This window comes from Neisseria maigaei (assembly GCF_958267405.1).
Taxonomy (GTDB): Bacteria; Pseudomonadota; Gammaproteobacteria; order Burkholderiales; family Neisseriaceae; genus Neisseria; species Neisseria bergeri.
In genome coordinates this window covers 56,371-113,378 of sequence record NZ_CATQFT010000003.1, presented here as the reverse complement: position 1 = coordinate 113,378, position 57,008 = coordinate 56,371, and the positions used below count along the sequence as shown (strand labels likewise).

The window sequence follows — 57,008 nt, the reverse complement described above, 5'->3', positions numbered from 1 at the left end:
TCAAATGCTAATTAACGGATAGGTCTGGATTCCCGCCTGCGCGGAAATGACGGAAATGTGCATTTCTAATTTTTACCCACTATAAAAACCCGAATCCTGATTGGCAGGATTCGGGTTTTTTATCGCTGATGCCGTTCAGACGGCATTTTCAAGCAGCTTATTGATCCACAAACGCGCGCTCGATCAGATAGTCGCCGCGCACGCCGGTTTTCGGAGAGACGGTCAGTCCGAAATCGTCCAAAACTTTGCAGGTATCTTTCAGCATCGCAGGGCTGCCGCACAGCATCGCGCGGTCGTCTTGCGGGTTGATTTTGGGCAGGCCGATGTCTTCAAACAGTTTGCCGCTTACCATCAGGTCGGTCAGGCGGCCGTGGTGTTCAAAGTCTTCGCGGGAAACAATCGGGTAGTAAATCAGTTTTTCCCTAACCAAATCGCCGAGGTATTCGTGTTCGGGCAATTCTTTGGTAAAGCGGTCGTAGTACGCCAAGTCTTTTTTGTAGCGCACGCCGTGTACGAGGATGATTTTTTCAAACTGTTCGTAAATTTCGGGGTCTTTGGTGATGCTCAAGAAAGGGGCGATGCCGGTACCGGTGCTCAACAGGTAAAGGTGTTTGCCCGGATTCAGATCGCCGGCAACCAGAGTTCCGGTCGGTTTTTTGCTGATTAACACGTCGTCGCCGACTTTGAGGTGTTGCAGGCGGCTGGTCAGCGGGCCGTCTTGGACTTTAATGCTGAAAAATTCGAGGTGTTCTTCCCAGTTGGCGGAGGCGACGCTGTATGCGCGCATCAGCGGCTTGCCGTCCACCATCAATCCGACCATGACGAATTGGCCGTTTTCAAAGCGCAATGATTCGTCGCGGGTGCAGGTAAAGGTAAAATATGCGTCTGTCCAGTGGTGTACGGACAATACTTTTTGGGTATTGAATGCTGCCATTTGGGTTTCCTGTCAGTAAAAGAAATGGATAGTGCTTGTTCGGGACGTGCGGCAGAGTGGAAATGTCTGCCCGATTCGGGATAAAGCCAAAATTCTAAACGAAACGGATGGTTGCGACAATGCTTGATGCGCGTTGGTTATATGCCGTCTGAAGGGCTTCAGACGGCATCGCTGGGCAGGCGGCGGCTTACGGCGGCATATCGGCAAGGGAAATCAGGGAAATCGAGGCTGCCAGCCTGAGCGCGTCCCGTCCCCAGCGTGGGTGTTCCAGCCTGCGTATCGGGAGGATCGGTTTGACGGTGGCGGCAATCAGCCTTTGTATTTCGGCAGGCTGATCCGACAATACGCCGCCCCATTTTTCCGCAGCCGCTTCCAGCAGCCCGCCGTTTTTCAATATCAGCGCGGTCGAATGGATGTAGCAGAGCCAGTCGCGGGCTTGGCATTGCGCTATGGTCAGGACCTCGGAAGGGTCGTCTTCAAAATCCAAAAAGCTGATGTTTTTTCCGTCCGACATCATATTCCGCGCAAACGCCTGACTGAGGAACTGCTGTTTTTTATGCACGCGTGCAATGGCTTCCAAACCGGCAAGCCAAGCGTCCGCCTTTCCGGCTTCGGCTTCTTGGCGGATTTGCGCATCGAGCGGGATGCCTTCCAAATTGCCGAACATAAGGGCATTTTTCCGGACGGCGAGCAATTCGGGAACGGCTATCCCCGCCGCGCGCAATTCGTACAGGCGTTTTGATTCGGTTGCAATGGCAGGCTCGCCGCCGAGGCTGGGAACCGGCTTCAACACCCCCAGTTTCAAATATCGGGCAACCATACCGAGCAGCGCGTAACGCCATCGTGCATTGTGCCTGCCTGCTTTGCGTATCCATACCTTGGTTCCGTCGGCAAGCAGGTGGGGGGCGATAGCGGTCTCCTGTTTTGCCGCCAATTCGTCCAACAGTATGGAAAAACGGGTTTCCTGCATAGGTAAGGTCATTTTCTTTCAATCTTAAGTTCGGGCGGAATGCCCCTGTACGGAACATCAGGCAAGGGTTTGTTCGATGATGCCTTTTACCGCATCCGCACTGTTCGGCACGGTTTGCACGCGCTGCGGCAGGTTTTCCAAACCTTCCAGCGCGGCGGGGCGCGGAATGGCAACATCGCCGACGGCTTCGCGTATGGTCGCATCGAATTTCGCCGCCAACGCGGTTTCCAAACAAACCACCGTTTCACCTTCTTCGCGCACTTCGCGGGCGACTTTTACGCCGTCGGCAGTGTGCGGGTCGATGAGTTCTTGGTCTTGCTCGTAAACCTGTTTGATGGTGGCGAGGCGGTCGGCGTGGGTGGACTTGCCGGAAGTAAAGCCGTATTTACCGCCGACTTTGTCCAAGGCAAACCGCAGGTCAAAGCCTTTGCCCGCCGCCACTTCCGCCCAAAGCGTATTGATTTCATGAGGATCGCGATCCATCAGGTCGAACACGAAACGCTCGAAGTTGGACGCTTTGGAAATGTCCATCGACGGGCTGGAGGTAACATAAGTATGCGCGCTGTTGCGAGGGCAGTATGCGCCGGTTTTGAAAAACTCGTCCAACACATCGTTTTCATTGGTCGCGACAATCAGGCGGCGGACAGGCAGGCCCATTTGTTTGGCGATGTGTCCCGCGCAAACATTGCCGAAGTTGCCGCTCGGCACGCAGAAGCTGACGGTTTCGTCATTGCTTTGCGTCGCTTTGAAATAGCCTGCAAAGTAATAAACCACTTGCGCGACGATGCGCCCCCAGTTGATCGAGTTGACCGTACCGATATGGTATTTTTCCTTGAATGCGGCATCGTTCTGCACCGCCTTCACAATATCCTGACAGTCGTCAAACATCCCCTTCACGGCGATATTGTGGATATTCCCGTCTTGCAGGCTGTACATCTGCGCGCGTTGGAACGCGCTCATCTTACCGTCGGGCGACAACATAAATACGTTCACGCCCTTTTTGCCGCGCAAGGCATATTCCGCAGCCGAACCCGTATCGCCGCTGGTTGCGCCCAAGATATTGAGTTTTTTGCCTTCTTTGTTTAAAACATATTCAAACGCATTGCCCAAAAACTGCATCGCCATATCTTTGAACGCCAGCGTTGGGCCGTTGGACAAGGCTTGGATTTTGATGCCGTCTGAAAGCGTGCGGACGGGGGTGATTTCCTTAGTACCGAACGCCGCTTCCGTGTAAGTACGGTTCAGAATATCGTGCAAATCGTCCTCCGGAATGTCGGTAACGAACAGGCGCATAATTTCAAACGCCAATTCGGGATAAGCCAAACCACGCCATTTGTCCAAGGTTTCCCGCCCGATTTGCGGATAATGTTCCGGCAGCATTAGTCCGCCGTCGGGGGCGAGCCCCATCAATAAAACTTCGCTGAACGGTTTGGGTGCGGTTTCGCCGCGTGTGCTGATGTAGTCCATCAATTTTCCCTTCTGTAAAAGTTGCAATAAAAACGGCTTCAGACGGCATTGCCGCCACACCTTTTGAAGATTTTAGCGGTATAGCCTGCCGAAGCAGGCAGAAACCGTTTTGGCGGTCAGGGCGGCAAGCGCCTGATTGCGCGTGGACGGATTCAGCATCTGCATCACATCGCTGCCGGTCATCCGTTCGGGGGCTTCTTGGGCGACGCAAGCGCAAATCTTGTTTTCCCATTCCGCCTGTTTTTCGGCACTCATCGCCAGCGCGGTCAAACGCCATTCGCTGCGTTTGTTCAATTCCGCACGGCATTGGCTTTCTACCGCCATTTTGACGATGCTGCCGCCCATACCTGTGCCGCCGTCTAAGCCACCGAATGTGTTGCCGCTGCCGGCGCAGCCGCCGAGTAAGATTGCCACCGGCAAAATAGACAAGGTTTTATTCATCTCAATTCCTTTTCGGTTGAAACCCCGCCGTTTTATGGCGATAGGATCTGATTAGCCGCCCCGTTTGGGATAACGCGCAGGGCGGCGTTTTATGCGCCGTTCCGAGTGTTGGAGTAAACCGTTTGAATATCCGGTTGAATCCGGCGACATTATACTTCAATCGGGAAAATAAAAAATCCCGCCGCCGTCATTTTGCCCATTGGCAAAAATGCCGTCTGAAAGCGGTTCAGACGGCATTTCATTGTGGTTTATCCTAAAGACTCGAATTAGATTTAACCCATTGTTGCGATAAGGTTCCAATCATTCAGTCAAACTGATGGGAAACGGATAAGCGGATGTTGTACGAACCTTTTTTGCCGCCGGAAAACTCTTTTTCCGCATCGGCAAAGACATACGTTTTTTTGCCTGTCCGCGCATTGTAGCCCAAGCCGACGGAATACCAAGTCCCCCTCGTATTCCATTTTTGAGCATAATTGCTGTTGCCTTCAAATGCCTTAAAGGAACGGCTGCCCAAAAATTCATGAAGGATATTGCCTTTGATATAGAAAAGTTTTTTGCCTTCGTCAAATTTTCTCACGACATCCAAACCCAAACGGCCTATCAGGCTGTTTACGTGGCTTAAGTTGACATTTATACCATTGTCGAGCCGGTAGCCCGCACCTCTTAAATAGGAATATTGCAACTGTACTTGCGGTGTAATCCGCCACAATTTATCGTCATCCAAAAATTTACGGCGGCCGTATTCGGTGCTGATAGAGAATAGGGTGTTGCTATATTTTCCCTCGCCCCATAATTGCCCCATATGATTTCGTGCAATCACACGGTTACGCAGTTTTCCTATTTTTAATACATTGTCGATATACCCTGTTTCGTCTCCTTCTTTATCTATGTATTGGGTAGTATTGTACAGAGCCAATTCATATTTCCTGATTTTGCCCTTGCCAAACGTATTCCATAACGATGTCCTGCCGTGGCCGTAGTCGAAACTTATGCCCCATTTGCGTTTTTTCTCCTGCTCGTTGAGGCTGAAGCGGTCATATCCGATTTCAAAATCGTTGTTATGAAACCTAAACGCATTGGATTGAATCAAACGGCTATGCGTCAGCCTTATCCAATCGCCTTCTTTTTTATCCAACGTTGAAAAAGCCCGTTCCCCTTCGCGTTTGGTATAAGTATCCAAAGTGAACGCATAATGTGCGGTTGAGTCGAACATATCGCTTATATTTTTGACATTTCGGCTCGGATTGCCCGTAGCCTGTTTGACTAAATAGACATTTTTTCTATGCTCGCTACCATACATCGCATCCACATCTGTGTTACCTGCTTTTTCAGCAGTCATTGTTTCACCATTAAATCTGCGATTGTAATCTTCGTTATTGCTTGGGTCAGTTTTATGGTCAGAATATTCAACCGTTAAAGCCTGCTCCATAAGATGTGTATCATCAATATATTTCTTACCGTTCACAAATTCATTGCCTGAATTTTCTCGAACAGTCGCAAAACGCAGGCGGTCGCCGTAATTCATACTGTCGAGCACTTCGGACAGATTTTTGACGACGACTTCTTGCGGAGTGGACGTTCCTTTTTTCACATAGAGCATATCGCTGTGAATGCCGTCTTTATTCAGATGCATCAAGAATTTATTGGCACCCGCCAATTCGCCGATATGTAAGGCGCGTCCGCTCGTTTTGCTGTTACTGTCAAAATCAACCGTACCTTCGCCGCTCAATTTATCCATCCAACTTTGACCTGTCATCGTCCATAGCGCGTCTTTGGCTAAATTAAGGTTAATTTCGCCCGCACTTTTGCTGTCTAGATTGACATATTGCTCAAATAAATCTTTATGTTTGGGGTTATTTAAGCCGCTGAAATTGTCCAAACGTCCCACTAAACGGCTGTTCGGCGTGAAATCTAATTCCACTTTACCCTTATTTACCGCCAAGACATCGCCAGTCAAACGCATAACATTATCATCTGAATTATCTAACGGCGTAATGGAAACACTGCCGCCATCCGATACAGTTGCCCCATCAATACTGCTGTTGCCTTTGTACCTTAAATTAATCAGGCTGTTATCCCTTCGGGCGATATTTGCCACGCTGGAATGAATCGTTATTTGCCCGTCTATGCTGACTTCACTTTTGTCTAATGAATGAATGGCGGCATTGCTTGCATGAATCGTATTGCTTTCGCCGGTTAAGGCTATTTTTGCAGTATTTCCAGCATAGATTCCCGATTCTTTTGAATTAATTTGGTTTTCATGGTTTGCGTGGATGCTTAAATTTCCATTCATTCCAATCAAGGCAAACTTGTCGCCTTCAATAATATTATCTTTTCCATCTACATTGATTGAACCGCCGTCTTGCGAATACAGACCGATTTTGGTGCTTTTTACCTCATTTTTATCTTTTGAAGACAAATTGACCGTGCTTGTTGCATGGAGGGCATACACGCCAAATTCCGCATCGGATAATGTGTTTTTATTTTCGGCAGTCAAATCTACCTTTGCCTTGTTGTAGGCGAAAACGTTATGTTTCAGACTTGAAATTGCATTATTTTTACCCTCGAGGACGATTGAGGAGTCGCTTGAACGCAAACCGCTTGTTCCGCCTTGTACGATATTATCGTTCTTCGCAGACAGCTCAACTTTTGCCTTATTCCAAGAATAAATGCTGTTATGGTCAAATCCCCCATTTAATGCCCTAGATTTTTCACTGATTTCACTCTTAACGATATTATTCTCGCCAACCAGTTTGACTAGCGATTTGTCGTCATAGGCAAAGATGCCGTTGGAACCTCGTTTGTATTTATAAGAGTCTGTTCCCTTTAATATGTCAGAGTTGTTTACATAATCCGCATCCGCATCGCCGGATTTCATGGTAACAATATTATCGCCGCCGGCTTCCAGTATGATTTTGTTTCCGTCATCCCTTTTTCCGGGTCTTGCCCCCGTTCTGTTAATCAAAGTCGAAATACCGTCGCTGCTGTATGCGGCGTTTTCCACGGTAATTTTATTGTTTTCTTTTGCCTTGAGGGTAATCGTGGCATTTCCGTGAGCGGTAATCCCTGCTTGGTTCATCGGATTACCCCCTATCTCAATGATATTGTTTGCCGCATTCAAAACTACATCGCTGTCAGTCGTGGATTGAACCCCCACCCTGTATAGTTCTGGCGAATTATTGGGGTATTTTTCTTTCCAGGCATTGATTAAAGCCGTATTGGTGTCCGGATTTTTAACCCGGACAATATTATCCCCCTCGGCTTCAAGCGTCGCTGTTGCAGAATGCGACGCGATAATGCCTTTTACGGAGGCGTGGTGTTTTACATTTAAATCAACTTCATTATTCCCCTTGACGGCTTTGAGTTCGATGGTGCTGACGCCGTCAAGGGAAGGTTTGGTAAGGTCGCTTGATTGATTATTGATGAAAATGCCCGTCGTGTGTCCGGAATAGGGGGAGTTGGACTGGAGACCGTTTACGCCCAATCCCAAGCCGCCGCCCTCAGTGGTGATGGATATTTTATTGTTATTTCCCCTTAATACGGTATTGGATTTAAAAGCCGTTTCAATACCCCTTAAAAAACTTGTACTCTCAACTTTTCCTGCCGGCATAGGGTCGGCAAGCTTCCCTTTAATCGCAACCACATTATCGCCGTCTTCGGCAGTCAGATTAACATCGGTATTGTTGAGGTTTTGAATGCCGAAATGGTGTGTATCCTTATGAACGTTAACGTTCATATTGAACAAATTGCCTGTTTTTGAATGAAAGGATATGCTGCCTTTGTCATTTTCATCGGGGGGGGGGGTGATAGTGTTGTAGTACCGTACTAAGGCTTTATCATTCACTAACTTTTCTTGATGTGTGGTTGGATCTGTTGCCTTATCGGCAACATTCAAATTAAATTGAATTTTTCCTTTGGCATCCAAATGGATATTTCCGGAATGGGGTTGTACGTCAACAGATTGAAAATCATTGTTGAAAATAATATCATTATTGCTTTTTACCAATAATTCAGGCGTATATCCCAATTGTGGGTCCGCAAAAGATTGGATGCCGTAAACGCCGTTGACCAGTAAGTTTCCATCTGCTCCGTTTCCGGTGGTAATGACTTCTAATTTCCTACGGGTTTCCCCTTTCTGCCAATAAGGCAAAATAGTTTGCTTTACTGTGATCTTACCCCCCTTCCAAGTTGAAACTGAACCTAATCTTTGCGGGTCCGGTTGCAAAGATACATACTCTACATTTTCAACTTCATATTCAGCAGCGTTAGCCTCAAAACATAATGCTGCTTGAATCAACAAAGCAATGGTAGATAAAGCAAATTTTCTATTTTGTTTCATCAAAGTCTCCTTAATGTTTAATTGAAACTCTGATTTGGGTATTGTTATGCCGGTGCGGAATCGGTCTCAGTGCCGGATATATTGTGTGAAGTCTCTCGTCTTTTCCAGTATGCGCCTAATAGCGGCTTAGTGCAAACGGAGGGGCGGTATCCGTATGCGGCACGCCGCCTTTCCCTGCCGTATAATCATATTGTTTGCAAACCTGTTGACGGAGTCGTTATGACCGATTTGTTTGTCCGAGAACCCGATGCGCCGCTTGCCGAACGCCTGCGCCCGCATACGCTTGACGACGTGGTGGGGCAGGAACACCTTATCGGCGAAGGTAAACCTTTGCGCGTGGCGGTAGAAGGCGGCAAGCCGCATTCTATGCTGCTGTGGGGACCGCCGGGCGTGGGCAAGACGACGTTGGCGCGGATTTTGGCGCAGAGTTTCAATGCCCAGTTTCTGCCTGTTTCCGCCGTGTTTTCCGGCGTAAAAGACATCCGCGAGGCAATCGATAAAGCCGAAATCGCTTTGCAGCAGGGACGCGCGACGATTTTATTTGTCGATGAAGTCCACCGTTTCAACAAGGCGCAGCAGGACGCGTTTTTGCCTTATGTGGAAAACGGTTTGCTGACCTTTATCGGTGCGACTACGGAAAATCCGTCGTTTGAAGTCAATCCCGCGTTGTTGAGCCGTGCGCAGGTGTATGTTTTGCAGCCCTTGTCTTCAGACGACCTCAAAAAGCTGGTTGCCAAAGTGTTGGCTTTGCCCGAATACCGCGATTTCACGATTGAAGCCGACGCGCAGGAACTGCTCGTGAATACCGCCGACGGTGATGCGCGCAGGTTGTTGAATCTGTTGGAACAACTTTTACGCGCCGCCGACACGCGCCGTCTGAAAACCCTGACCGCTGAATTTCTCGCCGACAGTTTGGGGGCGCAAATCCGCCGTTTCGACAAAGGCGGCGAGAGTTTCTACAACCAAATCTCCGCCCTGCACAAATCCGTGCGCGGTTCGCATCCGAATGCCGCGCTGTATTGGTTCTGCCGTATGCTCGACGGCGGCACCGACCCGCGCTACCTCGCCCGACGCATCGTGCGTATGGCGTGGGAAGACATCGGGCTTGCCGACCCGCGCGCCTTGCAAATCGCCAACGATGCCGCCGCCACCTACGAACGCTTAGGCTCGCCCGAGGGCGAACTGGCGCTGGCGCAAGCTGTGCTGTACCTTGCCGCCGCCGCCAAATCCAACGCGGGCTACAAGGCATACAACCAAATGCGCCGCTTCGTCAAAGAAAACGCCAGCGACGAAGTGCCCGTCCACCTGCGCAACGCCCCGACCAAGTTGATGAAGGAATTGGGCTACGGACGCGAATACCGCTACGCCCACGACGAACCGAACGCCTACGCCGTCGGCGAAAGCTATATGCCCGACGGCTTGGACGAACCGGATTTCTATCAACCCGTTCCGCGCGGGCTGGAAATCAAAATCGGCGAAAAGCTGGCGTGGCTCAAATCGCTGGATGAAGAGGCATTGCCCAAGGGATAGGGCGGATTGGTGCAGGGCGGCTTCCTGCCGTGTTGTTTGACAGGCGCGGCGGATTTTGCCGACTTGGTGTTTTGCTCCATCTTGACTGCCTGCCGCAAAATCCTTCAGACGGCATTTCGAGCCTCGGGATGCCGTCTGAACGCGTGCCGCCCTTGCCGTGCCGGTTGCGGAACGATTCGGGGTTCGTCGGCACGGGCTTTGCGGCGGCTGAAACGGCTTTTGCGCCACCGCTTATTTTTCAGACCGGGTTTTAACGATCCGCCGCTGCCGTCCGTTTGCAGGGAAGGGCGGCGATGCCGTCTGAAGGCGGTGTGGCGCGTCGGCGTTTAGATGCTTCAACACACAGGACGGCACATAAAGCACCGCACGATGAATCGGGTTTTGAAGTTTGAGATGCCGTCTGAAGGCGGGAAAGCCCGCTTCAGACGGCATCGGGGCTTTATCCGTTGTATCGGGCTGAGTCATTTGATTATTTTATTTTTGGAACGGTTTTATGGTTGCCGAAAAATATGTTATCGAAAGCGGATTTCCTTATCCGATGGGGGCGGTGCCGATGGACGGCGGGGTCAATTTCGCCTTGTTTTCAGGCAATGCCGAAAAAGTGGAACTGTGCCTGTTTGATGGTGGAAACAGGGAAACGCGCTTGGTGCTGCCTTCGCACGAAGGCACGGTGTTTTATGGCTTTGTGCGCGGAATCGGCGCGGGGCAGCGTTACGGCTACCGCGTGTACGGCAGGGCGGACGCGGAGGCGGAATCCTGTTTCAATCCGCAAAAGCTGCTGCTCGATCCGTATGCGCGGCAGACCGACGGCAAACCGGGTTTCCGCAATGCGGAAGAGATGGCATGGTTCAGGCCGGAGGACGGGCGCGACAACGCGGCGTTCGCGCCCAAAAGCGTGGTGCGTGGCGATGACGGTTTCGACTGGGGCGGCGACCGCCGTCCGCGCGTCCCCTTGGCGCAAACCGTGATTTACGAGGCGCACGTCAAGGGGCTGACCAAACAGTTTCCCGATTTGGCACACGCCGGAACATACCGCGCCCTGTCCGATACGCGCGTGATTGCCTATTTGAAGGATTTGGGCGTTACCACGCTCGAGCTGCTGCCGGTTCAGCAGCATCTTGACGAATACCATTTGCAGCAGGCGGGGCTGTCGAACTATTGGGGTTACAACACTTGCGCCCATTTCGCAGTCGAGCCGTCCTATGCGGCGGAGGCGGAACAGGCTGCGGCGGAGCTGAAACAGGCGGTCAAATCGCTGCACGCGGCAGGTTTGGAAGTGATTTTGGACGTGGTGTACAACCATACCGCCGAACAGGACGAAACTGGCGCGATGCTGTGCCAGCGCGGTATCGACAATGCGCGCTGGTATTGGCACAAGCCGCACGGCGGTTATGAAAACTGGTCGGGCTGCGGCAACACGCTGCGTATTGCCGACCGCGATGTGGCGCGTTGGGCTGCGGACAGCCTGCGCTATTGGGCGGAACACTTCCATATAGACGGTTTCCGCTTCGACTTGGGAACGGTTTTGGGACGCGGGCCGGATTTCCGAACGGACGGGCATTTTTTCCAAACGCTTTACCAAGACCCCGTGCTGGCAGATGTGAAACTGATTGCCGAAGCGTGGGACATCGGCGGCGACGGCTACCGTTTGGGGCAGTTTCCGCCGCCGTTTGCCGAATGGAACGGACGTTTCCGCGACGATATGCGCGCGTTTTGGGTATGGGAAAACGGCAATTTGGGTGCGTTTGCCGAACGTCTGGCAGGTTCATCCGACCTGTTCCGGCACGGCGGACGCAAGCCCTCGGCAAGCCTCAACTTCATTACCGCACACGATGGCTTCACCCTGCGCGACTTGGTCAGTTACAACGAAAAACACAACGATGCCAACGGCGAAGGCAACCGCGACGGACACAACGGCAACATCAGCTACAACCACGGCATCGAAGGCGCGACCGGCGACGCGGACATACGGCAAAGCCGCGAATACACCGCCAAAGCACTGCTCGCCTCGCTGTTCCTTTCCAACGGCATCCCGATGCTGCTCGGCGGCGACGAGTTCGGCAACAGCCAGCAGGGCAACAACAATGCCTATTGCCAAGACAACCCGATTGCGTGGCTCGACTGGCAGGACGCGGACGAAATGTTGCAGGATTACACGAAATCGCTGATTGCCCTGCGCCGGGAAATCGACATTTTGAACGAAAACATCTGGTGGACGGAGGGCAGGGTACGTTGGCTGAATGCCGACGGAGTGCCGATGAATCATGAAAACTGGCACGACAAGACGGCGAAATCGATGCAGGTTCTGCTGGACGGGCAGTGGCTGCTGTTGGTCAACGGTGCGCGTAATCGGCAGTTTTTTAACCTGCCTCAAGGACGGTGGCAGGTTTCTTGCGTACCATCGGAGAAATTTAATTACAATGTTTCTGAAAATCGGTTTGCCGCCGGACATATGGGCATTTGGGTTTTGAAGCAGGAAGCATGACCCGTCCGAACACAAATAAAAGAAATGCCGTCTGAACCGGCGACCCTTCTGACGGCATACGGAAACCTATTTTTCAATCACCCCGCAGAGAAAGGCTGTTTCACATGGCTCAAAAACTTCCCATTTCCGGTTTCGACTACGTCATGCCCAAACCAGATGCCGAGACCATCCGCAAAGCGATTGTCTACAAACTGATTTTCATTTTGGGCGCAGACCCCAAAGATGCCAACGAACACCAATGGCTCAACGCCGCCATGCTTGCCGCACGCGACCTGATTGCCGAAGACTTCCTGAAAACCCGCCGCGCCCACATCGAAAACGGGAAGCGTATGGTTTACTACCTGTCTATGGAATTCCTGCTCGGCCGCGCCTTTGTCAACGCCTTGATTAATGAAGGCGTTTACGCCGAATTTGAAGAAGCGTTCCGCCAACTGGGCAAAGAGTTCGCCGACGTGTGCGAACAAGAACAGGACCCCGGCCTGGGCAACGGCGGTTTGGGTCGCCTTGCCGCCTGCTTCCTCGATTCGCTCGCCACTTTGCGGATTCCGGCAATGGGCTACGGCATCCGCTACCAATACGGTATGTTCAAACAGGAAATCGCGGACGGACAGCAGGTTGAAAAACCCGATTTGTGGCTGGATCAGGATTTGGCTTGGCAGTTTGCCCGTCCGAACAAACAGTATTCCGTCCGTTTCGGCGGTCAGCTTTTGAACATGGGCGGCAAAAAAGAATGGCAGCCCGACGAAGAAATCTCCGCGATGGCATACGACGAAATCATCCCGGGCTACGGCGGCGAATGTGCCAACCCGTTGCGCTTGTGGACGGCGCACGCCGGCAAACTGTTCAACCTTGCCGACTTCAATAAGGGCGACTATGCCTCTGCCGTCCGCGCGCAAAACAGCGACGAAAACATCTCCCGCGTCCTCTATCCGAACGATTCTACCGACAGCGGCAGAGAGCTGCGCCTGAAACAGGAATATTTCCTTGTTTCCGCCTCGGTTCAAGACATCGTCGCACGCCACAAATGCCGTTTCCCGAGCGTTGAAAATCTTGCCGACAAAGCCGCCATCCACCTGAACGACACCCACCCCGTACTCGCCATTCCGGAGTTGATGCGTATCCTGATTGACGAAGAAGGCTTCGAATGGACAAAAGCATGGGAAATGTGCTGCAAAATCTTCTCCTACACCAACCACACGCTGATGAGCGAAGCTTTGGAAACCTGGCCGGTCGAGCTGATGGCGCGCCTGCTGCCCCGACATCTGGACATCATCTTTGAAATCAACGCCCACTTCCTCAACAGCGTACAGGAACAGGGTTTTGATGAAGACTTTGTCCGTCGCGTCTCCATCATCGACGAAACCCACGGCCGCCGCGTGCGTATGGGCTGGCTTGCCGTCATCGGTTCGCACAAGGTCAACGGCGTGGCGAAAATCCACTCCGACCTGATGGTCAACACCATTTTTGCGGACTTCGCCAAAGTGTTCCCCGAACGCTTTACCAACGTTACCAACGGCGTAACCCCGCGCCGCTGGATCAACATCGCCAACCCCGAGTTGACCAAGTTCCTCGACAAACATTTGGGCGGAGACGACTGGCGTTTGCATTTGGACAAGCTGACCAAGCTCAACGGCAGGGCGGACGATGCCGCCGTGCAGGCGGAGTTCGGCGCAGTCAAAAAAGCCGCCAAAGAACGCCTCGCCCGATACATCGAAACTGAGTTGGGTATCAAAGTCAGCACCGACGCGCTTTTCGACATCCAAATCAAACGCATCCACGAATACAAACGCCAAGCCTTGAACGTGATGCACATTGTTGACCGCTACAACAAAATCTTGGAAAACCCGGATTACGATTGGCAGCCGCGCGTGTTTATCTTTGCCGGCAAAGCCGCATCCGCCTACTATATGGCGAAAAAAATCATCCGCCTGATTAACGACGTTGCCAAAGTTATCAACAACGACGAGCGCATCCGCGACCTGATTAAAGTCGTGTTCATCCCAAATTACAGCGTCAGCCTCGCCCAAATCATCATCCCCGCCGCCGATTTGCACGAACAAATCTCACTGGCAGGAACGGAAGCATCCGGTACCGGCAATATGAAATTCGCCCTCAACGGCGCAATCTGTATGGGTACGCTGGACGGCGCGAACGTCGAAATTCTGGAAAAAGTCGGCGAGGACAACTGCTATATCTTCGGCAATACCGTCGAACAAGTCGAAGAAATCCGCCGCAATGGTTACGACCCCTTGAGCTATATCGAGCGCGACAGCGACCTGCGCCGCGTCGTCAACCAAATCAGCCAAGGTGCGTTTTCGCCGGAAGAGCCGGGCCGCTACAAGGACGTGTTGCAGCCGTACGGCGACTACTATCAACTGATGGCGGATTTCCGCAGCTATATCGACACGCAATACAAAGCGGACGGACACTACCGCAACACCTCCGCGTGGCAGAAATCGGCACTGATCAACATCGCCAATATGGGCTTCTTCTCATCCGACCGCGCCATTGCGGACTACTGCCGCGATATTTGGTACATCAAACCATTGAGCGAAAAAGAATTACCCGGCAAAAATTAAGCGTTGGGCAGATAGCGAAAGCCGATACATCGGAAAGGTTATCGGCTTTTTTATATTTGCTGTTTTTGAATTGGATAACAAACTTAAAAGGCCGTCTGAAAATTTTCAGACGGCCTTTTAAAATTTAACTGCCATTTTACAGGATACTTGTAGCCTTACTTTGTCTTATTTGAGATTCTCCAACAGTTTTTCCCCATCAGTAATCTGAGATAATGTTTGGGCAAAAGGAAAAGAACGTCCCAAAATGGATTTAACCTGTTTTGCTTTGATTGGATTTTGACTTAAATCGATAAAATGTTCTAGTTTCTGAAAAAATGTTTTATTATCAACGCCGTAATGATGAGTTTTCTCTATGATTCCTGTTGCTTGACCATATGCAACAATTCCTTGTCCAGAGGCGTATAGGAATACATAGTCTCCTTTTTTAATCCGACAGATTTTTTCTTTGTAGCCATCTTCAAATGCAGCAGCTACTTGGTTTGTCATCATAAAATTATGGTCTTCCAGGTCGTTGGCACTATTAGTATTTAATAAGAAATATCGTGTTGTAGTTGAATTATCAAATTCTTCTTCTTTTTGTTTGTCAATCATTCGTTTGTTCTCCCAGTCTTGAATAATAAATTCTTGAATTAAATCATTGATGATATCTTGGCGGGTTGTTTCCCAAGCATCGGCAAGCTCTTGCAAAATCAAATCATCTTTAATGGATAAACGTAAACTCAACGTAATCTTATTTTGATTTCGTTGGTTGTATATTTCTGTGCGGCGGTCGATAAAGCTATTAGGCATAATTATATCCTTTTGTTTTAGGGTTAAATAAAATATCAGGAGGAGAGGATTCATTCTTGATGGTGAGTATTATGTTACATTTCTATTTTTTAATGCAATAAAAATTACTCTTAAATTATTCTTAGTTTATTATATTATTATTTTTATTTAGAATAAACTATAATAATGACTTTTATGGGAGGTTCTGGCTGAATCAGGTAATTTATAGCAAAAGGTCGTCTGAAAACCGGAATTTGGGTTTCAGACGACCTTTTGATAGGACGGGCGGTTTATTTGTTTTCCGCTTCTTCAAAGCCGACGACTTCCAAACCGAAGCCGGTCAGACCGGTGAAAGATGAGGGTTGCCCGAGGACGCGCAGTTTTTTGACGTTGAGGCCGGCGAGGATTTGCGCGCCGATGCCGTAGCTTTTGCTGTCCCATTTGTAGGCTTGGTTTGCGCCTTTGGGCAGGGTGCGGTCGAGCAGGGATGCGCCGTCTTCGGTGCGGTGCAGGAGGATGACTACGCCGCTTTCGGCTTGTTGGATGCGCTCAAGGGCTTTGGGCAGCGACCAGGAATGGCGCGGATTGGCTTGGATGAAGTCCATCACGCTGAAGGGTTCGTGGACGCGGACGAGGGTTTCGGTGTCGGCGGAGGGCGTGCCTTTGACGAGGGCAAGGTGGGTTTCGCCGGAGAGCTTGTCCACGTAAACGTGTTGTTGGAACTCGCCCCACGGGGTTTGTACCGGCGAATTGCCCATGTCTTCGAGCAGACTTTCGGTACGGCTGCGGTATTCGATGAGGTCGGCAATGGTGCCGATTTTAAGATTGTGTTCTTCGGCAAATTTCATTAGCTCGGGCATACGCGCCATGGTGCCGTCGTCGTTGATGATTTCACAGATGACGGCGGCAGGGATAAGCCCGTTCATTTGCGCCAGATCGACGCCGGCTTCGGTGTGTCCGGCGCGGACGAGTACGCCGCCTTTTTGGGCGCGAAGCGGGAAGATATGACCGGGTTGGACGATGTCTTCGGGTTTGGCGGTCGGTGAAACGGCGGTTTGAATAGTCAGTGCGCGGTCAGCGGCGGAAATGCCGGTGGTAATGCCGTGTGCGGCTTCGATGGAGACGGTAAAGTTGGTGCCGTATTGCGCGCCGTTTTTTTGGGTCATCATGGGCAGGCCGAGTTTTTCGACCATTTCGCCAGCCATCGGCAGGCAGACCAGGCCGCGTGCATTTTTGATCATGAAGTTGATGGCTTCGGGAGTAACGAATTGCGCCGCCATCAGCAGGTCGCCTTCGTTTTCGCGGTCTTCGGCATCGGTAATGATGACCATTTTGCCGGCTTTGATGTCTGCTAGGATTTCGGGGATGGTGGAAATATGGGACATGGTACGCCTTTCTTGATGGTCGGTTGGGGCGGCAGGGTTTGCCTGATCCAGCCACATGGTAGGCATGTTCGCCGCCTGTTCGATTTTTCTGGCTTTTTTCTCGCCGAAGGATTTGTTTTTTAAGAGGGCGGAGAGTTCGCCCGTATTGAGGCAGACGGCTTCGGCAAAACGGGTTTGCAAACCGCCGTAATGTTTTTCTATCCATTGCCGCAGGTTGCGGCGGCGTAGGTTGGCTGTATCGGTCATTGTTTTTCCCTTTGCGGAAACCGGATGTAGCGGATTGTAATCGCGTATTTACCAAAAAGCAAATCTGTTTTTCGCTAAACCGAATTATTTGCTTTTTGGTAAACAGATGCCGTCTGAAGCCGGATTCGTGGCTTCAGACGGCATTGCCGCAATCCCGCCGGCGGGGCGGCTGTTTCTTCCCGCACGCTTCTGATTATGGGGTTTCCGGAGGGTTATTCCGAAAAAATTTCTGATAAAAAGCCTTTGATAAATGCCACCTTCCCGATAAAAACCGGACGGATTGCCTTCGAGCCGAATATCTTTCTGCATTTTTCTTTAAATGAAAAATATTCTCGGTAGATGACGATAATGTTTTTGGAAAAATGAAGCCCTACCAATATAGACCTCAGATAGCCGATATTGTCGAAGACAAATTTTTGCAAACCGCCGTAGATAGGGGAATTTTTGTTTTCGACTAAAAAATCCACACCCCGGTCGAGATGCGTCAGCATATCACTGAAATTTTTGTATTTGATGTTGTGGCTGATAGAGCCGCCGAGAACGCGGTACTGGTAAAAAGGGTTATCGTAAAAGGCAAAAGTCTTGATAAAACGCGCCAATTGCAAACTGTACGGGAAATCCTCGTGAATGTATCCTTTTGGGAAAAACAGATTGTTTTTGATGATTATTTCCCGCCTGACAATCTTTGTCCACGCGTTGGAGATATAGTACCGCCCCTCCACCAGCATTTCAAAATGGCGGACAAAATCATTATCCGAAAAGTCCTCCCCTTTGGAGATGTCGTGGTAATTGAAGGACGAAGGGTGCAGGATCAAATCAATCTTTTTATCTGCAAGTTGTTGTAAATCAAAGAGAATCCCCCCCCCGCGTTTTTTGAACAGTTGGTATCGGCCCAATAGTCGTCGCTGTCCAAAAAGATCAGGTAATCGCCTTTTGCCGCCCGGATACCGGCGTTGCGGGCATCCGACAGCCCGCCGTTTTCTTTATGAATCACTTTTATATGCGGATATTTGCCTGCATATTCGTCGCAAATCTTCCCGCAGCCGTCCGGCGAACCGTCATCGACCAAAATCATTTCATAATCGGCAAAATTTTCGGCAAGCACGGAATCCACGCAGCAGCGGAGGTATTTTTCCACATTGTAAATAGGGACGATGATGGAGAAAATCATAAATATCAATCCATTATATTAAGATGTTTGCGCGTATGCCTCAAACCCGTACCCGCAATGCGTTTGCATCCGCACCCTGTAACTTTATAAAACTTATTGCTTTATCAAGGTATGGAAACCTGTTTCCCGAAAGGCGGCGCAGGATGCCCGTTCCCTGCATCTTTGCCTTATTCCGACATCAGATGTCCCAGCTTGTCTGCTTTGGTTTGGAGATAACGCTCGTTTTCCAGATTTTCCCCGACGTGCAGGGGGATGCGTTCGACCACGTTAATCCCCGCATCTTTCAGGGTTTGGATTTTTTCGGGGTTATTGGTCAGCAGTTTGACCGAGCGGATGCCCAGATATTCATAGATATATTGCGCCAAACGGAAATCGCGGGCATCGACGGGCAGCCCGAGTGCTAAATTGGCTTCGACGGTATCCATACCTTGGTCTTGCAGATGATAGGCGCGGATTTTGTTAATCAGCCCGATGCCGCGCCCTTCCTGACGCAGATAGACGATGATGCCGCGCCCTTCCGCCTGAACAGCCTTCATTGCCGCTTCCAGTTGCGGCCCGCAGTCGCATTTTCTCGAGAACAGCGCGTCGCCCGTCAGACATTCGGAGTGGATGCGCGTCAGAACCGGATTGCCGTCTGAACAATCGCCGACGGTCAGCGCGACGTGTTCCTGCCCGTTTGCCTCTTCAAAACCGTGCATCGTAAATACGCCCCATTCGGTCGGCAGGCGGCAGGAAGCGACATAGCTCAATAATTCAGACATTTTCAGCTCCCTCTGCGGCAGTGATGCCCAAAAGCTGCTTCAAAGGTTCGGACAAAGCCAAGGCAAGAGCCACCCATTCCGCCTGCGCCGCCTCATCCGCACAACCGGCTTTTTCAAATTCGACGTGAACCACACCCAGCACGCCGCCGCTCTCCGTACAAACGGGAATGGAAAGCTGCGCCGCCGAAGCATGATTGCGTTCTCCCGAAAGCTCTCCCAAATCCAACCAACGGCGCACATCCGAGGCAATATTCATCCAACCGCTTTGCGCCGAACGGCAGGCAAGCGAAACATCGGCAACATTTTCATCCAGCTCCCATATGTTTTCCAAACCTTCTCCCTGTTGGGACAGGCAAACCAGCCGGAGGGCGGCGTTTTCAGACGGCATCAGGGCATAGACCGCCGCACTCCGCACGCCTGTCGAGCGCGAAAACACCGAATCCAAAGCCATGAAAAGCCGTTTCAGACCTTCCTCATTTCCACTGTTTTGCTCCAAATAATCGGCAAGCCTCCAATCCTCATGCTCACGCCACAAAACCGAACGGTCAATCGAAGCCGTCCCCATATCCATTACCGTCTGCACCGTCAGATACGCCGCCCGAACCTCGTCAAGCGGCAGCTTCAAACCCTGAGTCAGCAGAAAATCCTTAATCAAAGCAGCAGGCATACCCAAATTCCGTCAACAAAAACAAAAAACCGCCGGATTCCGATAGCAGGCGGGCGAAGGGCGGATTTTACCGCCGCCAAGCATAAGCCTCAACTATTACGCCCAAAGCCTTGTGCAATCGGACAAAATCTGTATAATCACCATCCTTATGCGGACGTGGCGAAATTGGTAGACGCACCAGATTTAGGTTCTGGCGCCGAAAGGTATGAGAGTTCGAGTCTCTCCGTCCGCACCATTAATAATAAATAAATCAATTACTTAAAACACATTGGGACAATTTAGGGACGCAAAATACAGGCCACCTGATTTAATCAGGTGGCTTTTTTATCGGGCTTAGATAAATTTAAAACCATATAAATCAGAATCTTGCAATATATTCAAAAACCTCTTGCATTACCGTGAAAACATCGGTTACACGCCAAACAACCTGAAGGAATTGCGCCACAAGTACGGCTTGATGCAAGAGCGGGTTGCCGAGATTACGGGCGTAACTTTGGCGACGGAACAAAAGCGGGAGGTGGCAATGGGTTTGAAAGCGCATTGCGATATGCCGCACACGCATTGGTTGGTTTTGTTGGAATATTTGGGGAATCTTTAAATTGGTTTTGTTTGAATAACATCGGAACAATGCCGTCTGTAAACAAATTTTCTTCAGACGGCTTTTTATTTGCTTTTGGAAATGGTTTGTCGGTGTGTTTTTTGTGTAACTTATATGTGAATGGAAAAGGTGAGAAGAGGGTTGGGCAATGAATGATTTGGTTAGATACGATCCGTTGGAACACGGGCAGCTTGCTGGAGGGTTGAAGAAGTATCGCGACTTTACTGAAAAAGATGCGCGAGAGGCTTCCGATGATTGGGCGTTGACGCGCGGGTTTAAAAATTCTGCATGTTCGGTGCGTATGGCGTGGAATGCTTTTACGCGCGATACAGAGGAACTCAGCCAACTGAAGGCTGAGGATATGGATTATCGGAAGATTCATGAGGGGCATAAGTCTCAGACTCGCAGGGAGCTTGGCGTGGCTTGGCATAAGGGCGAAGGTGTCGGCGCGGTGGACAAGGCGACGATGAGGCTTGGCGGCGGTATTTTGAATATGGGCAGGAAAGCCGCCGAGAAGGCTGTATTGAAGAAAATGGGCGTTGCGGCGGCTAAGGGAATGCCTGAATTTGCGGCTTTGGCAGCTAAGGAGTCCGTCAAGGGCGGATTGGGCGGTGCGGCACGGCACGCGGCGGCTTTGCACGAGTTGCGCGGCGTGGTGGCGCAGTGGAACAGGAAGCATTCGAAGCGTGCCATTAAGTCGGAAAACATTATGGCGGGCGTGAGGAACCGGCAACGGCGCGTTGCGGGGGCGAAAGACGGCATTTATCTGCCGGACAAGCACTCGGATGCGCGTACCGACGGCGGTTTTGCCTTCGGGCATTGAGGAAGTCCTGAACCTGAAAATGGTTCGGGCTTTTTTTAGGCGGTTGAATGCCGCCGATACGGTTGGTTTAATGGGTTTTTTAACGGAAAGGTACGGTATGGCTAATACACTTTACGATACTTCCCGCCAGATGTTCTTGGAGGGGCAGTTGAACTGGGCGGATGATACGGTCAAGGTCGCTTTGGTGGATACCAATGCTTATACGCCGAATGTGGCTCCCATGAGCATACCGACGATAAACATGCAAACAACCTTATTTCAATGGATGTATATCAGTATATGGCAAACGGTTTTTCTTCAGGCGTTACCATCGGCGCATCAGTCGGTACTGCAGTTGTCAGTATCAAGTCCGAGCAGTACGGAATTTTGCGAATCCTGCATTCTGCAACGGATAGGGTACAAAACCTGATAAAAAATACATGCCGTCTGAAGCTGTTGCAGACAAAGGGGATGATATCCGACTTTGGTCGGCGGTTCGGTTTCAGACGGCATGGTTTATTTTTCGACGGGCAGCCCGAAATGCAGGTAGGCGCGTTCGGTCGCCATCCTGCCGCGCGGGGTGCGTTGCAAAAAGCCTTGTTGGATGAGGTAGGGTTCGATAACGTCTTCGATGGTGTCCGTAGATTCGCCGATGGCGGCGGCAACGTTGTCCAAACCGACGGGACCGCCGCCGAATTTGTGCAAAACGGCTTCGAGGAATTTCCTGTCCATCACGTCCAGCCCCTGCGCGTCCACGTCCAGCATGCTTAAAGCGGCATCGGCGACGGCGGCATCGATCGTGCCGTTGTTTTTCACATCGGCGAAATCGCGCACGCGGCGTAACAGGCGGTTGGCGATGCGCGGCGTGCCCCGGCTGCGTTTGGCGATTTCTTCCGCGCCTTCTTCGGACATATCGAGCTGCAACAGTTGTGCCGAACGGCTGACGATGGTGGCAAGGTCGCGCTTTTCGTAAAACTCGAGGCGGGAGACGATGCCGAAGCGGTCGCGCAACGGATTGGTCAGCATACCGGCGCGGGTGGTCGCACCGACAAGCGTGAAGGGCGGAAGGTCGATTTTGACGGAACGTGCGGCAGGACCTTCGCCTATCATGATGTCGAGCTGGTAGTCTTCGAGCGCGGGGTAGAGGATTTCTTCGACAACAGGGCTGAGGCGGTGGATTTCGTCGATGAACAATACGTCGTGCGGCTCGAGGTTGGTCAGAAGGGCGGCAAGGTCGCCTGCGCGTTCGAGGACAGGGCCGCTGGTTTGGCGCAAATTTACGCCCAGTTCTTTGGCGATGATGTGCGCCAGTGTGGTTTTGCCCAGTCCGGGCGGACCGAAAAGCAAAACATGGTCGAGTGCTTCGCCGCGTTTTTTGGCGGCTTGGATGAAAATGGCGAGCTGCTCTTTGGCTTTATGCTGCCCGATGTAGTCGTCCAGCGTTTTGGGGCGGAGGGCGCGTTCGAGCAGTTCTTCCTGTGCGGAGGCGGTTTGGGCGGCAACGATGCGTTGCGGTTGCGCGGCGGTCAGGTTGTCGGTTTGCAGCATAATGTTCCCTTTGTCGGGTATGCCGTCCGAACGGTCGGCGGCGTTTCAGACGGCATTGGAAAGATAACGGTCAAAAGCGTTTTATCCGCGCGTTTCGCGCCAAACAAGATAGTCGCGCAGGGGCGGCATAGGCGGGTTGATGCAGTGTGGGCAGATGCCTGTGGTGTCTTCGTCGTCGCTGTCGATGTGGTAGGCGTTGGGGTCGAAGCGGATTTGCTGCATCACCGCCTGCGCCAATGCCTGCGCCTGAACAACGTCAAAATTGAATTTTTCGAGGATTTCGTTCAATAGGCGGATTTCGCCACCGCTAAATTCCGCACTATGTTTGAGGATGAGGCGTTGGTAATCTTCGTTGTTGATTTTAGGCAATAAATCGGTTTGTAGGGTCATGATTTTATGTTGGGAACGGAATGGCTGAAGAGTGAATTATAGCGGATATGGCGGCGGCTGTTTTAAAGCTTGGATTGGGTATCGTCCTTAAAACTTTAAAAGTGGCTGCATTGGGCGTTTTAATGTTTTTCCGTCTTTTCTTGCTCCGTCCGAAATGCTTTTTGTAATGGGGTAATTTCTGTCAGTCGCGCCCGATCGATTTCTTCGGCGATAAGGTGCGCTTTTCCCTGCGCGCGGCATTCGGCGGCGATTTTGCCCGAATCCGCCTGATTGGCGGCTTCGAGCAGGGCGAGCCAGTGCGCGCGTTGCGGGTAGGGCGTGTGTTCGCGGTTCAGACGGCCTTGCGTGTCGGCAATGCAGACGTTCAATGCCGTCTGAAAACGCTCGGGACGGCGGAAGGCATCGGTTTTTTTCAATACGTTCAGAATGGTTTGGCTTTTAAGCTGTCCGACTTGGTGGAAAATAATGTGCCAACGGCAAACCAATTCGGCAAGCTCGGCGCAATGTTTCGGCGCGCGCAGCCGCTGATTGACTTTGCGCACGGGTTCTACGCCGTTGATGTCGTGTCCGTGGTGGCGCGGCAGGATGTCGGGCGGCGTTTTGGCTTTGCCCAAGTCGTGCAGCAGGGCGGCATAACGTTCGGGCAGGCTCAAACCCATATCGGCGGCGCGTTGCAGCGTCATCAGGGTATGGATGCCGCTGTCGATTTCGGGATGGTAGTCTGCACGTTGCGGCACGCCGAAGAGGGCGTCGACTTCGGGTAGCAAGACTTTGAGCGCACCGCATTCGCGCAACACTTCAATCATCCTACTGGGATTTTTCTCCATCAAGCCTTTTGCCAATTCCTGCCAGACGCGTTCGGCGACTAAAGCGTTCACTTCGCCGTTTTCCACCATTTTCCGCATCAGCTTCATGGTTTCTTCGGCGATTTCAAATCCGTAGCGCGCGGCAAAGCGGGCAGTGCGCAGGATGCGGACGGGGTCTTCGTCAAAGGCGGGGGAGACGTGGCGCAAAATGCCTGCCGCCAAATCCCGTTGTCCGCCGAAAGGGTCGATAATCTTGCCGTCTGCATCTTGCGCCATCGCGTTGATGGTCAGGTCGCGGCGCATCAGATCCTGCTCCAGCGTAACGTCTTTGTCGGCGTGGAAACTGAAACCGGCGTAACCTTTGGCGGTTTTGCGTTCAGTGCGGGCGAGGGCGTATTCTTCGTGCGTTTCGGGATGGAGGAATACGGGAAAATCTTTGCCAACCGGCTGGAAGCCTTGCGCCAGCATGGTTTGCGCGTCTGCGCCGACGACCACCCAATCGCGGTCTTTGACAGGCAAGCCCAAAAGATAATCGCGGACGGCACCGCCGACGAGGTAAGTCTGCATATGCTTCCTATTTTAAAGTTATCAATAATGCCGTCTGAAGAGGCTTCAGACGGCATTGTTTCAACAGGCGGTTATGCTATGCCTTTTTTCTCGAGATAGCTTTCGTAATCGCCCAAGTAATGTTCGTAGCCGCCTTTGCCGTCCAATTCGATGATTTGGGTTGCCAGGGAGGAAACGAACTGACGGTCATGGGAGACGAAAATCAGCGTGCCGTTGTATTTTTCCAGTGCCATGTTCAGCGATTCGATGCTTTCCATGTCCATATGGTTGGTCGGTTCGTCCATCACCAAAACATTGGGTTTCAGCAGCAGCAGTTTGCCGTAAAGCATACGGCCTTTTTCACCACCGGAGAGAACCTTCACTTTTTTTACCACGTCGTTGCTGCCGAAGAGCAAACGCCCCAAAGTACCGCGGATGACTTGTTCGTCGTCGCCTTCCTGACCCCATTGGCGCATCCATTCACTCAGGTCCATATCGACGTCGAAGTCGTTTTCATGATCTTGCGGATAGTAGCCGACACTGGCTTTTTCCGCCCATTTGATGCTGCCTTCGTCCGGCAACAGGCCGTCTGAATATTTGGGGTTGTACGCGCCTGCCAAGAGTTTCAGCAGGGTGGATTTGCCCGCGCCGTTCGGGCCGATGATGGCGAGGCGTTGGCCTGCTTCAAGGATGAAGTTCAGGTTTTTGAACAACTGGGTTTCAAAGCGTTTCGCCAGTTTTTCCACTTCTACCGCCTGACGGTGCAACTTGGCTTTTTCGTCGGCTTCAAAACGGATATACGGGTTTTGGCGGGTAGAAGGTTTGACTTCGACCATCTCCGATTTGATTTTGTCTGCCTGTTTCAGACGGCTGGTTGCCTGACGGGCTTTGGATTTATTGGCAGAGAAGCGGGCGACGAACTCTTGCAGCTCTTGCAGTTTCTCTTTGGCTTTGGCGTTGTCTTTCAGGGCGCGCTCACGCGATTGGGCGGAAGCGAGCATATAATCATCGTAGTTGCCCGGATAGATGGTGATGGTGTTGTAGTCCAAATCCGCCATGTGGGTGCAGACTTCGTTCAAGAAGTGGCGGTCATGGCTGATGATAATCATCGTGGAGTCGTATTGGTTCAACACGCCTTCCAACCAGCGGATGGTATTAATGTCCAAGTTATTGGTCGGTTCGTCCAAGAGCAATACATCCGGTTTGGAGAACAGGGCTTGCGCCAGCAATACGCGCAGTTTGAAGCCCGGGGCGACTTCCGCCATGGTCGCATTGTGCAAATCTTCAGAAATACCCACGCCGCTCAACAATTCGGCAGCGCGCGCTTCGGCGGTGTAGCCGTCGTATTCGGCGAACTTGGCTTCCAGTTCGGCGGCTTTCATGTAATCGTCTTCGGTGGCTTCGGGATTGGCGTAAATCGCATCACGCTCGGTCATCGCCGCCCACATTTCGGTATGCCCCATCATCACCACGTCCAGCACGCGCATGTCTTCGTAGGCAAACTGGTCTTGGCGCAATTTACCCAAACGCACGCCGTTTTCAATTGCGACTTCACCGGCCGTCTGTTCCAAATCGCCGCCGAGGATTTTCATGAAGGTGGATTTGCCCGAACCGTTCGCGCCGATCAAGCCGTAGCGGTTGCCTTCACCGAATTTGACGGATACGTTTTCAAACAGCGGCTTTGCGCCGAACTGCATGGTAATGCCGTTGGTAGAAATCATTACTGGTAAAACCTTATATTGGAAAGAGATTAATTTTTCAAATTTTCGGATTGTAACATAAGCGCACTGCCGTCTGAAACAGACGGGCAAATTTTCAGACACTTATAGTAAAATATCGGTTTTATTATTTCAGGCAAAAGGTTTCCAAATGATAGTCCTTCATGGCATCCCAAATTGCGATACGGTCAAAAAAGCTAAAAGCTGGCTTGCCAAATATGGTATGGAATTTGAATTTCGGGATTTTAAAAAACAGGCGCCTTCCGAAGCGGAAATCCGCCTGTGGCTGGAGCAGGTGCCTTTGGAGATACTGCTCAACAAACGGGGGACCACATGGCGCAGACTTGATGCACTGATGCAGGAGGAAGCCCTGTCTTCAAGGGAAAGTGCGGTCAGGATAATGTCCGAAATGCCAAGCCTTATCAAACGTCCCGTACTGGAATACGGCGGAAAGGTTCATGTCGGTTTCAGCGATGAATCTTATCGAGAGATATTCAAACGTTAATTAAGCCTTCGTGCAGACGCGTATAAAAACCGTTACAATACGGAATCTATATTTCCCAACCCCATTCCATATTCCGATCTGAAAATATGTTCCATTCCATCGAAAAATACAGAACACCCGCCCAAGTCTTATTAGGCCTGATTGCATTAACTTTTGTCGGCTTCGGCGTCAGCACGGTTTCACACCCCGGTTCCGATTACATCGTCCAAGTTGGGGACGAAAAAATCAGCGATCATTCGATTAATGTCGCCATGCAAAATGAACAGGCTGACGGAGGCAGCCCGTCACGCGATGCCATATTCCAATCCCTGCTGCAACGCGCCTATCTGAAACAAGGTGCAAAACTGATGGGTATTTCCGTTTCCCAGGAACAAATCAAACAGATTATTGTAGACGATCCTAATTTTCACGATGCAGGCGGCAAATTCAGCCATGCCCTTTTGAGCCAGTACCTTTCGCAACGCCATATATCGGAAGACCAGTTCGTCGAGGAAATCCGTGACCAATTCGCATTGCAGAATTTGGTAAACCTTGTTCAAAACGGTGTCTTGGTCAGCGATGCCCAGGCGGAGCAACTGGTCAAACTGACCCAGGTTAACCGTACTATCCGTTCGCATACTTTTAACCCCGACGAATTTATCGCCCAAGTCAAAGCGTCTGAAGCCGATTTGCAGAAATTTTATAATGCAAACAAAAAAGACTACCTGCTGCCGCAGGCAGTCAAATTAGAATATGTCGCATTGAATCTGAAAGACTTTGCAGACAAACAGACCGTCAGCGAAACAGAAGTGAAAAATGCGTATGAAGAGCGCGTGGCGCGTTTGCCGGCAAATGAAGCCAAACCTTCTTTCGAGCAGGAAAAAGCCGCCGTTGAGAACGAATTGAAAATGAAAAAGGCGGTTGCCGACTTCAATAAGGCAAAAGAAAAACTGGGCGATGACGCGTTCAACCATCCTTCCTCGCTTGACGAAGCCGCCAAAAACAGCGGTTTGAAAGTCGAAACCCAAGAAACTTGGCTGAGCAGGCAGGACGCGCAAATGTCCGGACTGCCTGAAAATGTAATCAATGCCGTATTCAGCGACGACGTATTGAAGAAAAAACACAATTCCGAAGTGTTGTCTATCAATAATGAAATCGCGTGGGTCGTCCGCGCCAAAGAAGTCCGCGAAGAAAAAAACCTGCCGTTTGAAGAAGCCAAAGATGCGGTGCGTCAGGCTTATATCCGCGCCGAAGCCGCCAAACTTGCCGAAAACAAGGCAAAAGAAGTGCTTACCCAACTGAACGGCGGCAAGGCAATTGACGTGAAATGGTCGGAAGTGTCCGTTTTGGGCGCGCAGCAGGCAAGGCAGTCTATGCCGCCCGAGGCTTATGCGGAACTGCTGAAAGCAAAACCGGCAAACGGCAAACCCGCCTATGTCAGACTGACCGTCCTGCCGGCTCCCGTGATTGTCGAAGTACAGGCTGTAACCCCGCCGGATGATATCGCCAACAGGCTTCCTTCTGCAAAACAGGCTTTGGCGCAACAGCAGTCTGCCAATACCTTCGATCTGCTGATCCGCTATTTCAACGGCAAAATCAAACAGACCAAAGGAGCGCAATCGGTCGACAACGGCGACGGTCAGTAATTGACACTTTTGTTGACAACATAACGGTCGGAATATTCCGACCGTTTTCCCATATGGCAGAGTATGATGAATTCCAAAAAGCAAGATGCCTTCCAAAGGCTGATTGGTGCGCTGAAAGTATTGCCCAACGTCGGGCCGAAATCGGCACAGCGGATGGCGTACCATCTGTTGCAGCACAAGCGCAAAGAGGCTGAAGAGCTGGTGGATGCCTTGCAGACGGCATTGAAGCAGGTTCACCATTGCGCGAGGTGCAACACGTTTTGCGAAGGCGGATTGTGCGATATTTGTGCCGATGAAACACGCGACAGGCGGCGGCTGATGGTGGTGCATATGCCTGCCGACGTGTCGAATATGGAAGCGGCAAATTGCCACGACGGGCTGTATTTCGTCCTGATGGGGCAAATCAATACGGCACTGGGAATGGACGTATCCGCCATCGCATTGGATAAGCTCGCCGAACGGCTGAAAAAAGAAGAAATCGAAGAAATTATTATTGCAACCGCTTTTACCGCAGAAGGCAATGCGACGGCGTATGTCCTGTCCGAGTTTTTTAAAAACCTGCCTTACAAAGTCAGCAGGCTGTCGCAGGGTATTCCCTTGGGCGGCGAATTGGAATATGTCGATGCGGGAACGCTGGCGCAGGCGGTGTACGAACGTCGCCTGATTAAAGAAGGCGGGGCGTAACGCCGCCAATGCAAAATGCCGTCTGAAGCCTTCAGACGGCATTTTTCCGGGCGGTTTACTTGCAGTTGAGCCCTTGAATCTGCAACGCGCCTCCGTTGCCGACTTTGAACACGCACTGCGTCGCGCTGCTGCCGGAAACGGTAATGCTGCCGCTGCTGCCGTTCAGGCTGACGGGTTCCTTAACGCCCATACCAACTGCCGTTGCCGCCAGCTTTTGCGCGTCGGCTTCGGAATAAGGCGTGTTGTTGGCATCGATTTTGATTTCTTTGGCATAGGCTGTCGAAACAGTAAAAACGGCAACAGCACACAAAGCGGAGATTTTCCTGATATTCATTGTTTTCCTTAAAGAAAAGGTTTTGTTTCAAGAGAAGGATAGGGCAGTTTGGCACGTTGTGCAAGTTTTCCGCCCTGTTTTTCCGAATTTGCCACATACCTCGTCTTTATTTGCACAGCCTGCCGTTCGGACGCTGCCGGGGTTTTACGGTACAATAAACTTTTGCCGCCGCCCCCAAACCGCCGTCCGGGGCGGCACGTTTGCAGACATTTTTAAGGTAGCGTTATGTTTTCTCTAGAGGCTTGGATAGGCTTGAGGTATCTCAGGGCGAAAAAGCGCAACGGCTTTATGTCGTTTATCACGATGGTTTCGATTGCCGGAATCGCCTTGGGCGTAACCGCGCTGATTGTCGTCTTGTCGGTTATGAACGGCTTTCAGAAAGAAATACGTGGGCAGCTCCTGAATGTCGCACCGCACGCCGAAATCGGCTATATCGACAATACGGATACGGATTGGCGCAACCTGCTTCGGTTTACCGAAAACCGCAAAGGCATTTTGGCTGCCGCGCCCTATGTTTCCAATCAGGCATTGCTGGCAAACGCGGGCGAAATCAGGGGCGTGCAGATGCGCGGCATTTTGCCGTCTGAAGAACGCAAAGTGGTGGAATACGGCGACAAAATGCCGGCAGGCAAGTTTGAAGACCTGATTCCGGGCGAGTTTGACATTATCCTCGGTGTCGGTTTGGCGGAGGCTTTGGGTGCGGAAGTCGGCAATAAAGTTACCGTCATCACGCCGGAGGGTAACGTTACCCCCGCCGGAGTCGTACCGCGCCTGAAACAGTTTACCGTGGTCGGTCTGGTTAAGACGGGCGTTTACGAAGTGGACAACTCATTGGCGATGACGCATATCCAAGACGCGCGCGTACTGTACCGCTTGGATAAGGAAGTTGCGGGGCTGCGGCTGAAACTCGCCGATCCGCAAAACGCCCCCGCCTTGACGGCAACACTGATTCCGGAGGCGCAAAGGGATACGGTTTGGGTGCGCGATTGGACGTTCAGCAACCGAAGCTATTTTGAGGCGGTCGAGTTGGAAAAACGGATGATGTTCATCATCCTGACGCTGATTATCGCCGTGGCGGCGTTCAACCTTGTCTCTTCGTTAGTGATGGCGGTTACGGAAAAGCAGGCGGACATTGCGATTTTGCGGACTTTGGGTCTTTCCCCTGCCGGCGTGATGAAGATTTTTATGGTGCAGGGCGCGTTTTCAGGCTTTTTCGGCACGCTGGCGGGTGTGGTCTGCGGCGTGCTTTTGGGTTGGAACGTCGGCAGGGTCGTGGCGTTTTTTGAAAACCTGCTCGGTGTCCACCTCATCAATTCGCAGGTTTATTTTATCGACTACCTGCCCAGCGATGTTGATATGGGCGACGTTGCCCTGATTGCCTGCATTTCCTTGGGACTGTCTTTCGTGGCGACGCTCTACCCGAGCTGGCGCGCGTCAAAAACCCAACCGGCGGAGGCTTTGCGTTATGAGTGAGTTGATTTTGAAATGCGAAGGCGTGGGCAAACGCTATCGGGACGGCGGTTTGGACGTTCGGGTGCTGCACGGCTTGGATTTGGAAATCCGCGCGGGGGAAAGCACCGGCATCATCGGCTCTTCGGGCAGCGGAAAATCGACACTGCTGCATATTTTGGGTGGGCTGGATATGCCGTCTGAAGGCAGGGTGCTGCTGATGGGTGAGGATTTGCGTGCCTTAAACCAGCGGCGTTTGGGCGATTTGCGCAACCGCCATCTCGGTTTTGTGTACCAGTTCCACCATCTTCTGCCGGAGTTTTCCGCGCTGGAAAACGTGATGATGCCTTTGCTGATTGGCAAAAAAAACCGTGAAGAAGCTGCGGAGGCGGCAATGGCGATGCTGGAAAAGGTCGGACTGAAGCACCGTTCGGCGCACCGCGCAGGCGAACTGTCCGGCGGTGAGCGGCAGCGTGCCGCCATTGCGCGCGCCTTGGTTACGCAACCAAAATGCCTGCTTGCCGACGAGCCGACCGGCAATCTCGACCGGGCAAACGCAAGGAATGTTTTGGATATGATGCTGGAACTGAAAACGGAATTGGGGACAGGGCTGGTGGTCGTAACCCACGACGACGAACTTGCCGGCCGCTTCGGGCGCGTTATGGAGATGAAAGACGGCAGCCTGCACCCCAAACAGGGCGCAAACGCCTAAACAGCAGAAACAACACCGCGCCGTCTGAAGCCCCGCGCCTTCAGACGGCATTTCGACAAGGAATACGATGGAACGGCAGACAGATGAATTTGCCCAAGCGGCAGCAAGGGCAGCAATCCGTTTTTTGGAACACTATGCGGGTTCAGGCAGCGAAGTGCTTGCCAACTGCACCGAACGCCTGTTTCAGGCATTGCAAAACGGTCATTCGTTTATCCGTTTGAGCGGTGGCGAGGCTGACGCGCTATCAGCACTCGCGCCCGTGGTCGGAACATCCGCCGCGCCTTTGATTTTAGAAGGCAGAAGGCTGTTTTTGGGCAGGATGTGGCAGTTGGAATACGATTTGGCGGTCGAGATAAAACGCTTGGCGGCAGCCGGCACGTCCGCCCCTGACGCGGCAGGCGCGCGGCAAAACCTCGCAAAATGGTTTCAAGGCGCGGGAAGCGAAGGACAGCGCGATGCCGCCGCCTTGGCACTGTTGCAGCCGTTTATGGTGATTACCGGAGGGCCGGGAACGGGCAAAACGACAACGGTTGCCAAACTGCTGGCACTGATTTGCGGCGAAGACGAAAATCTTCCCAACATCGCGCTTGCCGCACCGACAGGCAAAGCAGCGGCACATATGGCGCGCGCGCTGCACCGTGCAATCAACGGTTTTGACGCGCCGGAGGCCGTCCGCCGCCATTTGCTCAAACTGGAAGGGCAAACCGTCCACCGCCTGCTGAAGCTGTATCCGCCCAAAATGCAGTCGGCGTTCGACCATATCCGTCCGCTGCCGTTCGACGTACTGATTGTCGATGAAGCCTCTATGCTAGATACGGCATTGATGCTGCAACTTTTAAAAGCGGTCAAAACCGGCGCGCGCGTGATTCTGCTGGGAGATGAAAACCAGCTTCCGTCCGTCGGAATCGGGGCCGTGCTGTCCGTCTTGTCGCAAAAAACCGTTTTGGACGGAGAAACGCATCAAAGGCTGGCCGGCTTCCTTCCAGAACACGGTTTCAGCGTCAGCGCAAATCCGCCCGTGTTGGCACAAAACACCGCCCATCTGTCGTTCAGCCACCGCTTCGGCGGCGACAGCGGCATCGGCTGCCTTGCCCGTGCCGCCGTATCGGGCGATGAGGGGGCGTGGGCATTGTTTGACCGGTTTCCGGACGAACTGGAACATTCGGAATGCCGTCCGAACGCTCGAGTCGAAAGGTTGTACCGGGCGCACAAAGCCTATTGGCAGGCGGTAAAAGACGGCAATATCGAAGCCGCATACGCGGGCATCTCGGATATCGTGGTTTTGGCAGCTTGGCGGCAGGATGCGGAAGACTTCAACGAAGCCTATTGCAGCCATGTACGCCGCAAAATGAACATACCGGAACATCCGGCATATTTTGCCGGAGAGCCGATTATGATCAGGCAGAACGACTACGCGCTTGAACTGTTCAACGGCGACATCGGACTGATTATGGAAGATGTCGGACGGCAGGGCAGCCTTGCCGCCTATTTTGCCGATGCGGACGGATTTAAAAAGGTTGCAGTCAGCTGCCTTCCGGATTTTGAACCCGCATTCGCCATGACCGTCCACAAAAGCCAAGGTTCGGAGTATCGGGAAGTCTGGCTGCTGCCGCCCTCTGCCGCACCTTCGAACGAGGAGGACGATGCGCTTTCCGGCTTGAGCAGGGAGCTGCTTTACACCGCCATTACCAGGGCAAAGGAAAAATTCGTGTTCTTCGGCGGAGAAGAAACCTTCCGTCAGGCGGCAGCTACTGTCAAAGTCCGTCAGACGGCATTGGGCAATATGCTCAAACGTGTGTTTTCCCAAGATTGACACACATCAAACCCCGATAAAAAACGTTAAAAACCGTCAATATTTTCTTGACCCGACGGATGGCATTCCATACGATAGGTCTGCACAAAATACAACAATTACCGACGTTTTTCCTCTTTTATCGGAGACAGTATGGACTTATTGAAACCCATGCTTCTGACCGGCATGGCAATGCTAGTTTCCCTTCCCGTGTCGGCATCGGGTATCGACGGCGGTCGCGATGCGGCAGCCCTTTCGACCACAGGCGATTACGTCAACTCGGGCAGCATCATCAGTAAAGACGACGACAAAATCAGTCTGTTCGGCGACAGGCTGACACTCAACGGCGGTTTCCGCGTGCGCGTTGACAGCAAAGATACGGCGGCAAGCAACAGCGGCTCCTATCCGACCGGCGAAAACACTAACACCAGCTTCAATACCGAATTGTGGCTGCGTGCCAAACTCTATAAAGATTGGAAGGCGGTCGTCCAAATCGAGCCGAACATCAATCTGGAAACAGGCAAATTCAACGGCAAACACGATGTGCCGATGAACAAACTCTATGCAGAAGGCAGCCTTACGCCCAATCTGAAGGCGCGTATCGGCAAATTTGGTGCATTCTCCTCTTACGGCAGGGTTTGGGATACGGAAGTTACCGGTGCCGAACTGTTTTTCAACAACACCTCGCTGCCGGCGAAAATTACACTCGGACGCAGAACCGGCAATCTTAACGACAACGTATGGGGCATAGGCGGACACCGCAGGCATTTCGCCTCCGCCCAGGCAACTTTGCCCGTCAGCGAACGCATCAATGTCGGCGCAACCGTCAGCTATATGGACAAAGTCAAACACGGAAACGCGGAACATGATGCCGTATTGGGCGAAATCGGTACGGACGTGAAGCTGAACGACAATATCCGCTGGATGGCGGCAGCCGGCAAATCCAATCTGAAAGCCTATCACGATGCTGGCGGAAAAATCGCCAATTACGGCGTGTTTACCGAATTGCGCTACAAACTTGCCGACACCAAAAAACCGCAGTCTTACGACGTATTCGCCAACTACCGCAAAGTCGGTCCGCTGTCCGGCGTGTCTTCGGCTGAGGATTACAGCAAAAACGTTCAGGGCGTACAGGTCGGTCTGACCTATATCCCTTGGAAAAACTGGCGGATTAAGGGCTTCTACCTGAACGGCAAACAGGTTACGCCGACGGCGGGCAACGTCAGACAAAATGTCGATGTAGTGCGCGGCCAGTTGGAATACATTTTCTGACGGCATCGTACAAATCCGCATGAAAAACGGCTGCTTTGACGGGCAGCCGTTTTGTTATGCCTTTTTCAAACGGTACAGGAAAGTAGTTTCCCTATTTCGGGCAAAGGCAAGTGGATCGTCCGGGGCGGCAGCTTTTTTGTGGACCGGTTTGGTTTTCAAAACATCCTCAACGCGCAAACCTGCCTGAGCAAATGCCTTATCCAGAAAATCGGACGGGCGCAGGTGAAGATGTTCGGCAAGGTCGGAAATAATCAGGCGGATTTCTCCGTCGGGGTTCAGATGTTTCGGCGCATCACGCAAAAACGCAGCCAGCATCGCAGATTCAGGGTCGTATAACGCGGATTCGACGGCGGAAGTCAGGCTTGGCGGGAAGCCAGGGCGGATTGCAGACGATTAAATCGGCAAACCCTTCGGGAAACAGATCGGTTTCGCGGATTTCAACCTGTTTTTCAAAACCCAAACGGGCAATATTGGCACGGGCGCAGGCAACCGCCCTCGGATTGGTATCCGTGCCGATGACGGAAGGAATGCCCTGTTTCGCCAAAATGGCGGCAAGCACGCCCGAGCCCGTCCCGATATCGAATGCCGTCTGAAAACCCGTTGACGGCGCATGGGCAAGCAGGTCGAGGTATTCGCCGCGCAACGGCGAAAATACGCCGAAAGGAACGTGTATACTGCCGCCCAGCTGCGGAACGGCAACCCCTTTCTTATGCCACTCGTGCGCACCCATAAACCCCAGCAGCAGATTGAGCGGCAGGAAAAACGGTTTGCCGTCCGCCTCTCCGTATACCTGTGAATTCCAACGTTGTTTGCGACTAAAATATGCAAAATTTTATACTTTTAATAATGTTATTTGCGACTGAGAACAAAAATTTTGCATTAAGATCTGAAAATAATATTGTTATTTGAGACTAAATTATAAGAAAGCTAATTGAGTTTGGGTTATTGATAAAGGGTATTAACTCATTTTGACGAAATTGGAAGATTTGCTTGTTTTCCCCAAACAGAACCGTATGCCTAATATGCTACTGGTTGGCGATACAAACAATGGCAAAACGATGTTGATTTCCCATTTTCTGCGCCAACACCCTGCACACGATAACCCAAACGGCAACGGCATTATTGCGCCAGTTATGCTAATCCAAGCACCGCCAACGCCTGATGAAAGCCGTTTTTACAATGCTATTTTGGATTTGCTGTTTGCGCCCTACAAAGCCCACGACAGAACCGATAAAAAATTAGCGCAAGTGCTGCATTTACTCAAATATATCAATACGAAAATGCTGATTATTGATGAAATACATGGGAAATGAATTGCAAATTCCGATTGTCGGTGTAGGCATAAAAGACGCATACCGCGCCATTCAAACCGATAGCCAATTAGCCAATCGTTTTGAGCCAGCCGTTTTGCCACGTTGGTAAATGGACAAAAATTTCCTACGTTTGTTGATGAGCTCTGAACGAATGCTGCCACTCAAACAGCCGTCTAATTTGCATGAAATATCGTTAGCTACACGACTTTACAGCATGAGCGAGGGCTATATTGGCGAATTATCGCGCCTACTCACACAGGCAGCCGTAACCGCCATTCAACAAAAAACAGAGTGCATTAACGAACCAATTTTGCAGTCAATTAACTGGATTTCGCCTAGCCAACGCAAACGCCAACTAGATAAATTGCTATGATTTTGCCAGCACGCCCCAATCCTTATCCCGATGAATTGCTTACATCGTGGTTGATTCGGTTAGCTCATGCCAATGGTTTGAAAGTGCAAACTTTTTACCATTTGCTGTTTCCTGATTACGAAATTTGGAATAGAGATATAGACCGACACGCACCCGATTGGTTAATCCACGCGCTAGCCGAAAAAACAGGCTGCCCGATTGTTCAAATTCATGAAACAACGCTAGACGGCCTAAAAGGTAAATTATTTGAATACAATAGAATTTCCAGCCAATTAGCATGGATAAGCAGCCTGAAAGCCAATCATCGCAAACGCGACAACAACGCCATTACCTATTGCCACAAATGCCTTGCAGAAAACCAAGAATCGTATTTTCGCAAATCATGGCGCGTAGCTTTGCACACCTTTTGCCCCAAACATCTAACCATGTTACACGACTGCTGCCCTGAATGCGGTGCATACATTGCCTTTCATCGCCAAGAATTAGGCAGACCGAATTTGCACCATTTCACAGCATTAAAATACTGTTGGCATTGCCAATACGATTTAATCCAAAGCCCAAGTGAAAGCGTTGTATTTACTAACGATAAAATAGGACAACAATGGCAAACGTGGTTAAACCAAATTGCCGACCCACATTATCATTTCAGGCAGCCTGAAATAGATTGGCTGAAAATTTTGCACCATTTCGTTGTAATTGCCACATCACAACGACTTACGCCCAATCTATACGCCTATTTATGCGACCAAATTCAACAGCAACCACTCAACCTAGACCGCAGCAAACGCCTAATTTGGGAAAGCCGTAGCCTAGCCGAGCGACACAGCACCATTCACGCTTGCTTATGGTTGCTGCAAGATTATTCCAACAACCTAATTCAGGCATGGCAGGATAAAGCAGTTCGCTACAACCATTTACTGAAAGATTTTCGGGATTGTCCTGATAGCTTTCGGGAAATGGTGTTGCAAATGAATCGGAATGTGCATAAAGAGTTGTATATGTCTTCAAATTCACAATAAAACATTTCACAAAATGTGGCAATTTGCCGTAAAATAGAATTTTCTTAATCAGTAAAAGGATAAGGAAAATGTCCACGACTTATGCCCGAATTGAAGCGCGTATTCCTATTGAAATTCAGCAAATGATTAAACAAGCTGCTAATTTGGAGGGAAGAACACTAACCGATTTTATGATTAAAGCACTATCAGAAGCAGCCAAACAAACCATTGGAGAAAATCAAATGGTTAAATTATCTATGGCAGACCAACAGCGTTTTGTAGAAATAATGCGATCGTCTAACCAACCTACCGTAGCCATGCAAGAAGCAATGAAACTGCACGAAAAAATGGTTCAGTCATGATTAAAATTAAAGCATTTGATAAATCCATCAATCGCAAAACTTTTCATTGCACGTCAGAACCGCTTAATCACTACTTTCAGAAAACCGTTAGCCAAGATGTAAAACGTAAATTGAGTTCGTGTTTTGTGGCGGAAAATGAACAAGGCGAGATGGTTGGCTTTTACACGTTGGCAGCGACAGGTATTTGTATTGACTTGTTGCCTGAAAGCGAAGCCAAAAAATTGCCGAAATATCCGCTTATTCCGTGTGTATTGTTGGGACGATTAGCAGTTGATGAACGATTTACAGGACAAGGATTAGGGCGAGTATTGTTGGTTGATGCAATTCAGCGCGTGAGCCGTTCTGATATTGCTGCGTTTGCTGTGATGGTAGAAGCAAAAGATAAATCAGCTAAATTGTTTTACGAAAAAATGGGTTTTCAAGCATTGATTGATGAACCATTGCGATTGTTTTTCAAATTATGATTTTTAGGCTGCCTGTTACTTGTTCAGGCAGCCTGAAATTATGCTAATTGTCAGGTAAATCAACTCAATGGAAATAACTGGTCAAACTTATCATATTGTTTAGGATTTTTCTCTTTATCAGCAAAAAACGGCAAGCCAATCAAACGATAATGCGGTGTATCTTTTTGCAAAATCCTATTTTTACCGTATTGTGTGGTAATCGCATTTAAGAAATCTTGTTTCCAAGAATCTGTTGCTATCAAATGTGCGCCTTTTGGTTCATTGGTCTTGAATTTTACTATCTATTATTGGAAATCCTTACTTGTTAAAGTTAATAATCTTAGTATAAATCTTCTCTGCATAACTTTTAATATCTGTATGCGTATGCTTAAAAGTCTTCATATTTTGTATGCCTACAAGTTTACCCCAAATACCTTTATTCTTCGCCAATTCATGTAATAAATTAGCAAAATAATCTATTTCATTATTCGTATCTAAATGAAGAATAGCGGTAACAAAATGTTCATTATCTCGCGCTTGAATTTCAATTAGCCAAAATGTTTTTCCGCAATATTCAATTTTACCAAATAAGACTTTACGTCTTGTCTTACTTTTGGAATCCAAATAAGACCATTGAGCTTTATTTCTTGGGGCAATAAAAGGAACAAAATCACAGTTCTCGTTATTAAATAGATGGATAGCAGCCTGAATATCTGAATATTCTTCATTCAAATGTTCAATAGCACGTACGGAATTGTCAAAAGTCGCAGCTAAGGCATCCCTATTTTGTTTTTTAGATTGGGTATTAAAAGTGCTAATGGACGCAGGCATAATTGTAGTTTGGCTCCATGTACCTAAATCCACTCCTAAGCCGGTTACATTAATTTTTTCATTTATGGCAAGTTTCTGTGCTTTGTATTCATTAAAGGGCTTTTGGGGTTTTTCAATCTTTTTACCGATCAAATCTGAAAAGCAATTTATGTTTAAGTTAAATTGTAATGTTGATACGCAATTGACTGATTCATATTGATTTTGAATAGTGGAATTTCCCTTGGGACTGGGAGTTTGTCCCCCTCTTCGATATTCTTTCTTTTTATCATCAGGTATATCTGTTTTTTTATCTCCCTTTCGATTGTCATTATTCCTATCAACAGAAATATCGGGAAAAGGAGACGAACAAGAACAAATCTCCGTAACTAAGAATCTATCAACAATTTTAATACCGCGAACCATTAAATTGGTTGGATTGATAAATGGGAAATTGGTAGATAATAATGTAGTTGGTTGTTCGTTAACTCCTATTTTTATTAGGGAATTTTTAATCTGAAAGAGTCCAGATAAAGCAATATTTGAAGTCAATATTCTTGCTAAAATAAAGGCTTCTTGATCTGTATATTGCTGTGGTAATTTGATGACTACCTTGTCTGTTTCATTATCTATCGCATATGAGATTTTTGTAATTTCGTCTGGATTAGAAAATGTTAAATGAGCTAGTCTAGTTGAACAGGCATAGTAAAAACGGATAATTTCTATTACTGGAATAATTATTCCATTTTTGTAATTTTCATTTTGAATTTTGAAGCAAGAAAAAGGTACTTTTGCATCCGTTGCAAAATTTTTCTGCAACAATAGTTTGCACTCTTGTTCTCTTCCGCTTGAATCTAAATATTTTATTTTGTAATTGCTATTAATTATTTCTACTGTATTTGCATTTATTTCAATATTTTTAAGAGTGGCTATATCTGTAACTGCATTATTGTTTTGAAGTTTTCCTTTTATCCAAAGAGATCCCACTCTTAAAATAGGAAGCAAGCCTATATTAACAGGAATCTTTTTCAATTGATTATATTCTGGAATTTCTCTACCAGAACTATCAAATTTAGCAAAGTTATATACAGAATTATCGTGAAAGTTAACTGGGCGTAAATAGACTTCAATAAACAGGTTATTGTTATTTTTCAATTGGGAAAAAATCTTCCCTAACCCATCAATTCACCACAATTTATTATCATGTGGGAATTCGGCAATTTCAATAACTGGTTGTTGATCCATATTTGCCCAGTCGAACTTAGCGTTATAAAGTCGCAAATAGCGTAGTTCAGTCTCAAATAGCGTCAGAATTCACAATACCTCGAGCAGGGCGGCGCGTATATCGGGCGCGCGTTTGTTGTCCAACACAAAACCGAGGCGTATTTCAACGGCAAGCATATTCAGAATACGGCTCTGTTGCGCCTGCTTCATACGGTGGGCATGGAAGAGGGCGGCGATATCCGCATCGGAACGGACGGCGGCAGGTTTGCGGACCTTCTTCTTCATTGCAGAAAGCACCTGTTTGGCATTGTGGAAATCGCCCTGCCAGACAGTTGCAATATTTTGATAGGCAGCCTTCAAAATGCCGTCTGCACCGCTTTCGCGGACATAATGCCAACCTTTGGGCGGTTTTTGCAGACTTTCGTTGCGCCATTCGAACCCGTTATCGGGAAAAATAAAAGAAGACATGGGATACCTGCGTCATGTTTTGAAAATAGGGCGGCAGAACCGTAAACCATACGGATGGTACAGCAAGGAGCGGCAACACAGAACAGTTTTTTATTCCCGCCTTGTCTTTCCAAGCCCATGCCGTCTGAAGCCGGAATGTTTCAGACGGCATCGCATCAAACTCCATAAATAAACCGCGTATGCTTGAAATAATACCTTCAACCCCAATGTACGCGAAAATCGGCAATCTGTCAGACACAAGAGAGTACCTATGACACAAAAAGAAAAGCATTTTGAGGAATATGCCGCCTTGGCAACCCTTCCTTTGCGGGATGTCGTCGTTTACCCGCATATGGTTCTGCCGCTGTTTGTCGGTAGGCCGAAATCCATCGCCGCACTGGAAAAAGCCATTACCCGCGAGGAACCGGTTTTCCTATTGGCGCAAACCGATGCGGCGGTAGAAGAACCGGTTGCCGCCGACCTGTATCAGACCGGTACGGTCGCACAAGTCCTGCAAGTGTTGAAACTGCCCGACGGCACGGTAAAAGTGCTGGTCGAAGGGCTGTATCGCGGACGTGTTCTGACCATTGAAGACACGGGCGGGCTGTTCGTTTCCCATATAGAGGCGGTCGTGGAAGAAGACACGGGCGGCAATACCGATCTCGAAGCCGTGCGCCGCACCCTGTTGGCGCAGTTTGAACAATACGCCAAACTCAATAAAAAAATCCCTGCCGAAATTATCGGCAGCATCAACGGCATTGCCGACAACAGCCGGTTAACCGATACGGTCGCGGCGCATCTGCAGTTGAAACTGGCGCAACGCCAACAGATTTTGGAAATTCCCGAAATCGGCAAACGGATGGAATTTCTGCTGGTACAGTTGGAATCCGAACTCGACATTATGCAGGCCGAAAAACGCATACGCGGACGCGTCAAACGCCAAATGGAAAAATCCCAGCGCGAATATTATCTGAACGAACAAATTAAAGCGATACACAAAGAATTGGGCGAAGAAGACGAAAACGGCGAACTGGATGCCTTGGAGGCAGGCATCAAAAAGGCGGGTATGACCAAAGAAGCGGAAGAAAAATGCCTGTCCGAACTGAAAAAACTCAAAATGATGCCGCCGATGTCTGCCGAATCCACCGTCGTACTCAACTATATCGACACCCTGCTCGAACTGCCGTGGAAGAAAAAATCCCGCGTCAGCAAAGACATCGCCAAAGCCGGACTGGTGCTGGATGCCGACCACTACGGCTTGGAAAAAGTCAAAGAACGGATTTTGGAATACCTCGCCGTCCAAAAACGCATGGACAAACTCAAAGGTCCGATTCTGTGCCTGGTCGGCCCTCCGGGCGTGGGCAAAACCTCTTTGGGCGAATCCATCGCCAAAGCAACGGGGCGAAAATATGTCCGTATGGCCTTGGGCGGCGTGCGCGACGAAAGCGAAATCCGAGGACACCGCCGCACCTATATCGGCTCTATGCCCGGTAAGATTTTGCAGAATATGGCAAAAGCCGGCGTAAAAAACCCGTTGTTCCTGCTCGACGAAATCGACAAATTAGGCAGCGACTTCCGGGGCGATCCCGCCAGCGCGTTGCTTGAAGTACTCGATCCCGAACAAAACAACAAGTTCGCCGATCATTATGCCGAAGTAGATTACGATTTGAGCGATGTGATGTTTATTGCGACTTCAAACAGCCTGAACATCCCGACCCCACTGCTCGACCGTATGGAAATCATCCGTTTGTCCGGCTATACCGAAGACGAAAAAATCAATATCGCGATGCAGTACCTCGTGCCGAAGCAAATGAAGCGCAACGGCGTGAAAGAAGGTGAATTGGCAATCGAAGAAAGCGCGGTGCGCGATATTATCCGTTATTACACCCGCGAGGCGGGCGTGCGTTCGCTCGACCGCGAGATTGCCAAAATCTGCCGTAAGGTGGTGATGCAGATTACTTTGGAACAAGACAAAAAAAGGTCGTCTGAAACCAAAAAAGCAAGTAAGGCCAAACCTAAAACGGTTAAAGTTAACGAGAAAAATCTGCACGACTATTTGGGTGTTCGCCGCTTCGATTACGGTGTTGCCGAAAGCGAAAACCGTATCGGACAAGTAACCGGTCTGGCGTGGACGGAAGTCGGCGGCGAACTGCTGACCGTCGAAGCCGCAGCCTTGCCGGGCAAGGGCGTGATCCAGTGTACCGGTCAGTTGGGCGATGTGATGAAAGAATCCGTGTCCGCAGCATGGTCTGTTGTCCGTTCCCGTGCAGAATCAGTGGGTTTGGCTCCTGATTTTTACGAGAAAAAAGACATCCATGTTCACGTTCCCGAAGGTGCAACACCGAAAGACGGTCCGAGTGCGGGCATTGCCATGACTTTGGCGATGGTGTCCGCATTCACCAAAATCCCGGTACGTGCCGATGTTGCCATGACGGGAGAAATCACCCTGCGCGGCGAAGTTTTACCCATCGGCGGTCTGAAGGAAAAACTGTTGGCTGCGCTTCGCGGCGGCATCAAACACGTCCTGATTCCGAAAGACAACGTCAAAGACTTGGAGGAAATCCCTGAAAACGTGAAAACCGGTCTGACCATCCATCCGGTCAAATGGATAGACGAGGTATTGGCTCTGGGTTTGGAAAGCCGGCCTGAGCCTTGGGCAGAACCTTCTGCCGTGGAAGCGGCGGCGGAACCCGCTTCAAAACCGAAACCCCGCAGCAGGGCAATCAAACATTGAAACGCAGGAAATGTGTTGTAAAAATGCGGTTTCGTCCTGAAAGCCTGTAAAATAGGGCGATTCCGTATTTTTTGCTTGACACGGCAATTTCAGAATTGCTATAAAGCGAAAGTTGCTCAAGCAGTACAAACCCCCGAGTATTCGGGCATTTCATCATTTTTTAAGATAGGAAGGGACTGATTGTGAACAAGTCTGAATTGATTGAAACGATTGCTCAAGAAGCCGGCATTTCCAAAGCCGCCGCACAAAAAGCTTTGGATGCCACTACCAATGCAGTAACCAACGCCCTGAAACAAGGCGACACCGTTACTTTGGTCGGTTTCGGTACTTTCTACGTCGGCGAACGTGCAGAACGCCAAGGCCGCAACCCCAAAACCGGCGAGCCTCTGACCATTGCCGCCGCCAAAACGCCTAAATTCCGTGCAGGTAAAGCATTGAAAGACGCACTGTAAACTGTTTTTCAGTAAAAAGCCGATTCCTTGAAGAATCGGCTTTTTATTTGTCCTGCTGGTCAGTTTGAAAAAATGCCGTCTGAAACGCTTTTCCCGTGTTCAGACGGCATTCCGGTTCGGCGGTTCAATCAGCTTTCAAATCAGTAACGCACCGTCTGTCGCGCGCTTCAAACGCGTTTGCGCCGCCGAGCAGGTCAAGCTGTTCTTGTGCGCCGAGTTTGCCGAAGGAACTAATCTGTTTCTCGCTCAACCTGTCCAAAGGCTGTTCCCACATACATTTGCAGTAATCGGTGGCGAGGCGGGTATTGTCCGCATCCAAGCCGCGCGCTTTCAAATCGTTCTGCCATTTTTCGGCAAACGGTATGTTTTTCACGCAAGACTCGACAATTCTCTGCTTCGCCTGCGGTTTGGACATCGCGCATTGGGAGAGCAGGGCGGTTGAAGCGAGCAACGCCAAAATGACCCACGCCCAAATGCGGATGGTGCGGATTTTGGCTTTCGCTTTTTTACGCGCCGCAGCCTGCTCTTCGGCGGATATTTCGTGTTTCGGCTCAGTCATGCAGGCTTTCCATACGGATCATGGTAATCGGTTTTTCCACGCAATCCAGTGCTTCGATGGCTGCGATTGCCGACTTGATGTATTTTTCGACCGTGCTGTGGGTCAAAATCACGATTTCGGCGGTAGTTTGGTCAATCACGCCTTTTTGGATTAAGGCTTCGATAGACACGTTTTCTTTTGCCAAAAGCGCGGCGATTTGCCCCAGCGTACCCGGTTCGTCTTTGGCTTGGACGCGCAGGTAGTAGCTGCTGGTGATTTCGTCCATAGGCAGGATGGTTTGCGCTTGGACTTGGGCGGGTTGGAACGCCAGATGCGGTACGCGGTGACCGGTATCAGCTTCAATCAGGCGTGCGATGTCGATGATGTCGGCGACTACGGCGGAAGCGGTCGGTAATGCACCGGCACCTGCTCCGTAATATAAGGTTTCGCCAACCATATCGGCATTGACGCGCACGGCGTTCATCACGCCGTTGACGTTTGCCAAGAGGCGGCTTTCGGGAATTAGGGTAGGGTGGACGCGTAATTCGATACCTTTTTCGGCTTTGCGGGTGATGCCCAGAAGTTTGATGCGGTAGCCGAGTTCTTCGGCGTATTTGATGTCACGGCTGTCGAGTTTGCTGATGCCTTCGAGGTAGCAGGCGGAAAAGTTCATCGGCGTACCGAATGCCAGCGCGCTCATGATGGTGATTTTATGGCCTGCGTCGTTGCCTTCGATGTCGAAGGTCGGGTCGGCTTCGGCGTAGCCCAACGCCTGTGCTTCTTTCAATACGTCGGCAAACGCGCTGCCTTTTTCGCGCATTTCGGAGAGGATGAAGTTGCTGGTGCCGTTAATAATGCCAGCGATGGATTTGATTCGGTTTGCCGCCAAACCTTCGCGCAGGGCTTTGATAATCGGGATGCCGCCGGCGACTGCCGCTTCAAATTGCACCATGACATTTTTTTCTTCCGCCAGCGGGAAGATTTCGTTGCCGTATTCGGCGAGCAGTTTTTTGTTGGCAGTAACGATGTGTTTGCCGTTTTCAATGGCTTTCAACACCGCATCTTTGGCAATGCCGGTACCGCCGAACAATTCGACGACAATATCGACATCTTCACGCCCGACCAGTTCGAACGGGTCTTTGATGAAGGCTGCGGACGGGCAGATTTGGCGGGCTTTTTCTTCGCTTAAGTCGCATACGGCACTGATGCGCACTTCTCGCCCCAAACGGCGGCTGATTTCCTCCGCATTGTCCCGCAACACGGCAGCCGTACCGCCGCCGACCGTACCTAAGCCTAAAAGACCGATGTTTACTGGCTTCATTGTGTCTCCTTGTAAGCCGACTGAATGTAAATATTGAAAGACGAAAATATCCGCTGCCGATATAATTGTGCCGCACTTTGAATCAAATGCCGTCTGAAATCAGCAGGAGAGGTCAGATGAAATCTGCCAATCCTACATTAATTCGCCCGATTTTGCACCCCTTTCGGTGCGGATGATGCGGAAACGGGGTAAAAAAATGTTGTTTGAAGAAAATCCGATAGACGGACAGTTTGCGGAATATGAATGCGGCGCGGGCGGAATCCGGTTGGCGGGGCAATATTTCGACCGGCCTGTGCTGTTGCGGCAAGGTTCGGCAATGCCCTCGAAATGGCAGTCATTGTCAGAACTGACTCCGGATAACCTGTTGTCTGGTGTCAAAGCGGATGATTATCCGGAAATATTAATTATCGGGACGGGCGCGGCGCAGGAGTTTATCCATCCCAAAATCATCGCGGATTTTTCCCGAGTCGGAATCGGCGTGGAATGCATGAATACCGATTCGGCATTCAGGACATTGGTTTTCCTGCACTCGGAAGGGCGCAGGGCCTGGGCTTGGCTTCAGCCGTAAATTTCCCGTTTCAGACGGCATCGGCACTGACTTTCAGGTAAAATACGGGCTTTTTCCGCCCGGCGATATTTCCGTTATGATTGAAATTAAAAACCTCACCCTGCAACGCGGTTTGAAAGTCCTGCTCGACAAGGCTTCCGCCGCCGCCAATCCCGGTCAGCGAGTCGGTTTGATCGGCAAAAACGGGACGGGTAAATCCAGCCTGTTTGCCTTAATCAAGGGCGAAATCACTCAAGACGGCGGCGATGTCTTGATTCCGAAAAACTGGCGGCTCGCTTCCGTTTCCCAAGAAACGCCCGATTTGGACATTTCCGCTTTGGATTACGTTTTGCAGGGCGATGCCGAGTTACAGACCCTTCAGACGGCATTGGCGCGGGCGGAGGCGGAAAACGACGGTATGAAGCAGGCGGAATATCACGCCAAATTGGAAGAAATCGACGCTTATACCGCGCCTGCCCGCGCGGCAAAACTGTTGGACGGACTGGGTTTTTCGCAAGAAGAACACAGCCGCCCCGTCAAATCCTTTTCCGGCGGCTGGCGTATGCGCCTCAATCTCGCCCAAGCCCTGATTTGCCGCGCCGATTTGCTCTTGCTTGACGAACCGACCAACCACTTGGATTTGGAAACCGTCTTGTGGCTGGAAAACCACCTCGCTTCATTGCCCTGCACGCAATTCATCATTTCCCACGACCGCGATTTCCTCAATGCAACGACCACCCAAACCATCGAACTGTGGCAGCAAAAGCTGACCCAATACGGCGGCAATTACGATTTTTACCAAAACGAACGTGCGCAGCGTTTGGCGCAGCAACAAGCCGCCTATGTCAAACAGCAGGCGCAAATCAAACATTTACAATCCTTTATCGACCGCTTCAAAGCCAAAGCCACCAAAGCCGTTCAAGCGCAAAGCCGCATGAAGGCGTTGGCAAAACTCGAACGCATCGCGCCCGCGCATCTGGACAGCGAGTTTTCTTTCGAGTTTTACAATCCCGATCATCTGCCCAATCCTTTGCTGAAGCTGGAACACGCCGATTTGGGTTACGAAGGCAAAACCGTTTTGCACGACATTACCCTGTCGCTGGAGAGCGGCGCACGTTACGGGCTATTGGGTGTCAACGGCAGCGGTAAATCTACGTTTATCAAAGCCTTGGCTGGCAAAATCGATTTACTCTCCGGCAGCATCGTCCGTTCCGAAAAACTCAATATCGGCTATTTTGCCCAGCACCAGCTCGACACCATCCGCGCCGACCAAAGCCCCGTTTGGCACATTCAGCAGCTTTCGCCCGAAGTGCGCGAACAAGAAATCCGAAATTTCCTAGGCGGCTTCAACTTTGCCGGCGATATGGCGTTGCAGAAAACCGAACCCTTTTCCGGCGGAGAAAAAGCCCGCCTCGCCCTTGCCATGATTATCTGGCAAAAACCGAATCTGCTGCTGCTTGACGAGCCGACCAACCATCTGGACTTGGATATGCGCCACGCCTTGACGCTCGCTCTGCAAAGTTTCCAAGGTGCCTTAATCGTCGTGTCGCACGACCGCAGCCTGCTTGAAGCGACTACCGACAGCTTCCTCCTGATTGACAAAGGCCGTCTGAAAAACTTTGACGGCGATTTAAACGATTATCGTCAATGGAGGTTGGCGCAGGAAAACGCCACAACCGCGCCCGCAGCATCCGCACAAAGCCAAAGCCGCAAAGACACCAAGCGCATCGAAGCGCAAATCCGTCAGGAAAAAGCCCGACGCGGCAAGCCGATACAGCAGAAAATCGGCAAAGCTGAAAAAGAAATGGCGCAACTTTCCGAAATTCAGACGGCATGTGAAGCATTTTTAGCACAAGAAGAAGCTTACCTTGAAGCAAACAAAGAAAAATTGCAAAACACCTTATCCGAGCTGGCAAAAGTCAAAACACAACTTGCCCGAATCGAAGAGGTTTGGCTGGCCTGCCAAGAAGAATTGGAACGGATTGAAACTGAAATCGAGAAACAGTTTGCCGAGCGATAAAGAAGCGCGGGCAGGGTGCTTATCTTTGCCTGCCGATAACGGTATAATTCGGACGTTACCACCGCCTTTTTACTTTACCGGTATGAACATCAGACTTTTTGCCGCCTTGGTTTACCTGTCCCTTTCCGGCGCGTCGGCGCAAGCCTCCGTATACCATTGCAACTCAAATGGCAAAAGCGTATATACATCAGACCCGTCAGGATTGTGCACCGATGCGGATTTGCCTAAAATCAGCAGCCATCAGGGAGGCGGATACCGCCTGAAAATTAAAAAACTCAGTCAAGAAGCCAAAATACACACAGGAAACAAAAAGAAAAAACCTGCCGGGAAAAAGAACAGGCAGGCTGCCTAAGCCCCGAAGGAAAATCAAAAGCGGACAACCGAAAAGAAAAGCCCATAAAACGCCAAGAAAGCCTTACAAAAAATCCCCAAAAATCAAATTATTATCCGAGTATCAACACATTATGAAATCAAAACTCCCCTTAATCCTAATCAACCTTTCCCTGATTTCAAGCCCGTTGGGTACGAATGCGGCCAAAATCTATACCTGCACAATCAACGGAGAAACCGTTTACACCACCAAGCCGTCTAAAAGCTGCCACTCAACCGACCTGCCCCCGATCGGCAACTACAGCAGCGAACGCTATATCCCGCCCCAAACATCCGAACCGGCACCATCACCGTCAAACGGCGGGCAGGCTGTCAAATATAAAGCCCCGGTCAAAACAGTATCCAAGTCGGCAAAATCCAATACGCCCCCGCCGCAACAAGCACCCGCAAACAACAGCAGACGTTCCATTCTCGAAACAGAATTGAGCAACGAACGCAAAGCATTGGCTGAAGCCCAAAAAATGTTATCACAAGCACGTCTGGCAAAAGGCGGCAACATTAACCATCAAGAAATCAATGCATTGCAAAGCAATGTTTTGGACAGACAGCAAAATATCCAAGCCCTGCAAAGGGAATTGGGGCGCATGTAGACCGATGAAGAATAAAGGGACAGGGAGCGCGTCAAAAGGGCGTATTTCAAAGCCCATTGCGCGCATTTTGTTTATCCGAACAATCCTTCTTATTTCCACCGTAAAAAACGGTTCTTCGGATAGTTCGCATAATATATATTATGTTAAATTTATGATAACTGAATAGATATTTTTGCGAATCTATTCAAACCCATTCAGAACTCAACCACTTATATTAGGGAAATTTCTCGTACCTATCATTAGCATTCATTATCTCTCTTCAACCAAACAAGCCTTTTCAATCAGCTCTCTGACCCAACAATACGCAGGATCTTTATGTGTCCGTTCGTGCCAAATCAATGTTTTGGTGAAACCTTGAATTTTAAGAGGGGGCTCAAAGCGTTTGAGATTATCTAAGTGAGTAATCAAGCGCTCAGGCACAACCGCCAGTAAATCGCTTTGCTCCAACAATTCAGGCAAGACAATAAAGTTTTGTACCGATAGGCTGACATTTCTTTGTAGCCCCATCGCTTGCAGGGCTTTGTCTGTAACACCGCTGAAGCTGCCGCCATGATAGGAAATCAAGGCTTGCTCTAACTGGCAAAATTGCTCAAGGGTTAGTTTAGATTGTTGGGCTATTGGGTGATCATGGCGAACAGCACAGATGTAGCGTTCATCATACAAGTTTTTCGCATGAATATCAGGTGTTTGGAAGTCTGGCGTGACTAACGCAAAGTCGATTTGTCGCTGTTCCAGTTGATTTTGTACGAGGCTTTCGTTAATCGCCAGCACCGCTACTTTGATTTTCGGCGCTTGGATTTTCAGCAAATGCAGAAACGGTACAATTACGGCACGCATTGCATAATCGGTACAGGCGATGCGTACGGTCAATTCTGCTGTAGTCGGATCAAACTGTGGCGGCTGTAATAATTGCTCTACTTCATGCAGTACCTTTTTCACTTGCGGGGCAAGTTCTAACGCCCGATTGGTCGGCACTACGCCCCGTTGCACTCGCACAAACAGCGGATCATCAAAACTGTCGCGCAATCTTGTCAACATGCCACTCATTGCCGGCTGCGTAATCGCCAAACGCTCGGCGGCTTTGCTTACGTTACGCTCATCCATCAATACCGAAAAGGCTTTCAGCAAATTCAAATCAAGAGTTTGTAAGGATTTCATTTTTAGCTCACTTTATTCTTATAATATCATTTTATCTGATATTAACTATTTATAATAATGATTTAACTTATATCTTATTCCTACCTATAATGCCTTCCATAGCAAAACGCGACTAACCATTAACTAAGAGGACTTTATTATGAAAACTTATTCACAACCAGCAATCATTTGGCCAGAAAAATATACGCCGGGCGAAACCGACAACTATGTTTCCAATGAAGTGATTGTAAAAGGCTTAAGCGTGGCGGATGTGCTGCCTTATTTATCGGATACCAAAGCATGGGGCACTTATTATCACAATGCGGAAAATATCGTGGTGGGCGATGGTTCAACCACTCAACTTTCAGCTGGTGCTAACTTTGTTTTTGATACTTTCGGCTTCCACGTAACTTGTAAAGTAGAAGAGTTTGATATCAGCGAAGATGGCAATCTCGTTCGCCTTGCATGGTCTGGCACCTTTGGCGAAGGCGAAGATTTCAGCGATGTGTATCACGCTTGGATTTTAGAAAACCTGCCGAACAATCGCGTGCGAGTCTTAACCGAAGAAAGCCAAATCGGCAAACTTGCCAAAGGCTTGGCAGAAACTGTGCCCAATCCAATGGTAAACGGCCATCAAGCATGGTTGGACGGTTTAACAAAAGCAGCGAAAAATAAAGCGGCTTATTAAAGTGCGGTGGGATTTTACGTCAAAAGTAAAGTCCCGCTTTTCTAAGGAGACTAGAATGAAATTGAAACAACTTTTTGCAATCGGTTGTCTTGGACTGACTTTACAAGTGCAGGCTGCTCCGTTTATCCGCTTAGGCGAACTGAATGTGAAGCCCGAACAGCTTGCCACAACTCAACAGGCAATTAAAGAAAATATCCGTACATCAGTCCAAACCGAGCCCGAACTTTCGGCCATGTATGCCATGCCGCAGACTGACGATGCCCATAAGATTTACGTGTTAGAGGTGTGTCAAAACGCGGAGGCCAAGCAGGCGCACAACCAAAGCGAGCATTTCAAACGCTTTGCCCAAGCTACCGAACAGGCTTTTGCGAGTAAAAGCCTTACGCCCTTGAAAGCACAATTTATCAGCGAAAATAAAACCGCCTTACAGCTGGGCGGTAACTATCTAGTCCGTTTTCAAGCCCTGACCGCCAAACCGAACCACACAGAAGCGATTCACTATGCGTTGGCAAAATATCGCACCGCCAACGAATCACTTTTAGCCGTCTATGCCGGTACGGTAGAAAACCAAGATGACCAATGGCGTATTGTAGAAATCTATGCCGACCCTGAGAGCTATGAACAACATCATCAAAGCGAAGCCTATAAAAACTATCGCAATGAATTAAAACCGTTGTTGGTTAGCCAAGACATCAACAGCGTATTAGATGGGAAATTTTTGATGAATAAGGGCGGAATGCAGTTTCTTCAATAACCTCCACACGGTTATCTCGCGTCGGAAAATATATGGAATAAGCAGGCAAATACGGGAAGCACCTTATCGATAATTTTCGCCTAATTTTTCCAAGATATACTCAATCCTGTTAAAACAAGCCACGGCTGTTTTATATTTTCATTGCACAAAGAACACAACCATGAAAAACATTAAATTTACCTTATTTGCCTTTTTAGCCGGCATATCTGCTTTATGGCTGTTTGCCACACCGTTTCCAGACAAGTGGGGCGTATTTCCCATACGCAACCTATTCCGGCAGCATCGGCATACTGGCTATGAGTGCCTGTATGATTCTTGCAGTACGTCCCAAAATGTTGGAAGGACTATTTGGCGGATTGGATAAAATGTATCGTCTGCACAAATGGTTGGGCATCATTGCCCTTTCAGGCAGCATCCTGCATTGGACCAGCACACAATTTCCTAAATGGCTTATCACACTTGGTGTTATTGAGGGAAAACGTCCGCAACGCCCACCGCTGCCAGATATCTTAACGTTAAAAGATTGGTTGGTTAGCCAACGCCATTTTGCTGAAGAAGTGGGTGAGGTTGCTTTTTACGCCGTCGGCGTACTATTGCTTATCGTGCTGATAAAGCTGATTCCCTACCGCTGGTTTGCCAGACTTCACATCTTAATTGTCCCTGTCTATCTTGCGCTCGTTTGGCACGCCATTGTATTGGCAAACTTTGCTTACTGGTCTCAACCGCTCGGTTGGTTGCTGGCTGCCGCCCTATTCTTCGGCAGTATTTGTTCGCTCCTCGCCCTCTTTAAACGCATTGGCAAACCGCAAACCGCGACAGTAGCCGCCATAAACCAAAACGCTTCCCTACTCTCGCTTACCCTGAATGCGCCAAAATGGCAGGGACACCAAGCCGGCCAATTCCTCTTTTTGCGCGCACACGGAGAAAGCCATCCGTTTACCATCGCCTCTGACTGGAATCCTGAAAACCAACAAATCAATCTTATCATCAAAGACTTGGGAGACTACACCCATCGCCTGCCCCAACGCTTGAACATCGGTGATACCGTTCAAATTGACGGTGCATATGGCCGCTTCAATTTTTCAGATAAAAATGCACAGATTTGGGTAAGCAACAGTATTGGTTTTACGCCTTTCCTTGCAAGACTCAAAGAATTAGCCAAACAACCTTCCAATCAACCGATTGACTGGTTTCATGCCGATAGAAATTTATCTGCGGAACTAATCGGTCAATGGAAAGCGTTGGCTGAACAAGCGAATGTTGCGTTCCACTATATTCCTTCCGAAACCCAAAGATTGTCCGTCAATCATATTGCACAAAGCGTTCGGAATAGTGAAGCCCGCAGCCTATGGCTTTGCGGCAGTCGCAGCTTTACAAGCGGTATTGCAGGAAACCTTAAGACACGCTCATTGCATCAAGAGCTGTTTGAATTCCGCTAAATGAACCCGACACGCAAACTTTGACGCTCGAATGCCGTCTGAACCCCGGGATTCAGACGGTTTTGCATTATGAGCCGGTTTTCCTTAATCACTTTGTTTCCGGTTTCAAAAGCAGCCTTAAGCGGGGTTTAAGCAACTTGGCATTCAGACGGCATTCACAGCTTCCAGTTTATCGGATCGATACCGTGCCGGCTCAAATAGCTGTTTGCCCGTGAAAAATGGCGGCAGCCGAAAAAACCGCGATATGCCGACAGAGGAGACGGATGCGGTGCGGTCAATATCAAATGATTTTGACTGTCTATCAGTCTCCCTTTTTGTTGTGCATACCCGCCCCACAACATAAAGACAAGGTGCTTGCGGTGTGTCGCAAGCTGCCTGATGACGGTATCGGTAAAGCGTTCCCAACCTAAAAGGGCGTGCGAATGCGCCTGTCCTGCGCGTACGGTCAAAACCGTGTTCAGAAGCAATACGCCCTGCTCCGCCCACGCTGTCAGGCAGCCGTGCGCGGGAATGGAAAAGCCTTCGATGTCGGTTTCCAATTCTTTGTAGATATTGAGTAAAGACGGCGGTATGCGGACGCCCTGCCGGACGGAAAATGCCAAACCGTGCGCCTGCCCTGCCCCGTGATACGGGTCTTGTCCGAGAATAACGACTTTGACCCGGTCGAACGCTGTCAGGCGGAATGCGTTGAACACATCAGCCGCCGGCGGATAGATGATTTGTCCCGACAAACGTTCCTGCCTGACCGTATTTAAAATTTCCTGAAAATACGGCTGCTGTTTTTCACCGCCGAGTGCATCGTGCCAAGTATCCATATCTGCCCTATCCTTTCAAATTCGGCTATACTGCTGATATCGCGTGATTTTGTCAAACGACACGCTTTGTGGGGAAATGTATGACTGTATGGTTTGTTGCTGCTGTTGCCGTCTTAATCATCGAATTATTGACGGGGACGGTTTATCTTTTGGTTATTAGCGCGGCTTTGGCGGGTTCGGGCATTGCCTACGGGCTGTCCGGCAGCACGCCAGCCGCCGTCTTGACCGCCGCGCTGCTTTCCGCGCTGGGCATTTGGTTCGTACACGCCAAAACCGCCGTGGGAAAAGTTGAAACGGATTCATATCAGGATTTGGATGCCGGGCAATATGCCGAAATCCTCCGGCACGCAGGCGGCAACCGTTACGAAGTTTTTTATCGCGGTACGCACTGGCAGGCGCAAAATACGGGGCAGGATGTGTTTGAACCGGGAACGCACGCCCTCATCGTCCGCAAGGAAGGTAACCTTCTCATCATCTCAAACCCTTAACACTCGGAGGAATTATGGAATTTTTCATTATATTACTGGTAGCCGTCGTTGTTTTCGGATTTAAATCCTTTGTCGTTATTCCCCAACAGGAAGTCCACGTTGTCGAAAGGCTGGGGCGTTTCCATCGCGCCCTGACGGCCGGTTTGAATATTTTGATTCCCTTTATAGACCGCGTCGCCTACCGTCATTCGCTGAAAGAAATTCCCTTGGATGTACCCAGCCAGGTCTGCATCACGCGCGACAATACGCAGCTGACTGTTGACGGCATCATCTATTTTCAAGTAACCGATCCCAAACTTGCCTCATACGGTTCGAGCAACTACATTATGGCGATTACCCAGCTTGCCCAAACGACGCTGCGCTCCGTTATCGGGCGTATGGAGCTGGACAAAACGTTTGAAGAACGCGACGAAATCAACAGCACCGTCGTTTCCGCCCTCGATGAAGCCGCCGGGGCCTGGGGTGTCAAAGTTCTCCGTTACGAAATCAAGGATTTGGTGCCGCCGCAAGAGATTTTGCGCGCGATGCAGGCGCAAATTACTGCCGAACGCGAAAAACGCGCCCGCATCGCCGAATCCGAAGGCCGTAAAATCGAACAAATCAACCTTGCCAGCGGTCAGCGCGAAGCCGAAATCCAACAATCCGAAGGTGAGGCTCAGGCTGCGGTCAATGCGTCAAATGCCGAAAAAATCGCCCGCATCAACCGCGCCAAAGGCGAAGCGGAATCCCTGCGCCTTGTTGCCGAAGCCAATGCCGAAGCCATCCGTCAAATAGCCGCCGCCCTTCAAACACAAGGCGGTGCGGATGCGGTCAATCTGAAGATTGCGGAACAATACGTTGCCGCGTTCAACAATCTTGCCAAAGAAAGCAATACGCTGATTATGCCTGCCAACGTTGCCGACCTCGGTAGCCTGATTTCGGCTGGGATGAAAATCCTCGACAAGGGTAAAACTTCCCAATAAATATCCCAATCAATAGGTATGAAAAATGCCGTCTGAACCTTGCCGGAAAAGTTCAGACGGCATTTTTATCCAAATCCAAAATCTCAAAATTAGCAGCATTTCTAATATAAGTCATATTGACTTATATTAGAAATATTTTTTGCTCCACAATTTTTAAAAAAGATTTTAATAGGATTAAATGAATAATAATCATCTAAAAGTTTAATAGCAACAACAAAATAATTATCTTTAGTTCGTTCTCCAAGAATTGTGTCTCCCCACCAAAACCAAACTCTGTTCTCAGGATGCATAGTTTCTGCCCAGTCACTCAATCGCCAGGGTTCGTATGCTGCCTTTTTAGCTTCTTCTAATTTTTGCTTATATGCTAATGAATAGAACCAATCACGTTCTTTTTCCACCTCTTCTATTGTGAGTTCTCGTGCAAAATTTTTGGTAAATTGATGCGGTAAAATTGCTTTCCATTGTTCTATATCATCAATCCATTTATGTTTCATATACAAATTATTGAATACAAACAACACTTCTTTTACTAATTTCCTAACTTCCTCCACATTGCCATCACATTCAATTACATAGGTTTCACCATAAGAATTCTTGATAAAATCGGGAAAAGCATTGATAAGAAGTCTTTCTCTCTCGATTCTAACCCACTCATAAAAAGATAAATTATCTGCCATTTTTTCCACTTCCTTTAATGATTTGGTTTTCAAAATTTCTAAAATCATACGGACGAATACCAAATTGATTTGTTGCTTTAGTTGGGGCGGCAATAACAGGTCGTAATCTATTTGGGTCCTATGTTTTCACTTTATTTTCAGGTAATGCTATCTTATTCAAATCATCTACAAGAAAGTCTTAATATGTTTATCCCCATCCCTTTATTTGATAACGGACGCGGACTGCAGGTATCCATACTGCATTTTCGGATAAAAACAAAATATCCCTTTGGGAAACTTTATACTTCGTCAATGCCTTACCTGTTCAGATAAAAACTGCTAGCAAAATATTTCTGCACGCCCTCGCGCAGCAATACCAATGTTACGGCAGCCAAAGGTAATCCTGCCAACATTCCGACAAAGCCCATCAGTTGTCCGAATGCCATCAGGGAAAAGATAACCCAAAACGGCGACAGGCCGATACGGTCTCCCACGATTTTCGGCGTAATGAAAAAACTTTCGAGAAACTGGCCGACGGCAAAAACCGCCCAGACAGCCAAGATGCCGTTCCACGAAGCAAATTGGAGCAAGGCGGCAACGGTGGCAAGCAGTAATCCCGTAAACGCACCGAGATAAGGGACAAATACCAAAATACCGGCAAGCATACCGATGGCAAATCCTGAATCCAGCCCGACCAGCACCAGCCCCAAGCCGTAAACCAAGCCCATAATCAGCATCACCAGGAGCTGACCGCGTAAGAATTCGCCCAATACCTCGTTCAAATTACCTGTAATACGCGTATAAGTATCGGCAAAACGCCTCGGAACCAGTTTGGCGATGCCGCACGACCATCGCTGCCAATCCAGCAGAAAATAGTAAAGCAGCAACGGCAGCAGCATCAGATTGCCGATGCTGCTGACGATATTGCTGCTCTGCCTCATCAAAACGGGAAACCACGCCTTAAGCGTGTTGCTCAGCTCACCCGT

The 57,008-nt window shown here is 49.8% G+C and carries 51 protein-coding genes, 1 tRNA gene and 5 pseudogenes (2 of these 57 only partly in view); 30 read left to right on the top strand and 27 right to left on the bottom strand.

The annotated features are described in order from the left end of the window. On the top strand, positions 1-11 hold the final stretch of the coding sequence (locus Q3O06_RS02340) for a hypothetical protein (RefSeq protein WP_002244108.1). The gene continues 133 nt to the left of window position 1, outside the view; only the last 11 of its 144 coding nucleotides appear in the window; its start codon lies beyond the left edge, outside the window; it ends in the stop codon at positions 9-11. 146 nt (positions 12-157) lie between these two features. Here the strand turns inward: Q3O06_RS02340 and Q3O06_RS02335 are convergent, their stop codons facing one another. The 5 genes from Q3O06_RS02335 to Q3O06_RS02315 all read right to left on the bottom strand — a co-directional run bounded on the left by Q3O06_RS02335 (position 158) and on the right by Q3O06_RS02315 (position 7,839). Beyond that, positions 158-934 carry a ferredoxin--NADP reductase gene (locus tag Q3O06_RS02335; RefSeq protein WP_118996787.1) on the bottom strand — a complete coding sequence of 259 codons (777 nt, stop codon included), beginning with the start codon at positions 932-934 and terminating at the stop codon, positions 158-160. Between the two features lie 187 nt (positions 935-1,121). Next, positions 1,122-1,916 carry a BUD32 family EKC/KEOPS complex subunit gene (locus Q3O06_RS02330; RefSeq protein ID WP_301817447.1) on the bottom strand — a complete coding sequence of 265 codons (795 nt, stop codon included), beginning with the start codon at positions 1,914-1,916 and terminating at the stop codon, positions 1,122-1,124. Positions 1,917-1,961: 45 nt separating this feature from the next. Beyond that, complete coding sequence (gene thrC, locus Q3O06_RS02325; RefSeq protein ID WP_301817446.1) at positions 1,962-3,371, bottom strand: threonine synthase; 1,410 nt, start codon at positions 3,369-3,371, stop codon at positions 1,962-1,964. Between the two features lie 72 nt (positions 3,372-3,443). Beyond that, positions 3,444-3,812, bottom strand: coding sequence for a hypothetical protein (locus Q3O06_RS02320; RefSeq protein WP_301817445.1), 369 nt, complete (start codon positions 3,810-3,812; stop codon positions 3,444-3,446). Between the two features lie 304 nt (positions 3,813-4,116). After that, a complete protein-coding gene (locus Q3O06_RS02315) occupies positions 4,117-7,839 on the bottom strand; it encodes an autotransporter outer membrane beta-barrel domain-containing protein (protein WP_373323484.1) in 3,723 nt (1,240 codons plus the stop codon). A gap of 531 nt (positions 7,840-8,370) precedes the next feature. On the opposite strand from Q3O06_RS02315, the gene Q3O06_RS02310 reads away from it, so the two are divergent. Next, positions 8,371-9,681 (top strand): replication-associated recombination protein A, encoded by a 1,311-nt coding sequence (locus Q3O06_RS02310; RefSeq protein ID WP_301817444.1) that lies wholly within the window; start codon positions 8,371-8,373, stop codon positions 9,679-9,681. A 231-nt stretch (positions 9,682-9,912) separates the two neighbouring features. Here Q3O06_RS02310 and Q3O06_RS02305 read toward each other — a convergent pair whose 3' ends face one another. Next, complete coding sequence (locus Q3O06_RS02305) at positions 9,913-10,113, bottom strand: hypothetical protein (RefSeq protein WP_139042339.1); 201 nt, start codon at positions 10,111-10,113, stop codon at positions 9,913-9,915. Positions 10,114-10,174: 61 nt separating this feature from the next. Here Q3O06_RS02305 and glgX point away from each other — a divergent pair, with 61 nt between their 5' ends. Together glgX and Q3O06_RS02295 are read left to right on the top strand one after the other, a co-directional pair. Then, positions 10,175-12,166, top strand: a complete 1,992-nt coding sequence (gene glgX / locus Q3O06_RS02300; RefSeq protein WP_301817441.1) for a glycogen debranching protein GlgX — start codon at positions 10,175-10,177, stop codon at positions 12,164-12,166. A gap of 104 nt (positions 12,167-12,270) precedes the next feature. Next, on the top strand, positions 12,271-14,745 hold the full coding sequence (locus Q3O06_RS02295; RefSeq protein WP_301817439.1) for a glycogen/starch/alpha-glucan phosphorylase: 2,475 nt from the start codon (positions 12,271-12,273) through the stop codon (positions 14,743-14,745). Positions 14,746-14,910: 165 nt separating this feature from the next. On the opposite strand, the gene Q3O06_RS02290 is transcribed toward Q3O06_RS02295, so the two are convergent. The 6 genes from Q3O06_RS02290 to Q3O06_RS02265 form a co-directional block, all read right to left on the bottom strand. Continuing rightward, positions 14,911-15,534 carry a hypothetical protein gene (locus Q3O06_RS02290; RefSeq protein WP_025458424.1) on the bottom strand — a complete coding sequence of 208 codons (624 nt, stop codon included), beginning with the start codon at positions 15,532-15,534 and terminating at the stop codon, positions 14,911-14,913. Positions 15,535-15,803: 269 nt separating this feature from the next. Then, entirely contained in the window at positions 15,804-17,144 is a 1,341-nt protein-coding gene (ribBA, locus tag Q3O06_RS02285) for a bifunctional 3,4-dihydroxy-2-butanone-4-phosphate synthase/GTP cyclohydrolase II (protein ID WP_301817436.1), read from the bottom strand. Positions 17,145-17,356: 212 nt separating this feature from the next. Continuing rightward, positions 17,357-17,959, bottom strand: coding sequence for a glycosyltransferase family protein (locus Q3O06_RS02280; protein WP_301817434.1), 603 nt, complete (start codon positions 17,957-17,959; stop codon positions 17,357-17,359). Further along, positions 17,956-18,315: a glycosyltransferase family 2 protein gene (locus tag Q3O06_RS02275; protein ID WP_301817432.1), complete on the bottom strand. Its 360-nt coding sequence runs from the start codon at positions 18,313-18,315 to the stop codon at positions 17,956-17,958. The genes Q3O06_RS02280 and Q3O06_RS02275 overlap by 4 nt, the downstream gene beginning before the upstream one ends. Positions 18,316-18,482: 167 nt before the next feature. After that, positions 18,483-19,076, bottom strand: coding sequence for a GTP cyclohydrolase II (gene ribA, locus Q3O06_RS02270; RefSeq protein ID WP_301817430.1), 594 nt, complete (start codon positions 19,074-19,076; stop codon positions 18,483-18,485). Beyond that, positions 19,069-19,743 (bottom strand): hypothetical protein, encoded by a 675-nt coding sequence (locus tag Q3O06_RS02265; RefSeq protein ID WP_301817428.1) that lies wholly within the window; start codon positions 19,741-19,743, stop codon positions 19,069-19,071. Before Q3O06_RS02265 ends, ribA begins: the two co-directional genes overlap by 8 nt. A gap of 150 nt (positions 19,744-19,893) precedes the next feature. On the opposite strand from Q3O06_RS02265, the gene Q3O06_RS02260 reads away from it, so the two are divergent. From Q3O06_RS02260 to Q3O06_RS02245, 4 genes and pseudogenes are all read left to right on the top strand, one after another. Further along, positions 19,894-19,978: transfer RNA gene (locus Q3O06_RS02260), tRNA-Leu, on the top strand. A gap of 153 nt (positions 19,979-20,131) precedes the next feature. Beyond that, positions 20,132-20,341: a helix-turn-helix domain-containing protein gene (locus Q3O06_RS02255; protein ID WP_301673322.1), complete on the top strand. Its 210-nt coding sequence runs from the start codon at positions 20,132-20,134 to the stop codon at positions 20,339-20,341. A 148-nt stretch (positions 20,342-20,489) separates the two neighbouring features. Next, positions 20,490-20,975 (top strand): annotated as a pseudogene (locus tag Q3O06_RS02250) (hypothetical protein); the annotation flags it as partial. 151 nt (positions 20,976-21,126) lie between these two features. Further along, a complete protein-coding gene (locus Q3O06_RS02245) occupies positions 21,127-21,573 on the top strand; it encodes a hypothetical protein (protein WP_301817427.1) in 447 nt (148 codons plus the stop codon). 86 nt (positions 21,574-21,659) lie between these two features. On the opposite strand, the gene ruvB is transcribed toward Q3O06_RS02245, so the two are convergent. The 4 genes from ruvB to Q3O06_RS02225 all read right to left on the bottom strand — a co-directional run bounded on the left by ruvB (position 21,660) and on the right by Q3O06_RS02225 (position 26,154). After that, complete coding sequence (ruvB, locus tag Q3O06_RS02240; protein WP_301817426.1) at positions 21,660-22,691, bottom strand: Holliday junction branch migration DNA helicase RuvB; 1,032 nt, start codon at positions 22,689-22,691, stop codon at positions 21,660-21,662. 81 nt (positions 22,692-22,772) lie between these two features. Beyond that, the gene (locus Q3O06_RS02235; RefSeq protein ID WP_301817425.1) at positions 22,773-23,081 is read right to left on the bottom strand and encodes a hypothetical protein; all 309 of its coding nucleotides are present in this window, start codon (positions 23,079-23,081) and stop codon (positions 22,773-22,775) included. A gap of 119 nt (positions 23,082-23,200) precedes the next feature. Further along, positions 23,201-24,454, bottom strand: coding sequence for a multifunctional CCA addition/repair protein (locus tag Q3O06_RS02230; RefSeq protein WP_301817424.1), 1,254 nt, complete (start codon positions 24,452-24,454; stop codon positions 23,201-23,203). Between the two features lie 71 nt (positions 24,455-24,525). Then, positions 24,526-26,154, bottom strand: coding sequence for an ABC-F family ATPase (locus Q3O06_RS02225; RefSeq protein WP_301817421.1), 1,629 nt, complete (start codon positions 26,152-26,154; stop codon positions 24,526-24,528). Positions 26,155-26,302: 148 nt separating this feature from the next. Between Q3O06_RS02225 and Q3O06_RS02220 the strand changes: the two genes are divergently transcribed. The 3 genes from Q3O06_RS02220 to recR all read left to right on the top strand — a co-directional run bounded on the left by Q3O06_RS02220 (position 26,303) and on the right by recR (position 28,965). Beyond that, positions 26,303-26,656, top strand: coding sequence for an arsenate reductase (locus Q3O06_RS02220; protein ID WP_003750380.1), 354 nt, complete (start codon positions 26,303-26,305; stop codon positions 26,654-26,656). A gap of 86 nt (positions 26,657-26,742) precedes the next feature. Continuing rightward, entirely contained in the window at positions 26,743-28,281 is a 1,539-nt protein-coding gene (locus Q3O06_RS02215) for a SurA N-terminal domain-containing protein (RefSeq protein ID WP_301817419.1), read from the top strand. A 66-nt stretch (positions 28,282-28,347) separates the two neighbouring features. Continuing rightward, positions 28,348-28,965: a recombination mediator RecR gene (recR, locus tag Q3O06_RS02210; RefSeq protein ID WP_301817527.1), complete on the top strand. Its 618-nt coding sequence runs from the start codon at positions 28,348-28,350 to the stop codon at positions 28,963-28,965. 55 nt (positions 28,966-29,020) lie between these two features. Here recR and Q3O06_RS02205 read toward each other — a convergent pair whose 3' ends face one another. Beyond that, a complete protein-coding gene (locus Q3O06_RS02205) occupies positions 29,021-29,299 on the bottom strand; it encodes a hypothetical protein (protein WP_192888269.1) in 279 nt (92 codons plus the stop codon). Positions 29,300-29,524: 225 nt separating this feature from the next. Between Q3O06_RS02205 and Q3O06_RS02200 the strand changes: the two genes are divergently transcribed. The 4 genes from Q3O06_RS02200 (at position 29,525) to Q3O06_RS02185 (ending at position 34,524) form a co-directional block, all read left to right on the top strand. Further along, complete coding sequence (locus tag Q3O06_RS02200) at positions 29,525-30,772, top strand: lipoprotein-releasing ABC transporter permease subunit (protein ID WP_115118895.1); 1,248 nt, start codon at positions 29,525-29,527, stop codon at positions 30,770-30,772. Continuing rightward, on the top strand, positions 30,765-31,460 hold the full coding sequence (gene lolD / locus Q3O06_RS02195) for a lipoprotein-releasing ABC transporter ATP-binding protein LolD (RefSeq protein ID WP_301673330.1): 696 nt from the start codon (positions 30,765-30,767) through the stop codon (positions 31,458-31,460). The genes Q3O06_RS02200 and lolD overlap by 8 nt, the downstream gene beginning before the upstream one ends. Before the next feature lie 67 nt (positions 31,461-31,527). Then, on the top strand, positions 31,528-33,273 hold the full coding sequence (recD, locus tag Q3O06_RS02190) for an exodeoxyribonuclease V subunit alpha (protein ID WP_301817417.1): 1,746 nt from the start codon (positions 31,528-31,530) through the stop codon (positions 33,271-33,273). 132 nt (positions 33,274-33,405) lie between these two features. Then, positions 33,406-34,524, top strand: coding sequence for a hypothetical protein (locus tag Q3O06_RS02185; RefSeq protein WP_301817416.1), 1,119 nt, complete (start codon positions 33,406-33,408; stop codon positions 34,522-34,524). A gap of 54 nt (positions 34,525-34,578) precedes the next feature. Here Q3O06_RS02185 and Q3O06_RS02180 read toward each other — a convergent pair. Further along, a pseudogene (locus Q3O06_RS02180) lies at positions 34,579-35,314 on the bottom strand (methyltransferase); the annotation flags it as partial. 175 nt (positions 35,315-35,489) lie between these two features. Here Q3O06_RS02180 and Q3O06_RS11095 point away from each other — a divergent pair. From Q3O06_RS11095 to Q3O06_RS02160, 4 genes and pseudogenes are all read left to right on the top strand, one after another. Then, a pseudogene (locus tag Q3O06_RS11095) lies at positions 35,490-36,210 on the top strand (TniB family NTP-binding protein); the annotation flags it as partial. Next, positions 36,207-37,229 carry a TniQ family protein gene (locus Q3O06_RS02170; RefSeq protein ID WP_301817415.1) on the top strand — a complete coding sequence of 341 codons (1,023 nt, stop codon included), beginning with the start codon at positions 36,207-36,209 and terminating at the stop codon, positions 37,227-37,229. The pseudogene Q3O06_RS11095 and the gene Q3O06_RS02170, both read left to right, overlap by 4 nt. 68 nt (positions 37,230-37,297) lie before the next feature. Next, positions 37,298-37,570 (top strand): type II toxin-antitoxin system TacA family antitoxin, encoded by a 273-nt coding sequence (locus Q3O06_RS02165; protein WP_003710290.1) that lies wholly within the window; start codon positions 37,298-37,300, stop codon positions 37,568-37,570. Beyond that, positions 37,567-38,034 carry a GNAT family N-acetyltransferase gene (locus Q3O06_RS02160; RefSeq protein WP_301817413.1) on the top strand — a complete coding sequence of 156 codons (468 nt, stop codon included), beginning with the start codon at positions 37,567-37,569 and terminating at the stop codon, positions 38,032-38,034. The genes Q3O06_RS02165 and Q3O06_RS02160 overlap by 4 nt, the downstream gene beginning before the upstream one ends. Before the next feature lie 59 nt (positions 38,035-38,093). Here Q3O06_RS02160 and Q3O06_RS02155 read toward each other — a convergent pair. The 3 genes and pseudogenes from Q3O06_RS02155 to Q3O06_RS02145 form a co-directional block, all read right to left on the bottom strand. Next, positions 38,094-38,294, bottom strand: a pseudogene (locus tag Q3O06_RS02155) (HI_1054 family type III restriction endonuclease); the annotation flags it as partial. A gap of 37 nt (positions 38,295-38,331) precedes the next feature. Further along, the gene (locus Q3O06_RS02150; protein WP_301817412.1) at positions 38,332-39,975 is read right to left on the bottom strand and encodes a Tn7-like element transposition protein TnsE; all 1,644 of its coding nucleotides are present in this window, start codon (positions 39,973-39,975) and stop codon (positions 38,332-38,334) included. A 165-nt stretch (positions 39,976-40,140) separates the two neighbouring features. After that, a pseudogene (locus Q3O06_RS02145) lies at positions 40,141-40,512 on the bottom strand (methyltransferase); the annotation flags it as partial. Between the two features lie 250 nt (positions 40,513-40,762). Between Q3O06_RS02145 and lon the strand changes: the two are divergent. Together lon and Q3O06_RS02135 are read left to right on the top strand one after the other, a co-directional pair. Beyond that, positions 40,763-43,225: an endopeptidase La gene (gene lon / locus Q3O06_RS02140; RefSeq protein ID WP_301817410.1), complete on the top strand. Its 2,463-nt coding sequence runs from the start codon at positions 40,763-40,765 to the stop codon at positions 43,223-43,225. Positions 43,226-43,407: 182 nt separating this feature from the next. Then, on the top strand, positions 43,408-43,677 hold the full coding sequence (locus tag Q3O06_RS02135) for an HU family DNA-binding protein (RefSeq protein WP_301668071.1): 270 nt from the start codon (positions 43,408-43,410) through the stop codon (positions 43,675-43,677). A gap of 124 nt (positions 43,678-43,801) precedes the next feature. Here the strand turns inward: Q3O06_RS02135 and Q3O06_RS02130 are convergent, their stop codons facing one another. Both Q3O06_RS02130 and Q3O06_RS02125 read right to left on the bottom strand, forming a co-directional pair. Then, positions 43,802-44,236 (bottom strand): hypothetical protein, encoded by a 435-nt coding sequence (locus tag Q3O06_RS02130; protein ID WP_301817409.1) that lies wholly within the window; start codon positions 44,234-44,236, stop codon positions 43,802-43,804. Next, complete coding sequence (locus Q3O06_RS02125; protein ID WP_301817408.1) at positions 44,229-45,536, bottom strand: homoserine dehydrogenase; 1,308 nt, start codon at positions 45,534-45,536, stop codon at positions 44,229-44,231. Before Q3O06_RS02125 ends, Q3O06_RS02130 begins: the two co-directional genes overlap by 8 nt. A gap of 196 nt (positions 45,537-45,732) precedes the next feature. Between Q3O06_RS02125 and Q3O06_RS02120 the strand changes: the two genes are divergently transcribed. The 4 genes from Q3O06_RS02120 (at position 45,733) to Q3O06_RS02105 (ending at position 49,083) form a co-directional block, all read left to right on the top strand. Then, the gene (locus Q3O06_RS02120) at positions 45,733-46,104 is read left to right on the top strand and encodes an Mth938-like domain-containing protein (RefSeq protein WP_301817407.1); all 372 of its coding nucleotides are present in this window, start codon (positions 45,733-45,735) and stop codon (positions 46,102-46,104) included. A 76-nt stretch (positions 46,105-46,180) separates the two neighbouring features. Continuing rightward, a complete protein-coding gene (locus tag Q3O06_RS02115; RefSeq protein ID WP_301817406.1) occupies positions 46,181-48,103 on the top strand; it encodes an ATP-binding cassette domain-containing protein in 1,923 nt (640 codons plus the stop codon). Between the two features lie 82 nt (positions 48,104-48,185). Further along, entirely contained in the window at positions 48,186-48,455 is a 270-nt protein-coding gene (locus Q3O06_RS02110) for a hypothetical protein (RefSeq protein WP_301817405.1), read from the top strand. Between the two features lie 112 nt (positions 48,456-48,567). Further along, positions 48,568-49,083: a hypothetical protein gene (locus Q3O06_RS02105; protein ID WP_301817404.1), complete on the top strand. Its 516-nt coding sequence runs from the start codon at positions 48,568-48,570 to the stop codon at positions 49,081-49,083. 249 nt (positions 49,084-49,332) lie between these two features. Here the strand turns inward: Q3O06_RS02105 and Q3O06_RS02100 are convergent, their stop codons facing one another. After that, positions 49,333-50,241 carry a LysR family transcriptional regulator gene (locus tag Q3O06_RS02100; protein ID WP_301817402.1) on the bottom strand — a complete coding sequence of 303 codons (909 nt, stop codon included), beginning with the start codon at positions 50,239-50,241 and terminating at the stop codon, positions 49,333-49,335. A 139-nt stretch (positions 50,242-50,380) separates the two neighbouring features. Between Q3O06_RS02100 and Q3O06_RS02095 the strand changes: the two genes are divergently transcribed. From Q3O06_RS02095 to Q3O06_RS02085, 3 genes are all read left to right on the top strand, one after another. Beyond that, a complete protein-coding gene (locus Q3O06_RS02095) occupies positions 50,381-50,908 on the top strand; it encodes an SRPBCC family protein (protein WP_118792579.1) in 528 nt (175 codons plus the stop codon). A gap of 55 nt (positions 50,909-50,963) precedes the next feature. Further along, on the top strand, positions 50,964-51,662 hold the full coding sequence (locus Q3O06_RS02090) for a putative quinol monooxygenase (RefSeq protein WP_118792578.1): 699 nt from the start codon (positions 50,964-50,966) through the stop codon (positions 51,660-51,662). Between the two features lie 296 nt (positions 51,663-51,958). Continuing rightward, positions 51,959-53,101, top strand: coding sequence for a ferredoxin reductase family protein (locus Q3O06_RS02085; RefSeq protein ID WP_301817400.1), 1,143 nt, complete (start codon positions 51,959-51,961; stop codon positions 53,099-53,101). 155 nt (positions 53,102-53,256) lie between these two features. Here the strand turns inward: Q3O06_RS02085 and ung are convergent, their stop codons facing one another. Then, positions 53,257-53,916 (bottom strand): uracil-DNA glycosylase, encoded by a 660-nt coding sequence (gene ung, locus Q3O06_RS02080; protein WP_301817399.1) that lies wholly within the window; start codon positions 53,914-53,916, stop codon positions 53,257-53,259. Positions 53,917-53,996: 80 nt separating this feature from the next. Here ung and Q3O06_RS02075 point away from each other — a divergent pair, with 80 nt between their 5' ends. Together Q3O06_RS02075 and Q3O06_RS02070 are read left to right on the top strand one after the other, a co-directional pair. Then, positions 53,997-54,404, top strand: coding sequence for an NfeD family protein (locus Q3O06_RS02075; RefSeq protein WP_301817398.1), 408 nt, complete (start codon positions 53,997-53,999; stop codon positions 54,402-54,404). Between the two features lie 14 nt (positions 54,405-54,418). Continuing rightward, positions 54,419-55,366 (top strand): SPFH domain-containing protein, encoded by a 948-nt coding sequence (locus Q3O06_RS02070; protein WP_301817397.1) that lies wholly within the window; start codon positions 54,419-54,421, stop codon positions 55,364-55,366. 101 nt (positions 55,367-55,467) lie between these two features. Here the strand turns inward: Q3O06_RS02070 and Q3O06_RS02065 are convergent, their stop codons facing one another. Together Q3O06_RS02065 and Q3O06_RS02060 are read right to left on the bottom strand one after the other, a co-directional pair. After that, the gene (locus Q3O06_RS02065; protein WP_301673346.1) at positions 55,468-56,091 is read right to left on the bottom strand and encodes an FAD synthetase; all 624 of its coding nucleotides are present in this window, start codon (positions 56,089-56,091) and stop codon (positions 55,468-55,470) included. A 248-nt stretch (positions 56,092-56,339) separates the two neighbouring features. Further along, positions 56,340-57,008: the 3' portion of an AI-2E family transporter gene (locus Q3O06_RS02060; RefSeq protein ID WP_301817396.1), read on the bottom strand. 402 nt of this gene lie beyond the right edge of the window; only the last 669 of its 1,071 coding nucleotides appear in the window; its start codon lies off the right edge, out of view; its stop codon occupies positions 56,340-56,342.

What these genes read in the sequence shown, in the direction of transcription:
- Q3O06_RS02335 (WP_118996787.1), bottom strand. Translation starts at nt 934, where the DNA reads ATGGCAGCATTCAATACCCAAAAAGTATTGTCCGTACACCACTGGACA.
- Q3O06_RS02330 (WP_301817447.1), bottom strand. Translation starts at nt 1,916, where the DNA reads ATGACCTTACCTATGCAGGAAACCCGTTTTTCCATACTGTTGGACGAA.
- thrC (WP_301817446.1), bottom strand. Translation starts at nt 3,371, where the DNA reads ATGGACTACATCAGCACACGCGGCGAAACCGCACCCAAACCGTTCAGC.
- Q3O06_RS02320 (WP_301817445.1), bottom strand. Translation starts at nt 3,812, where the DNA reads ATGAATAAAACCTTGTCTATTTTGCCGGTGGCAATCTTACTCGGCGGC.
- Q3O06_RS02310 (WP_301817444.1), top strand. Translation starts at nt 8,371, where the DNA reads ATGACCGATTTGTTTGTCCGAGAACCCGATGCGCCGCTTGCCGAACGC.
- Q3O06_RS02305 (WP_139042339.1), bottom strand. Translation starts at nt 10,113, where the DNA reads ATGCCGTCTGAAGCGGGCTTTCCCGCCTTCAGACGGCATCTCAAACTT.
- glgX (WP_301817441.1), top strand. Translation starts at nt 10,175, where the DNA reads ATGGTTGCCGAAAAATATGTTATCGAAAGCGGATTTCCTTATCCGATG.
- Q3O06_RS02295 (WP_301817439.1), top strand. Translation starts at nt 12,271, where the DNA reads ATGGCTCAAAAACTTCCCATTTCCGGTTTCGACTACGTCATGCCCAAA.
- Q3O06_RS02290 (WP_025458424.1), bottom strand. Translation starts at nt 15,534, where the DNA reads ATGCCTAATAGCTTTATCGACCGCCGCACAGAAATATACAACCAACGA.
- ribBA (WP_301817436.1), bottom strand. Translation starts at nt 17,144, where the DNA reads ATGACCGATACAGCCAACCTACGCCGCCGCAACCTGCGGCAATGGATA.
- Q3O06_RS02275 (WP_301817432.1), bottom strand. Translation starts at nt 18,315, where the DNA reads ATGATTTTCTCCATCATCGTCCCTATTTACAATGTGGAAAAATACCTC.
- ribA (WP_301817430.1), bottom strand. Translation starts at nt 19,076, where the DNA reads ATGTCTGAATTATTGAGCTATGTCGCTTCCTGCCGCCTGCCGACCGAA.
- Q3O06_RS02265 (WP_301817428.1), bottom strand. Translation starts at nt 19,743, where the DNA reads ATGCCTGCTGCTTTGATTAAGGATTTTCTGCTGACTCAGGGTTTGAAG.
- Q3O06_RS02245 (WP_301817427.1), top strand. Translation starts at nt 21,127, where the DNA reads ATGCGCGTACCGACGGCGGTTTTGCCTTCGGGCATTGAGGAAGTCCTG.
- ruvB (WP_301817426.1), bottom strand. Translation starts at nt 22,691, where the DNA reads ATGCTGCAAACCGACAACCTGACCGCCGCGCAACCGCAACGCATCGTT.
- Q3O06_RS02235 (WP_301817425.1), bottom strand. Translation starts at nt 23,081, where the DNA reads ATGACCCTACAAACCGATTTATTGCCTAAAATCAACAACGAAGATTAC.
- Q3O06_RS02230 (WP_301817424.1), bottom strand. Translation starts at nt 24,454, where the DNA reads ATGCAGACTTACCTCGTCGGCGGTGCCGTCCGCGATTATCTTTTGGGC.
- Q3O06_RS02225 (WP_301817421.1), bottom strand. Translation starts at nt 26,154, where the DNA reads ATGATTTCTACCAACGGCATTACCATGCAGTTCGGCGCAAAGCCGCTG.
- Q3O06_RS02220 (WP_003750380.1), top strand. Translation starts at nt 26,303, where the DNA reads ATGATAGTCCTTCATGGCATCCCAAATTGCGATACGGTCAAAAAAGCT.
- Q3O06_RS02215 (WP_301817419.1), top strand. Translation starts at nt 26,743, where the DNA reads ATGTTCCATTCCATCGAAAAATACAGAACACCCGCCCAAGTCTTATTA.
- recR (WP_301817527.1), top strand. Translation starts at nt 28,348, where the DNA reads ATGAATTCCAAAAAGCAAGATGCCTTCCAAAGGCTGATTGGTGCGCTG.
- Q3O06_RS02205 (WP_192888269.1), bottom strand. Translation starts at nt 29,299, where the DNA reads ATGAATATCAGGAAAATCTCCGCTTTGTGTGCTGTTGCCGTTTTTACT.
- Q3O06_RS02200 (WP_115118895.1), top strand. Translation starts at nt 29,525, where the DNA reads ATGTTTTCTCTAGAGGCTTGGATAGGCTTGAGGTATCTCAGGGCGAAA.
- lolD (WP_301673330.1), top strand. Translation starts at nt 30,765, where the DNA reads ATGAGTGAGTTGATTTTGAAATGCGAAGGCGTGGGCAAACGCTATCGG.
- recD (WP_301817417.1), top strand. Translation starts at nt 31,528, where the DNA reads ATGGAACGGCAGACAGATGAATTTGCCCAAGCGGCAGCAAGGGCAGCA.
- Q3O06_RS02185 (WP_301817416.1), top strand. Translation starts at nt 33,406, where the DNA reads ATGGACTTATTGAAACCCATGCTTCTGACCGGCATGGCAATGCTAGTT.
- Q3O06_RS02170 (WP_301817415.1), top strand. Translation starts at nt 36,207, where the DNA reads ATGATTTTGCCAGCACGCCCCAATCCTTATCCCGATGAATTGCTTACA.
- Q3O06_RS02165 (WP_003710290.1), top strand. Translation starts at nt 37,298, where the DNA reads ATGTCCACGACTTATGCCCGAATTGAAGCGCGTATTCCTATTGAAATT.
- Q3O06_RS02160 (WP_301817413.1), top strand. Translation starts at nt 37,567, where the DNA reads ATGATTAAAATTAAAGCATTTGATAAATCCATCAATCGCAAAACTTTT.
- lon (WP_301817410.1), top strand. Translation starts at nt 40,763, where the DNA reads ATGACACAAAAAGAAAAGCATTTTGAGGAATATGCCGCCTTGGCAACC.
- Q3O06_RS02130 (WP_301817409.1), bottom strand. Translation starts at nt 44,236, where the DNA reads ATGACTGAGCCGAAACACGAAATATCCGCCGAAGAGCAGGCTGCGGCG.
- Q3O06_RS02125 (WP_301817408.1), bottom strand. Translation starts at nt 45,536, where the DNA reads ATGAAGCCAGTAAACATCGGTCTTTTAGGCTTAGGTACGGTCGGCGGC.
- Q3O06_RS02120 (WP_301817407.1), top strand. Translation starts at nt 45,733, where the DNA reads ATGTTGTTTGAAGAAAATCCGATAGACGGACAGTTTGCGGAATATGAA.
- Q3O06_RS02115 (WP_301817406.1), top strand. Translation starts at nt 46,181, where the DNA reads ATGATTGAAATTAAAAACCTCACCCTGCAACGCGGTTTGAAAGTCCTG.
- Q3O06_RS02110 (WP_301817405.1), top strand. Translation starts at nt 48,186, where the DNA reads ATGAACATCAGACTTTTTGCCGCCTTGGTTTACCTGTCCCTTTCCGGC.
- Q3O06_RS02105 (WP_301817404.1), top strand. Translation starts at nt 48,568, where the DNA reads ATGAAATCAAAACTCCCCTTAATCCTAATCAACCTTTCCCTGATTTCA.
- Q3O06_RS02100 (WP_301817402.1), bottom strand. Translation starts at nt 50,241, where the DNA reads ATGAAATCCTTACAAACTCTTGATTTGAATTTGCTGAAAGCCTTTTCG.
- Q3O06_RS02095 (WP_118792579.1), top strand. Translation starts at nt 50,381, where the DNA reads ATGAAAACTTATTCACAACCAGCAATCATTTGGCCAGAAAAATATACG.
- Q3O06_RS02090 (WP_118792578.1), top strand. Translation starts at nt 50,964, where the DNA reads ATGAAATTGAAACAACTTTTTGCAATCGGTTGTCTTGGACTGACTTTA.
- Q3O06_RS02085 (WP_301817400.1), top strand. Translation starts at nt 51,959, where the DNA reads ATGAGTGCCTGTATGATTCTTGCAGTACGTCCCAAAATGTTGGAAGGA.
- ung (WP_301817399.1), bottom strand. Translation starts at nt 53,916, where the DNA reads ATGGATACTTGGCACGATGCACTCGGCGGTGAAAAACAGCAGCCGTAT.
- Q3O06_RS02075 (WP_301817398.1), top strand. Translation starts at nt 53,997, where the DNA reads ATGACTGTATGGTTTGTTGCTGCTGTTGCCGTCTTAATCATCGAATTA.
- Q3O06_RS02070 (WP_301817397.1), top strand. Translation starts at nt 54,419, where the DNA reads ATGGAATTTTTCATTATATTACTGGTAGCCGTCGTTGTTTTCGGATTT.
- Q3O06_RS02065 (WP_301673346.1), bottom strand. Translation starts at nt 56,091, where the DNA reads ATGATTTTAGAAATTTTGAAAACCAAATCATTAAAGGAAGTGGAAAAA.